This is a genomic window from Peribacillus sp. B65 (assembly GCF_058513295.1).
In genome coordinates this window covers 4,378,798-4,436,468 of sequence record NZ_CP195840.1, presented here as the reverse complement: position 1 = coordinate 4,436,468, position 57,671 = coordinate 4,378,798, and the positions used below count along the sequence as shown (strand labels likewise).

Here is a 57,671-nt window from a genome sequence, read left to right as displayed (position 1 = left end):
TGAAAGAACTCTTCACATTTTTTTAGGATATGAGCAAAATCCTTAATTCCTGATGAGTTAATTAGAAGCTCATCTAATTGGTCCAATAGTTGCAGTCTTTTAAGTTCAGCATTTTCTTCGTGGGTTTTTGAAAGTTGCATGGGTTCGACATCCATCCATTTGTTATAGCTATGGATGAGGTGAGAGAAAATGGATAATAAAAACATTAGAATGGAAATGGTATTGGCATGTTTCAGGTTGGCCATTAAGGTAACGATGGACTTTTCAAAGATCAATCGGAACATGCTGAAATGGTTCACATTTAAAATGGGCAACTGTGATTGAAGCCATGTTTCCAAATACTTATCGTATGTTTCATTTATGTCTTCGATGTTTGGAGCGGATAAAAATAGTAGAAATGATTCCAGTAATGTTTGAATCATCTTACGTTCATTTTCTAATATAAGGGGCTCTAGATTCAAATAAATATTGATATTGTCTTCAATCTGTTTGTTATGACTTTTTATGAATAATATGAATTGCTGAAACGATATCTCTTCATAAGCATTAGCGGGCTGGGTCATACGAGTCTCTTCTCCTTAAACAAAATACCCCTATATAAGGGGGATACTTACCCTATTATTATACGGCATATTATAGGATAGTATTTCAAATTGCGAGGAGTAAAATAAAGGCATAGACAGACAATGAAGCTTTTTTTAGCGGCATTCCATTTAAAGTGGTGGACAATTGTTAAAGTTAGCTTTATTTACTTGTCTAGGGAGAACCTCCATGGATGGAGATTTCTGGTGCTCAAGGAATCTGTTGCGTAGAAAATAAGAAAAGGGGTAATATGATGAGACTTGAAAACAAAGTGGCCATCATTACAGGCGGGGATACAGGAATAGGGAAAGAAACAGCTTTGTTATTTGCTAGGGAGGGAGCAAAAATCGTCATCACTGATATAAACCAGGAATCAGGTGACCAAGCTGTGAAAGACATTCAGGCAATTGGCGGAGAGGCGCTATTCATCCGTCATGATGTCAGCAATGAAGAAGATTGGAAAAGGGTTGCAAAGGAAACGATTAATACTTTTGATAAGGTGGATGTTCTGTTCAACAATGCGGGTATTTATATCATTAAACCGGTTGCGGAGATTGAACTGGAGGAATGGAATCGTCTCATGTCGATTAACGTGACCGGCGTATTCTTGGGAATGAAACATATTATGCCACTGATGGCGAAACAAAATAAAGGTTCAGTCATTAACGCTTCTTCCATTGCAGGCTTGATTGGCGCCCCTGGTCATGTTTTATACGGTGCAAGCAAGGGAGCGGTCCGGACAATGACTAAAGATGCTGCCATCGAGTATGCTTCCAAAGGGGTCCGTGTAAACTCGATTCATCCAGGATATATCGATACCGGGATGGCGGACTATGCATCTGAACAAACTGGCAGTACAAAAGATGAATTGGGTAAAGAATTCCCGTTGGGACATCTGGGCAGCGTCAAAAATGTGGCGAATACAGTGCTTTTCATTGCCTCGGACGAATCTTCCTATACGACGGGTACTGAATTTGTGATAGATGGCGGAGCGACTGCACGCTAAAAAAACTACTTTTCTAACGGATATTAGAAACTAAAAACCAAGGAGTGTTTAGAGATGAGATTAGAAAATAAAGTGGCAATCGTAACAGGGGGAGCAAGCGGGATTGGAGCAAGCACGGCTCAATTATTTGCAGAAGAAGGAGCAAAGGTGGTCATTGCCGATTTTGCTGATCATGGACAGGCTGTGTCAGAAGAGTTAAATGGAAAAGGGTATGATACTCTTTTTGTTAAAACTGACGTGACGAATGAAAATGACGTAAAGAATATGATCGAAGAGACGGTTAATAAATATGGAAAACTGGATATCATGTTCGCAAACGCAGGAATTGCAAGAGACGGAAACATTCATGAGTTAAGCTACGAGCAATGGCAAAAAACGATTGATATTAATTTATCCGGTGTCTTCCTATCCGATAAATATGCGATAGAGCAAATGCAAAAACAATCTACTGGCGGCGCCATTGTCAATACAGGCTCCATCCATAGCCATGCAGGGAAACCGGGGGTAACAGCCTATTCTGCTGCGAAAGGCGGGGTCAAACTGTTAACACAAACGTTAGGTTCGACCTATGCGAAAGATGGCATTCGTGTCAATGCAGTTTGCCCTGGATATATAGATACACCACTTATTGCCGAAGCACAAGGTGAAATAAGACAAGGTTTGATCGATTTACATCCAATCGGCCGTTTAGGCAGGGCGGAAGAAGTGGCGAAAGCCGTTCTCTTCCTCGCAAGTGACGATGCATCATTTGTTACAGGCACAAGTCTTATTGTGGACGGCGGATATACCGCAGTATAAATTTTAAGGATTATTCGCTCGGTCTCTTAATCAGTCAAATTAGGTTTGAGGTGCCAATCAATAGAGCTTCTTCTGTAAGATGAGTGGTGTTCATACACCCAAATCATACTGGAGGGCTTTTTTTTACATATAAATGTATAAGGATTTAAAATGTAGATATAGTGATACATTCCGAAACCCTACCTTTTAGTTACATAATAATCTACCGACTTATATTTATTGTTATTTTTAGAAAATATTGAAAATTATAAATTTAAATGTTTTAATGTAACTATGCCTTTTATACTGGTTCGGACGACGTGATGTTAACACCACTAGTAAAATGGGGTAAATCTATTGTTTCATTATAGAAAGGATGTGTCATTTTACTCCTTATTGACTTGTAAATATATGCCCTATCTATTCAGTATTTCCATCTGTCAGTTTGCCAAGTTAGTACTATGACGAAATGAAGTGGATTTAAAACCAAAAAAAGGGAGGGACTTTATTTTATGATAAAAATCGATCTTTTATTTAAAAATGCAAATGTGCTGACTCTAGATAACAGGAATCGCCGGGCTAGGTCAATTGCTGTAGCAGATGGGAAAATTGTCGGGATTTGGGATGAGTGTGAGCCACCTAAAAGTGCAGTGGAGGTTACAGCAAGCACTGATGTTGTAGATTTAAAGGGATCCACCCTAATTCCAGGCTTTATCGATACTCATAACCATATTTTAATGTATGGATTAACGATGGGACAGGTGAACTGCGGTACACCGCCCAATCAATCCATAAAAGATATTTTAGAGGTGATTGGTGCAAAAGCAAAAGACACTCCCGATGGCGAATGGGTAAAGGGATATGGCTATGATGATACGCTTTTGTATGAAAAGCGCCATGTTACTCGGAGTGATTTAGATAAGGTTTCGCCAAATAACCCTGTAGTCATCACACACACTTCAGGGCACTTATCCGCAGTAAATTCGCTTGCCTTGCAATTCGCAGGTTTAACTGATGATGTTTCTGATCCCCAGGGCGGACATTATGGACGGGATGAGAACGGAAGACTTAATGGGGTAATTTATGAACCAGCGGCAATGGCACCAATAAATAATCACATACCGCAAATGACAATTGGGCAACAGGTTGACATGATAGGAAAGGCTTCAAAAGATTATGTCGCTCAAGGAATTACCACGAATACAGATGCTGCAGTTGGATTTAATAATTTGGAAGATTTAGAGGTTCATCTTAAAGCGGCTGAACAAAAAATTAATCCGATGCGAACGAGACTGATGATCATGCATCAGCAGCTTCGTGAAGGAGAGCCATTCGGGGGTTATTCTCCAGCTCAATTGGACCTGGAACTCAGGGAAAGGTCTGGGGGACGGGTTAAATTAGATAGCGCAAAAATGTTTCAGGACGGCTCCATCCAAGGATTAACAGGAGCTTTACGTCTTCCATATTATCAAAATCAAGATGTATACGGAGATCTCATTCATCAGCAGGAAGCATTTAATGAAGAAGTCTTAGACCTGCACAGACGAGGATTTAGGATCACAACGCATGGAAACGGGGATCGTGCGATCGGCTCGATATTAGCGGCATATGAATATGCTTTATCCAATAGCCCTCGTACAGGGCATCGCCATAGAATCGAACATGTCCAAACTGCGACCACCGAGGACATCATGAAGATGAGGGAACTTGATATAGCCGGATCCTTCTTCATCAATCATGTATATTATTGGGGAGACAGGCATAAACAAATTTTCCTGGGTCCGGAGCGTGGAAGACGTATAAGTCCGTTAGCTGAAGCTGTTGCACACAATTTATTGTTCACCCTGCATTCCGATTGTCCAATTACCCCAATCTCACCCCTATTTTCAGTATGGGCTGCAGTTAATAGAATAACGAGAGAAGGTCATGTTTTAGGCCCAGAACAGCGCATTGATGTAGAAACAGCTTTAAAGTCGATGACTATTTTTGGCGCAAAACTAAATTTTGATGAGTCACGATCAGGCAGCATAGAAATTGGAAAACAAGCAGACTTTACCATTCTCGAGACTGACCCTACAGCTGTTCATCCAGAAGAAATTAAGGACATAGCAATTCTAGCCACCTTCATAGATGGAAACCCAGTATATGGACAAGAAAAGGTAAAGACTACTTAATTTCTTACCGGAAATTTACTGCGTATAATCAAAAAAGGAAATCCTATATGTTTGACTTAAGAGCACCTATTATCTTTGAACCCGCATCCTCGACATTAGATACTCCATGATCCTGTTTCCTTAGAGTTTAAAGAATCGCGATGAAAATTAAAGCTAAACTAGGGGGCTATGCTAGTGAACAAATTAGCATTCGGTCAAAATCCAAAAATGATTTTGTTATTACTTTTTGCAGGTAATTTGTTCTCGGCACTGGATCGCTTTGTCATTAATTACGGGATTGTCCATATATCCGATGACCTCCAATTGAGCGCATCCTCCACAGGTCTGATATTAAGCGTCTTCTTTTTAGGATATGCGATAATGCAGATCCCCGGCGGCTGGATGGCCGATCGTTTCGGCGCTAGAATCGTTCTGATTGTCTCTGTCTTTAGTTTTACCATTTTTACCAGTCTGACAGGATTGGCATGGTCTTTTGTTTCGTTGCTGGTCATTCGTTTTATGTTCGGATTGGGGGAAGGAAGTTTCTTTCCTGCTGGGGCCAAAATGATAGCAGTGTCCATTGCGGAAGAAAAGCGATCCCGGGCAATGTCTTTGTTTCTTTCCGCACTCACTGTTGCAGGTGTCATTTCACCCATTCTAGCAGCCACTCTGCTTGTTAGTATCGGATGGAGGATGATGTTTGGCATTATTGGGATTTTCGGGTTTACGATTGGGTTGCTATATTTGTTCTTATTAAAACCAAGAGTAGGGAGTCAGGGCCCGCGAGAAGTAGATTCCTTAACGGAAGTTCCTGTCAAAGGTTCTTTTATTAAGCTGTTTAAAACCCCCTTGGTCCTTAGTTTGATGGCTGCCTCGTTTGCATATGGTTTCGTCAGCTGGGGAGTGATGTCATGGATGCCGACTTACTTGGTGCAGGAACGTGGCCTGAATTTAATTTCCATGGGTCTTTTACAGATGATCCCTGCAATAGCATCGGTGGCTTTCTATATTATCGCCGGTTATGTACTGGATAAAGTGAAAGTTGGTCGGGAAAAATGGATAGGGGGCTTTAGTGGATTAGGTCTAGCATTATTCGTGTATCTCATGTTTCATGCAGAAACGGTAACGGGAGTTATCATCTATCAATCCATTATACCTATATTTTCCGCAGCCTTATCCACTATCATTTTTAGTCTCCCGCTAAAGTATTTACCAGAAGCAATCGGAGGTTCTGCAGTGGGAGTGGTCAATTTAGGGATGCAAGTGGCTGGCTTCATCGCTCCTTTAACGATCGGTTTTGTCATAGACGCTTTCGATGGATCGTTTAATGGAGCTGTTTGGTTATTGGTTTCATTCGGAGTCGTTTGTTTTATCGCTTTTATGACCTTGAAATCGGGTAAGGAAAATTCCATATCAGAAAATCCACAAACAATTCCTGCTGTAAAATAGATTGATATAAATGAAGACAAAAGTGGGCGTGAGAATTTATAAAAATTTGTTCGAAATGGTATATAGAGAGTGAAATAAGTCTGCCAGCTACTATCTTGAAAAGCCTGATGTTACTGAATTCAGTTAACAGGGCTTTTTTTTATACGATATTATCAATATATTCATACAGTAAGGCCAGGGTATTTTTCATGATTAAAATATACAATTTTTCTATGTGCTGCAATTAATCTATTTGGAGTAGTGTTAAGACCTATATTCGGTGAAAGGAAAATGGATGTACTAGTGGAGTCCGAAGGAGGCACTGAAATCTAAGTTTTTATTAATGTATAACTTTGGTAAAATTAGTTTATAAAAATAATCAATGTTCTTAGGGAGGACACAAATGAAGGTAAAAAAAATACATCATGTAGCAATAATTTGTTCCGATTATGAAAAGTCAAAGACTTCTATGTAAATATTTTAGGGTGTGATATCGAGAAGGAAACATATCGGTCAGAAAGGAAATCGTATAAATTGGATCTTATCGTCGGAGGGGAATATCAGCTGGAATTATTCTCATTTCCTGATAGCCCCCATCGTCCTAGTTATCCTGAAGCTAGAGGGCTTAGACATCTTGCTTTTGAAGTGGAAGATATTAATCAAGCGATTGAAGATTTAGAAAACGAAAACATTCCAGTCGAACCTATCCGTGTTGATGGGTTAACAGGAAAAAGGTTTGCTTTTTTTTGTGATCCGGATGATTTGCCTCTAGAAATATATGAAAAGTAGGATGAGGTTACCTCTATTTTTTAAGTTGATTTCAAAGATGAATACGATGATTTAAAGAGGTTACTTATATCAATTAAACTATGAAGATTCCCTATGATATGTCGATACCATTAAGTTTGATCCACTTGTATTCCATATTTCGATGAGAGCTGAAATAATCACCGGCTATACTATCTGTAGATCGGTCATTTAAATATGTCAGGAGATAAAAAAATGAATGTTTACAAATTTACAGTGTTGATACTTTTAACGACATTTTTGATGGGTTCTTCTTTTGCAGTAGTTAAAATTGGTCTACCTTATTCATCTCCATTATTATTAGCAGCATTACGCTTCACACTTGCCGGACTCATAATGGCGATGATCGTAATCTTTTTAAAAAGACCGCATCCAAACTCTAAAGGGGATTGGATAAAAATGCTCATTATCGGCACCTTTCAAACAGCCGGAGTAATGGGGTGCATTTTCCTGAGTTTACGCACGATTACAGCAAGTGAATCCTCCATTCTTACATTCACGAACCCGTTGCTTGTTGTTGTTTTCGGTACGATCTTTTCACAAACACGCTATAAACTATATCAATGGATTGGTGTTTTATTAGGATTAGTCGGAGTAATTATAACGATGGGAGCGCAACTTGAATTTAAGGTTGGTATTCTTTTCGGCATTCTTTCTTCTGTTTTCTGGGCGATTTCCACATTATTGGCGAAAAAATGGGGAGCGATTTCCGATACATGGGTATTATCTGCCTATCAGATGCTTTTTGGCGGTTTACTGCTTTTACTTAGCAGCTTTATTCTTGAAAAACCATTTTTCATACTGAATGGCAATTCGTTGTTCATTTTATTATGGTTAAGTATCATGTCATCGATCGTGCAATTTGCTGTTTGGTATTACCTTTTACAAAAGAGTGATCCCGGAAAAACAAGTGCCTTTTTATTTTTGGCACCTTTCTTCGGTGTATTATCAGGGTGGGCACTATTAGGTGAACAGATATACACTTCACTCCTAATTGGCGGACTGTTTATCATCATTGGCATCTATCTTGTAAATAGCAATTTCCAAAAGGAAAATAAATTCGTTAAAAGAGCTTTATAGTAATCCCATGGATTTAAGCCGCTAAAGACAGAAAATCCTACATGATGAAAAAGAAAAGAGCCTTTTTCTTTTTCATCATGAAGGATTATAAATTATACCTCTATACAAAAAACTTCTTTAAATCCTTCTTTCCCTTTAGGTGTTACTTTTACTGCGCGAATAGATGGAACACGGACTATCCAGCCTAAATCAAATAAATGTGTAAGGAGCCCATTCCCTAAAGCTCCGCCAAGATGATGGTGACGTTCACTCCAATCTAAACATGAGTGGGAAAATGAACGGCGTTTTCTTCTTAAAACAAGTAAATCGATGCCGAATTCAGAAAAAAAGTGATTTCCTTTGGGTGTAACTGTAAACTCTCTCTCTTCTTTTTTCAAATATCCGGCCTTCAACATCGATTCAGTTAATTGGACTCCCAGTTTTCCTGCCAAGTGATCATAGCAAGTTCTGGCTTCCTGAAGCATTTTAACTTGGCTTGATTGTTTTAACGACCGAACTTCAGGAGGTGGGGAAATGGCAAGAAACGATTCTAAAATGTGCGCAATTTCTCCATTTGCTAGCTGATAGTAACGATGTCGTCCGTGTTTTTCAACTTTAACAAGGTTACCTTCCACTAATTTAGAAAGGTGAAAGCTGGCGGTTTGAGGTGTTATTACAGCCATCAATGCTAATTCACCTGCAGTATGAAAACGCCCATCCAGTAAACTTGCAAGTATTGTTGCACGTGACGTTTCTCCTAGGAGGGAGGCTATCTCCACCATATTTGGATTTATACTCACAATAATTACCAACCTTTCTAACGATATGTAGCTAATTTTTAGTTTAAATAAGCTGAATGCTATGTAATTAGCATTTAAAACATGTAAACTTATTTTTCTATTATACAGTACCCTGCCGTAATGATATTCGGTAATTCACGATTCCTGCTTTAATTAAATTTGAAAAAGGATATTGGACCCTACAATAAAAGTGGATAGTGTTTATTTCGTATTTTTTCGGAACAATATATTTTGAGTCGTCTCTACAAGGATTTTTTTGATAAAATGCACGTGATAAATTGGTTGCTTTTTTGGGGAGAGATTATGAAATCAGGAGAGGTTAAAAAGAAGACTGTAAAGAAGAAAGATTGTATACCTTTGGATAAGCGTTTTTTACTGAAGTATATTCTTTGTAAACTAGGCATACATTTTTACATGTTCACTAATAGTAAACGTTCATAATAGTCTTAGAATAAATACCGGTGAATAGTCCCTTTTGTGAATTTAGTAGTCAAATAGGAGGGAATGAAGCGTATGAAAATGTCAGACGTTGGATTTAAAGGTCAAGTTTTTGGATTTATAAAGTTCACACCTTTTGTGGAAAGTTTTTTGTCTGGAGATTTATATATGAATAATTTCAAAAAGTATATTGATATAGAAAGTGCTTCAGGAGAAAAAGGTGTAGGAGACAAATTTGAAGCAGCACATGTTTTTACGGAATTAACAATGAATTTCTTTACTCAAGATACCAATGAATTAATAATGTCGGGGCGTACTAAAAAATTGAATTTCAGAAAAAATATAAATGTAAAAAGACCATTATATTGTATGTTTGCAATTATTGGCGATATGTTAAAAGTGGTTAACGAGGATGAAAAGTATTACTATACCAAATTTGATTTACCTAATGAACAAATCGATAAAATGATCAGGGAGTTCGGAGATAGCTTAATTTTTGTTACCCCATCGCAATTTATTGACAGAATAACTAGAACACTCAATGAAAAAGGTTATGCTTACAGAGGGGGCTTGGTAAAATATGATGATTATAACATCAATTCCTCAGCTAGGATGAGCTCTTATAAAAATCAAGGGACTGATATTTATTTTTGGAAAGATAAATACTTTGAAAATCAATATGAATATCGCATAGTTCTCACAGATCAAGAAGTTGATGAAGCCTTAATTGTAAACATAGGTGATATTTCAGACATTAGTACCATTTTTAATGCAAACGAATTTTTCAGTGATAAATTTGAAATAAGATTACGAAAGAAAGGAAATCTAAGCATCCATTAAATTGGGTGCTTTTTATTTACAGGATGGATAAAGAAAGTATAGAGCTTTTTAAAGAATTAAATAGAACAGTTAAATTAACCGGGAATTCTAGGGTAATCGGATCATAAATATTCACTAGTATGGGTTTGTCTTTACCGAAGGTTGCTTTTATAACATTGGAAAAATATAAAGATGGAAATATGCAGCAAACTCATGCAGGGTTTCGAATAAAGAAGTATAGTGATTATTCTATTAAAAGAGGGCGACCAAGTCATCCAGGTGACTAGTTCTCCCTCTTTTGAACTTTTTCTATATAAAAAGTTTTTAAACCATTTATGGATCTTTTAAGAGAGCGCCATTCAATAGAGTCCAAAATTCAGCAATAAACGCTCTGAAACTGACGACTTTCTTCTATTGTTATTCATAAAACTATGAATATGGCGGAAAAACATACTGTAGATAATGGCCATTTTGCTGGAAATTCAAAAAGTATCATTCGCTTTTAAATCATAGGGACTAAGGTATCAAAACGCGGAAATATACGTTTAGCAAATATCGGCAACGTAATGGCAATGGTGATAAGTGGTTATAAGCCAGTTAAGTTTTTATGCAATAATACGATCACTTGATATGAATGTTATGATGACTGATACCGCTATTTGATCTGCTCTTATAGGTGAGTGACTTTTGAGGTGCTACCGTGTTTGGCTTAACAGCAACCCTGTGACCAGGCCAAAACGGACATCCATTGCAGCCTATTTTTCAAAGGAAATCCCTTTTTATTTGTAGGGAAAGGAATGATTTAATGCCAACTTTATTACTATTATTTTTAACAGCAAATAAGTGGAAATCTTATGTAAATTCGTGTAATCTACAAAAGTATGTTTTTTTCCTAATCGTAAAGGGGGACCTTAATTGAGTTCAACAAAAAGTAAACAGTCAACAATTGTTGCCCTTTTACTTGCGGGCACATTTATTGCGATCTTGAATCAAACATTAATGATTACCGCGATTCCTCCTGTAATGGAGGAGATGAATGTTACGGCAAATAGTGCACAGTGGCTAACAACCGTTTTTATGCTGGTTAATGGGATCATGATCCCTGTTAGCGCGTTTTTACTGGAGCGCTTTACCACCAGACAGCTTTTCCTTTCCGCGATGGGGATTTTTGCTATTGGTACTTTGGTGGCGGGGCTAGCTCCTAATTTTGGAATGCTGCTGCTAGGACGGATGATTCAGTCGAGCGGAGCCGGAATCATGCTCCCGTTAATGCAGACAGTCTTCCTAATGATTTTCCCTGTTCATAAACGGGGTGCAGCGATGGGACTGGTCGGTCTGGTTATTTCCTTCGCGCCAGCTATTGGTCCCGCTTTATCTGGCTGGGTTACGGAGACCTACTCATGGAGGGTGTTATTCTTTATCATTCTTCCAATTGCTATTATTGATATCATAGTTGCATTCTTCGCTTTAAAAAATGTAACAGAAGTTACACGGCCAAAAGTGGATGTGCTTTCGATTGTTTTATCTTCCGTAGGTTTCGGTGGGTTATTGTATGGATTTACAGCTGCAGGTAATTATGGCTGGACAGACGAGAGTACCATCATATCGCTAGGCATTGGAACAATTTCACTTGTTTGGTTTATCAAAAGGCAATTGCGATTAAAGCATCCAATGCTGGAGTTCCGTGTGTTTACGTATTCATTATTCCCGATTGCCATTATTATTGGAGCCATTACCTTTATGGGTCTGATAGGTGCCGAAACGCTCATCCCGCTATTTATGCAAAACATGCGAGGATTTACTGCGTTTGAAGCTGGATTAGCCATACTCCCTGGAGCGCTTATTACCGGAATAATGTCACCGTTCATTGGACGTATTTTTGACCGGATTGGGGCCAGGTGGCTGGTTATTGGCGGATTACTCCTCATAACCGCCTCCTCCTTTACTTTTATGGATGTTGGTCCCTCGACAAGCTTTACATTTATAATGGTCATGTACAGTATTCGGATGTTCGGATTAGCCATGGTTATGATGCCTGTTTCGACAGCCGCCTTAAACCAGCTGCCTAAACGGTTAATCGCCCATGGTGCAGCAATGGATAATACGATGAAAATGATTGCCGCATCTGTAGGTACTGCCATACTTGTTACTGTAATGACATCAGCTACCGAAAATGCTCAGCAGCGTCCCGAGATCGTCCATCCTGATATGTATGGCGCGCAAATCTCATTTATTGTCATCGCTGTACTTTCGTTAATTAGCTTCCTCATTTCTTTTAAAATAAAGGATCAAAAATCAGCAGGAAAAGAGTTCCGAGAGAAGAATTAAAGATTTGAATCCGAGTTTTTTATGGTTGAAAAGAATCACAATATAGATTTCATCTACTTGTGATTCTTTTTTTTACTGAATATCCTATTGGCGTCAGGCTCCTCACCTTATTGAACTTCCTCAGTTTCTCGCAAATACCCGCTTATTCACAGGTTTTATTTTGAATGTTTGTACGGATAAATGAAGTAAGTTAGGGACATTAAGGCATCGTGAAATAAAGGAACAATAAATGTTATTTAGTAGTCAAAAGCAATGATAATAGTGGAATATTCCATATATGGCATCTAGTCACCAATGAATTCATAGAGAATTGTATTGTACAATTATTTTGAAGTGGTATAAGTGTTTTTCGCACCAATGTTATAAATGACTGATAAAAAAACTCTCTGTTATTCTGTTAGTAAATCATATACGATTTCAGCAATTTCATTTGATCTTTTTTCCACTGAATGTTTATTAAATTTGTTATTTTTTTCGAAATAAGAGGTTAATTTTTTATTTAAAAAGTCTATTTTTTCTTTTCTTTCGCCACTTTTAACGCTAAAAGGAATATTTCCAGTTAGTTTCTTAGTTACAAAGAATTCACTGATTTTATAATGAACTGCCTTATCTTCAGGGACTTTATTTGAACCAGAAGTGTTTGAGTCAAGTAGTAGTAATGTTAAATTACCTATTCTGTTTAAATTGTCTTTAAACTCATTCTCGTTACTAAATCCATAATTATGTAGTTGGTTAAGTGCCATTTTCCTCGAGAAAATGTGTTCAATACTAATTTTTTTATTATTAATTTTTTTATCAAGAACCCTTTCGTGGTTTAGACCATAGTATTCAATGAATTTAAAAATTTGGTCAACTTTATTTATTGGTTTTTCTTTTGATCCTTTTTCAAATTTTCTTGTTGCAATGGCGTTTTTAGCATCCAATGCTTTTTCTTTTATTAATAAGTCAATGCTGTTTACAAATTGAGCATATGCATTAGTTTTATTTTTTTTGCTATTACTTAGGTATTTTTCTATTATAGATGGAATCTCTCTTTCAATGTAATTTGTTTGTGTAAAAGAAAATAACACACTTGAACCTAGACGAATTGCTAAATCCAATACTTCCTCTTTAGTTTCTTGGGATTCATTATAAAATGGTATCAGTAAGAAAAATAATTGTTTTATTCCCAAAATATCTACTAAATATTTTAATTTATTTAAATCATCTGTATAATTGTTATCTGCTATGAATGCGATTTTAGTGTAAGCTTCTGCTCTCTTTTTTATATCTTTTGAGAAGTCTAAAATCTCGGTAATATTTGTGACTTTAAAAAAGTTATCTGCAAATTCTTCATACATCTTTTCATTTTTAATGTTTTTACCCTTTGTTCCAATAATATAATGTTTTAAAAATTGGCTCTCATTAATTGATGCTCTTTTATTATAGTGAAGGTTATCTAAAAAGCTTGCCCAATTATTTTTAAATTCAATTTCTTGGTCATCAGTAGCACCTTGCTCGGATAATTTTTTTAATAACAAGTTCTTAATTAAATCAATAGGTTCTAGGCGAACCCCACGATTATTGAGGATTTCAAACAATTGAAATGCTTTTGCTAAATTAGGGGCTTTCGTCAATATTACGCTAACCTTACTTTCTAGATACATTGCAAATTTTAGATGTTGTTCAATGCTCATCTGCTCAATATATTCACTTAAAGTTTCATACACAATTCTAATATTTTTATCAGAAGGAGTTTCATCGTTTTCCTCTGTATATGTGGCTGGGTCATCTATCAGTAAGTATCGATAAGTTTGCCCGAAATTTAAACTTTCATCATGGAACAATTTATGTGTTGCCTGTCCACTGTAACTCAATTTTGAATATCCACTCAACAGTTTCGAAGTTAAACCATGTAAAACTACTGTATAATTATTATAATTTGGATTCATACTTAATTCTAAATTTTTAAGATACATAATTCTGAATATTAAAGTTAAAGTTGTTAATCTTTGTTGTCCATCAATAACGTATCTAATTTTATTTTTCTCATCCTCAATAGCAACAATATTTCCTAACAGATATCCATCTAATTCTTCGGGATCTTTATTAAAATTATCTGTATCTTCACTAAAGTCATCCATTAAATCTCTTGCTTGAGCTGCTCCCCAAACAAAAGTACGCTGAAAATCTGGTACTTTGTATTTGAAGTCTACACTTAAAAGTAAATTTGATATTTCGACTTTCTTTGAATCAATGCCAGCCATCTAACGTTCCTCCTTTAAAAGTGTAAAATTACTTAATTAAATCTTATTTTATTTTACAATAAAAATTTCTAGAAAAAAACGTTTTCAAATTAGTAATGTTTACCCGATAAATAAAATAATAAGTTAAGCTTTTAGGTAAGGGATAACACCTTTATACGATTATTAATATGTTGTTACTAAGCTAACGAAGGCTTTATTAGAAAAGGTAAAAAATTTAGACCACGACAAGTGGTCTTTTTTAGGTCATAAAAAAAGCAAAGAGCAACCACTTTGCCTATTATGATTTAAATTATGTAAGGTCAGTAAAGTCTCTCTTTTTTTGGTCTCAATCGTGCAAGATAACCAGACCTCAACATTCTGTGAAGCTCATCATTTGCCTTTTCTTTTAAAACAGATTTTGCATAAGCTTGGTCAAGAGCCATTCCTTTGGCATTTGCTCTCTTAACAACTTCTGTAATGCTGTTCGTGTATGCTTACTCCTTGATAATCCATTTTTTCAAGGTATCTGCCTGATATTCCTCTACCAAAGTTATGTACTGATGCAGCCTTCTAATCTCAGCTTGTGCTCTCGGAACAGTAATTAGTTTTATTGCCATAAATTCACCTCCATATTAGGAATTTTCGACAGTTTCATTTTGATCCTTTCGACAACATTATGAACAAATTTGCTCTTTTTTAGTGTTTCTTCTAAATGGGAATATTTGATATAATTATTTAACTAGAATAACGAGGAAAGGTTTAACAATGGACATTTACATTAAACAGTGGAACGACCTTATTTTGAATTGCAACTTTGATAATACATATAAAATGGCATGGTCTAAGGCGTTAGTTGAATTAACCGTTAATACCAATGAACCTATAGAAGATATTGTTATATTTGATTTTAACGATATTGGAAAACTTTGTTTAAAGTATTATTGGAATCAAACAATTTACTTTGATTTAATACAAAGTCCAAACATAAAAAAACCTCCTGAAATCATTTCTTCTACTAAGGATTTAATAACGTTATTCTTTAATAAAAAGCAATCTGTACAACCAATAAGATTTGAAAAGATAGACTTTAGTACGATTAAATTAGCCCGTGAATATGAATTGGCGCTAAAAAACATTGTTAGAACACTAAAGCAAGATGTTTGTTGGCGTTTTAAGAACCTTAACCGTCAAACATACGAAATATATGAATTGGACCGTAATGAGGGTAAGGTATTTTTTTATAAAAACCATGTCTTAACTCTTAAAGAGTACAGTGATTTTTTATTTACCGTTATAAATTACCGTTGGACACAAATGTTAGAGGGCTTTGATTATAGTCCACGGATTTCAAGAAAAGTACGGGCAATAGATGAAAATAACATTAGACGGACTTCTTTAAAAAAGTTTCATCAGTACCTTGATTTAATGTTTGAGGACGGCAAAAGAAAGTGTTTTTATTGCGGTGAAAACATAGCTGAAAACGAGATTTCCGTTGACCATGTTATACCGTGGTCTTATATGTTTTCGGATGATTTATGGAACTTAGTGTACTGCCATAAAGGGGAAAACTCCGAAAAGTCTAACCGTTTGCCTTCAAATGAAGATATAATTCGCTTAGAAGAGCGAAATAAACAGTTATTAGACCGTATGCAAAATAACACTAAGGACTATGATCAATTACAAATTGCCGTTGAAAAGGATTACGTTAAAAAGTTTTGGATTTCATTTAAAGGATAGGGGCGATATTAGTGGGTGAAAAAATTTATAACAAATTAGTACGGGATAAAATTCCGCAAATCGTTAAACAGGGTAATAAAGTACCTTTTACACTTGTTGCTACCGAACAAGAGGTTAAGCCGTTGTTACTGCATAAATTAATAGAAGAATTGGAAGAGTTTAAAGCTACACCTAACGAAGAAGAGTTAGCGGATATATTAGAAGTTATTGACGGTATGGCATACGCCTTTAACTTAGATATGGAAAAGGTATTAAAAGTAAAAGCTGATAAGTTAGAAAAACGAGGGGGATTTAATGAACGCATTATTTTAGAAAAGGTAATAGAGTAATTATAATGAAAATGGTCCCCTCTCAGTTGAGAAGGGCTTTTAATAAGGAATTATTTATTTGTGCTTTTTTCTTGTTCAACTAACGGAGCAGTTTAGTTCAAGAAGGGATTTTCAATTAACTAACGGGTGCTTTACTTGAAAAACATGGGTTGCAAGTCAACTCATGTTTCTAATTAAATTAAAGTTGCAGGTTGGTACAAGAAGGAGTTGTAGCTATTCTTGTCGAAGTGAAGATGCAGATTAGTATTAAAAAGAAAAACAGAAAACTAGATAGTTGTGTTTAACCTAACCGGAAGAAAGTGGTGAATTATACTATGATTAGTGAAAATTCTATTTTTAACAAACCCTACAACCTTATAGATAATGCTCCAAAAGTTATTGAATGGGAAGATTACGAAAGAAATTTACTTGAAGATTATGAGATCCTATTAAAAGAACATGGAGACGAGGAAGATGTTTTTCAAGAATTTTTTGAAAAAAATCCATCACTATTACCAGGAGCTTTTGGAATTTATGGTGAATCTGGTCATGCTCCATATAATAATGCTTTAATTACTCAACCATTACTCCAAGGTTTAACAACTAAAATACCTGATTTTTTGTGGATTGCTTCAGATAGTGGAACAATTTATCCAATTTTTATAGAGATAGAAAAACCTAATAAAAAATGGTTTAGAAATGATGGACGACCAACAGCAGAATTTACTCAAGCTCAAAATCAACTTAGTGATTGGAAAATGTGGTATTCAAATCCTAATCACCAAAGTCTTTTTTATCAGTATTACGATATAGATGGAGAAATAGCGAGGGGGAAAGCAGTTAAACCACAATTTGTTTTAATTTTCGGGTCTAGAAGTGAATTTAGTGGGAAACCTGATTTAAATCAAAAAAGATCGCAATTAGTGCGAGAAAATGAAATATATATGACCTTTGATAGATTAACACCTAATATCAAAGCAAGAAATACCATTACTTGTAAAGTGAAAAATAGGAATTATGTCGCTAAATTTGTTCCACCAACATTTAGATTAGGACCTGTATTTGCTGAGGAATTAAGTAAAATAGATAATAATGAAGAAGCTATTAATAATTCTCAAATAGATGATATAAGAAAAGAATTTCTTATTTCCAGACTTAAATATTGGGTGGATTTCGGCAAAAGACAACCAAGAGGATTGAGAAATTCAGGAGATTGGGAATAAACCTTTTGTTATTCGAAGTAAGGGTGCGATATAAAAATTCGCCTAACCAAAAAAACAGCATTTTCCAAGTATATTGAGGCTGCTGTTTTTTAATTTTATCGGATTATAGGCTTAGCGTTGTAAATCGGCATTTTCCTGACGCTACTCCTAAAAGAAAAAAATCTGTAATGTTGTGCAGCTAAAGATTATGCACTTCCATTCCAGGGGTAGCTTTGTATCAATAGCCTTTATTCTTTTGAAATTGTGAAGTGCTAACGTGGCAGGTTAGTACAATAAAGATTTAGAAATCGAATTTAAACAGCAGTGAGGCTTGGGCGTATTACGGGAGGACAAGGGGGATTATGAAAGTTCAGTGAAATGAATTAAGCAAAAAGGGAAAATATAGTATTATGTATTTAGGCAATTGTGTTTTCAGTGGAGGTGGATAGAATGGATAAGACATCTGAGATTATTACTATAAGTGATCGAGATATAATGTCAGCCATTCAAGAAAATGGTTGGTACCTTGACAAGGTAGAAAAAACGCCTGAAAGATGCTTAGAAGCTGTTAAGCAAAATGGTCGTACATTACAATTGGTTCCTAAAAATTCACATTCTATAGCTTTGTGTCTTGCTGCTGTTAAACAAAATGCTTTAGCTATAAAATATGTGTCAAGAAAAATAATGACGGATGATATTTGCATAGAAGCCGTTAGAAATGACGGAACAATAATAGCCTACTCCACGTATATTCCTGATGAGTTCCGAACAAAAAAGCTTTATCTTGAGGCAATAAAGCAAAATGGCAAAGCCCTTGAATATGTTCCCGATAAGTATAAGTCGGAAAGTTTTTGCAGAATAGCTATTATGCAAAATGGTTTAGCGCTCGAATTTGTTCCGAAGAATATTCTGTCAAAAGAACTATTCGTGTTAGCAGTTGAGCAAAACGGATTGAGCTTGGAATATGTGCCAAGTAAAAACAGAAGCAAAGAATTATGTAATGCTGCTGTTAATAATAATGTATTGGCATTAGAGCATGTACCGAACAGATATAAAACGACGGAGTTGTGCAATGCGGCGGTAAACTCAAGTTGGAAAGCTCTTCTTTTTGTACCTGAGAGTATGTATACTTTAAATAATTGCCTTGAAATATTTGAACGGATATTAAGGGAATGCGACGATCTTTCTGAGATATCGTATAGTGACCGCTCTTGTGTTAGAGAGATAGCAAACCGCTTGCCAGATGATATAAACAACGATATTCAAATTATCAGATTGGAAAGACAATTACAGGTACGGGTATTTAAGAGAAAATACTTTGATAAAGAAATACATAGATTTATTACGATAGAAAAAATATGCTATAGAGAAGAGGATGAAGTAAAAGAATTCGATTTATTTGTTGACTTTTATAAGCATTTAGATGCGGATTTGAAAAATGCCAATTTGCTTCATTATGATTTTAAAGAGGTCAGTCTCGCCGATTTTAATATTGAAGGTGCCTATATTAACAGCGATGTATTAGTCGAACAACACTTATATGACGATTCTTTTTATGCTGAAAACGTCAAAGATTATGATTGCAAAACAGAGCTGATGATTTCTGCAGAAAATGAAGTAGTAAAGGCTATCTCTGTTCTTCATGATATCGATGTGATTTCAAATGCCACATTAAATGACACTTCCCACAAGATTTACTATATTAGTGATATACACCTCAATCATAAGCTTTTAAAAGCATTCCCGACAAATGCGACTGAATTGGAAGTTAAAATGTATATCAGAGAGCTTGTAGAAAAAATGATTGATACTGCTACAGATGGGTCTCACGACGACTACTTATTAATAGCGGGAGATATATCTTTTAATTTTGAAATATCGACTTTGTTTTATACAGAATTAGTCAAATATATGAAATCGAAGTTTTGGAGTCATCGTCAAATAGTAGTAGTGCTTGGGAATCACGAATTATGGGATTACAATCGGCGCGGGTTTGCACATTCTAAATCGCTTACATTGGATGAAATTATTCAGCAATACCGGGATTTGTTCTCAAATCTAGGTATATGTTTTTTACAAAATGATTTGCTGCTTTCAAACGGAACGATCATTTCAGAAAAGCAATTGCAATCCATTGATCAGGACGAGTTGAAGCATATCTGCTTGAAAAGTCCTTTTGTAATACTGGGTGGATTAGGGTTTTCCGGCTTAAATTCACAATTTAACGCCACGCAAGGAATTTATCGGCAAACCATTATGTCTATAGATGAGGACATCAAACAGACAAACCAATTTCAATTCATTTACAATAAAGTGAAAAGTGTTTTAGGCAACGATAAAGTTATAATTTTAACACATACGCCAAAAGAAAACTGGTCGAATGAGGATTACAACCCTAACTGGATATATGTGAATGGACATACTCATCGAAATGATTACTGTTGTGACGAGGAAAAAACTTTTTATTCCGACAATCAAATTGGATATTTTTCTACCAGCATAGGTCTAAAGCATTTTAAATTATCAAGGGCTTATGATATTTTTAAGTATTATCCTGACGGAATTTATTCTATTTCTAGAGAGCAATATTTGGACTTTAACCGAGGCGTTGGGATTAAAGTAACTTTTAATAGAGCAGGAACTATACATATGCTTAAAAACAATAATGTATATTGTTTTATACTTGAAAACCAGAACACAGGGAAAAAATATCTGTTAAATGGTGGGATGATTAATAATTTAGAACATAACGACATTAATTATTACTTTAAGAGAATGGCGTATTATTCAGATGCAATCATAGGGTTATTTAGCGATTACAATCAAGCACTAAAATCCATATCTGATAGTATTAAAAAAATTGGCGGTACTGGCACAATCCACGGATGTATTGTTGATATAGATTACCTTAATCACATTTATGTGAATCCGGTAGACGGAACCGTAACCCCATATTTTGCCTGCTCGATTGTCGATAAGTATACCTATCCAAATGTCAAAGCGCTTTTGTTAGCTCAAAGAAAAGATTTATATGATAATTATATGAAACTTTTAGAAGGAGAGAGTGATGGCGTCAAGCTGTTGGAAGGTGAAATAAAAGCAGAAAGCATTGAAATATCAAGATATGTTCCAGATACTGATATGTATAGACCATCAAGAATAATGAGGTCATTACAGTACCTGACAGAAGTTAATGTTATAAGGATTTGGAATGATCGTATTATCGACTTTCAATTGCAAAGCAAAAATAAAGCAAAAGATTTGTTTGCTAATAATAACGACACTTTGTTGCTATCAGTTAAACGAAACAGAAGCAATTAACGCCGCTTTTCAGCGGCGTTTCTTCGTGATTATGAGTTGTTTAATGATCTTTTAGATTAAGGAAATTCTGGTTGCGCATAAATAGTCGTTTATACTGCTTTGTTGGTGTCAACAGAGATTCCGGAACTATAGCTTAGTGTCCAATATATAGGTAAATTCGTGCTTTATAAGAGTATTAAAATCATATGGATGGCTTTTCTTTCCCATTGGGTTATCGAAATTATTATTCGGATTTGAAAAAATAAGGGATACCCATAAAAATAAGAGAGATAACTTTTTTCATTCAGCAATATTTTCACAATCAACTTTAGTTGTCAATTATAGTTGACAACTAAAGTTGGATTTGTTAATCTAAACATGTAATAAATGGATTTGGAGGTAAAAAATGTGGGTGACCTGAAGTTTAAGACAATACTCAAAGAAGAACGGGAAAAAAGAGGATTATCTCAGGAAAAATTAGCTGGTCTGGTAGGTGTTTCTAAAGAAACCATTAGAAAAGTTGAAAGTGGATTATCCATACCAAATGTTTTTTTGGCTTTAGCCTTAGCTAAAGTTTTATCAGTATCAATCGAATATCTTTTTGAAAAATTAAAAGACAAAGAAAAGTAAAGAACGGAGGAAGTGCATGAATGTTTAATTAAAACATGTTCGGGTGTTACCTATCTTATTTTTTATGCATCTTCAAAAAACTTAAGCTTTTAAAAAAGGAGAGATGGAGAAATGGAGCACAAGAGAACAGAATATGAAATTGGAGGAAAATTATTAATTGGATTTGGAATTGCAGCAGCAACATTTTTGGGAACTATATTTATGAAATCTAAGAATAAATCAGAAGCAATAAAGTCGGGTATGCCAATTAAAGATAATAGTGAAACAGAATTTGAATTTGACCCAAAAACAAAGAAAGTTAAGGTAAAAAGGAAAACTGAATTTGATGTTAAAGAACCGGAGAAAGAAACAAAGACAATCATAAAAGAAGTACCCGTTGTAAAAGGGTTCAAGAAAACAAAAAAAGTTCAAGTGGATGTAGATGAAAACGGGAATGAAATTCCAGGAACTCAAAAAGATTTTGTTGGATGAAAAGATATGCTAGTAGCGGGTGCTTTTACTTCAATTAGGAGTAAGGCTTTTTTCTTTGCCTTCAACTATTAGTATAGCAAAATAAAGAACTCTAAATAAATTTTAGTAAATGCGCTCCTATGCTTCTTAGTCCTATAGAGCTTGCTGCCTCTTGGATAATCCTCCAAGCACTTTTCCGATTGATTGGTTGATTTATTCCTTTACGTACGACTTTGGAAAATATATTGGTTCAATTCTCCTTTAAAATTTTCCTTTATATACTCCTTCAAATGCTTTTAAACACATTTTGTCATAGCAATCTTGTTGTTCTTACCAGTTTTTGTTTCCTTCAATTGAAAGTGACTATACAATTTACATCAGGACCCATTACGTCTGCATACCGGAGCTCCAAAAGGTCTGAAACCCTCATTGCTGTATTAATACCAATGATAAATAACAAGTGTTCCCGTGGACTATTTTTCAGCAAGGTCTTCATCGTTTCAATCAGTTTTCGTTCCCGGATTGGCTCTACAAAAAACTTCATACCGGTACCCATCCCCAATGAGATTTACCCTATTAATATATTTCATTATGTCTCATTCAAAAACTACTACTCTCTGAGTGCTAGTGTATTGAATGATCAAGAACCTTATGGCTCTAGGGTCGAAAAAAATTTAACGAATGGGACACAATGTGATTGTGTCTCATTCATAGGCGTTAGAATTACTTTTATAATCAATAACAATAACCCCTTAAAAGGAGAATGCTTAAAAAAAATTTTTTATATTTTGTATAGGAAAAATTAGGTAATAGTAGTATTCTTTAATAAGAACACCAGAATTCACCTATACAATTGGAGTGTGAGTTTGATAATGACAAAGATGAGCAGCATTAAAGTGAAACTAAATCAAGGCAGCGCGAATGATCGGGAAAACAGAGGTGCTGAATTTGAAAAAAGTGTCCTACCTCTTTCAGTTGGAGGGTTTGAGAAAATTGGTTTAGCTCTTTCAGGTGGAGGGTTTAGAGCTTCATTTTTCCACTTAGGGGTTTTAGCTAGGATGGCTCAATTAGATTTATTACGTCATATAAAGGTAATATCGACTGTTTCTGGTGGATCAATTATTGGTGCTCTATATTACATAAAATTACTTAAAAGGAAACCTCAAACTCAACAAGATTACATAAACCTAATTAAAGAATTAGAGAGCGATTTTGTTGACGGTGTTCGTAAAAATATTCGTAATAAAGTATTTTTTCCTGGTTAAATGAATTTAGAGCAGTATTTTTGAACAGAGAAAAACTTCTCGGAAATTTCTATGATAAATTTTTTTATAAGGACAATTATAAAATGTCTGACCTCCAAAGCGATGGTATGCCGGAGTTGATCATAAATTCTACTCTTTTAAGTAATGGGAGAAATTGGTATTTTAAGACAAATTGCATGGGTCAATATGAAGATGAAGATATAAATTTCCCAGAAACAAAGTTAACTTATACATCAGAAAGTCAAGTTTATTTAAAAGATGCAGTTACTGCTTCTTCTTGTGTACCGGGAATATTTAATTATACAAAGTTATTTTTAGATTCGACTGTTTACAAATTTGTTGATGGAGGTGCATTTGATAATCTTGGAGTTTTTTCTCTAAACAAGGAAAAGGAAAAATGGGATTTGATGATAATAAGTGATGGTTCAAAACAACTTACTTCCCAAGACTTTATTCCAAGAAACCGTTTTAGAGTATTGAGAAGAAGTTATGATTTAAGTTTGGAATTAAATAAGAATCTAATGTTAAAAGATTTAGAAAGTCAAAAAATATGTTACAAACATATCCACTTAAAATTAAAAAAACCCACACAAGTTCATGAAAGTGTCGGTGAAGCATTATCAAATATTAGGACCGATTTGGATAAATTTGATAATGAAGAATGGAAATCACTTGCTCATTTTGGTTACGAGCTCTCTGATAATGAATTAAAATTAATTCCATATGCATCATCACAACCTAATGTTGCATTTTCATTTAATGACATATCATCTAAGGTGAAATCCCCAAATCCATTCTATTTAGCCAAATTGAAGTCCGGCTCAAATTTAGGCAAATTTGGTGGAAGGATGCTTTATCATTGTGATGATTCTGAAAACGAATATTTAAAACAACATTGGGACGCGATAAAAGAAATATGGAGAAAGTATAAAATTTATCTAGTTTCCTTTCTAGTTTGTTTTATGCTTTTTTCTATAGAAAAATTTGCAATTGACCATAAGTTTTTACAAGACCCTGGTTTGAAAAGTTTAATAACTACCTGTATTTTTATATTTTTCTTTATTCAGTTGTTTTTATTTTCAATTCTAGCATCAGATTTTTCAGTGGATTATTCAATACGGAATGCAATTAAATCAGAGGATGGTTTAGAGGATGAATTCCAACAGATGCCAAAAATTTTGAAAATACTGATTGCAGCTTTATTCTATATTCTAATCGTTCCACTTTATTATTTTTTTAATTGGAAACAAGAATCGGAACAGAAATGGAAACGGAAACACATTCCTTCACTTCAAATTATTCAATGACCTATTTAGGAAAAATGTTATTTATTAAAATAATTCATCTAATAATATTATTAAGTATATATGTTATGATTTTAGCAAATGTATTTATACTTATTATTTGGCTTATAACTAAAGTAATAAGCTAAATAGAAATGAAAACGATCGACTCATTATTTGAGCGATCGTTTTTTATATAAGAAGATTACAAATGATATTAAGTAAAAAGAAGCGGCAAGTGTATTTCGCAATTAAATAATGTTGTTAATGGCAGTATGTTTTTTGAATGAAAAATAACCGAAAACAATCGAGTCATAATAAAAACTTACCTATTTTCGGCTTATTATGATTTTGGGACACTGAAGTTATTAAAACTGAATCTATTTTGGATGATGTTATTGAAAAAGTAGCAAAAGAAGCCGGTGTATCACGCGAATATGTTGAAAATTATATGAAACGAAACCTTTTCGCATGGTTTGAAGAAAGGGATGATAATGACTAGAAAATTTAATCCGCCACTAGAACCTTATTTGAGATTAATAGATAACATTATAAACCCGTCAGATGATGTTCCAAAAGATATAATCCTTATCCAAGAGGAATCGGCAGAATATAAAATGCTCTTATTGAAATTGAGAAGTGCAGAAAATTTTCTTGATATTAAATACTAACAATACAAGCTGGACAAGGTGAATTATGACAACTCTATGTAAAAGTAGCTGTTGCAACAGGTATAGTATTGGGAAGACTGTATCTCGATAATTCAATTAAAGAAAACAAAAAAAATCTAAACTACGAGATAACAAGCGTTTCTTAAATAAAAAAGCGCACTGCTGCGCTTTTTTTATATTTTAGGTGTACAAGCACCAACCTAGTGTAGTTTTGGCATTATTTCATGCTAAGTGAAACAGAGTATATTGGCTTCAATATGGCATTTAAGAAATCTTCAACGCATCCCCTTAGCAAGATATCTTCTATTACCACAAATCGAATTAAAAACATTTTCTCAATGAAATAATCTATTTCATCATCAGTTGTAACTGCATCAAGCTTTCTAGTCTTTTTTTGACCCAGAAGTGCTTGCCTAAAACTAGATTTACCTTTGCCATTTAAATGGACATCAAATACTCTGTCTCTCAAATCACCTGTTTTTCCAACGTAAACACACTCATCATCTTTGGTAGTAAAAAGATAAACTCCACCTTTCTTTGGAAAATCATATTTTTCAGTGTCTTTATCTCTAAAGGTTCAAGAGCCATAATATCAAAACTTATCTGTTCCAACTTTGACTTCCATAAAGGTTCAAAATTCATAACAGACTTTCCTTTTTTACTTCTAGGGGTTTACAGAAATTGCAGGATTCCCACGAATTACCACGTTTCTCCTTTACAAATTCCAGTAGTTCTTCAATGTTGTTGGAACATACCTTTTCGTATTTAGTTGTTCTTTTTCCTTCATCACTCTTTCTCCGAAGGTATGGACAATCTGCTATATGTACCTTATTCATTTTTGATTGTTTTTCTGCTCCATCAAAGTAATTCAAGACGTATCCGGACTTATTTTCCTTGTACCACGCTTCAGGAGCAGATTAGATTAGGTTATGTGCATGCAAAAAATATTGCGACACAATTACAGGGAGCTTCATTAACTAGTGTAGTTGATCCAATCCCTGGTCTAGAAACAAGTAGCAAGAGAATTGAGGGTTGAGAATACGCAAAATGTGTATTTGCTTTTCCTCAAAACCCAAGTCCCTTAGCCTTAAGTTGGATAACTCATTAACCCGGATTCCGCTTCCTAAGAAGAGCGATAAAAGTTAAATTTTTTTCTGAATTCACACCCTTTTATCCTATTAATTCAATAATATTGGAAGATAACGGATGTAAAGGGGGCGAGTTTATGACGGCTATTATACGCCTTATTTTTTTATTTATGCAGGTTTTTATACACCTCGATTTAGCAAGCTTTGTTCTATTCTCTACAATAAAAAGTGCATAAAAGCAATAGCTTTTATGCACTTTCTAAGTATCAATTATAAGTTTTTGAGGGTTCGTTTTTTAAGTAGGTTTAGTTCATGAGAACATAATTAATAGCTAGAACCTATCTGGTATATATACTTCTAAACAATCATTTATGCCTTTACAAAAACGGTTTTAATAGAAGTGAAAAACTCAATTGCAGCTTCTCCTTGCTCACGAGAGTGGGAGCTAGATTGTTTCATTCCCCCGAATGGGGCTTGCAGTTCAACTCCCGCAGATTCAGCATTAATACGTACGAGACCAGCATCCATCTTATTAATAAAAGAGAGCATGTGACCAATATTTTTAGTGAAAATAGAAGCACTTAGTCCAAATTTCACGTCGTTTGCAATTTGTAATGCTTCTTCTAAAGTCTCAACTTTGATAAGGGCAAGCACTGGTCCGAAAATTTCCTCTTGGGCAATAGACATTCTATTACTTACATTTTCAAAGACAGTAGGTTCCATAAAGAATCCATTGACTAATTCATCTTCCCCCAAACGTTTACCGCCATAAATCAATGTCGCGCCCTCTTCAATTCCTTTCTTTACGTAAGAAAGTACTGTATTCAACTGGTTCTCACTTGCACATGGCCCCATCCATACATCTTCTTTTAAACCATTCCCAATTTTTATTTCCTTTATCTTTTCAATAAGTTTATTTTTGAACTGCTCGTAAACTTTACTTTGTACGATTACACGACTTGTAGCTGTACATTTCTGTCCCGTAGAACGGAGGCCTCCACTAATAGTTGCTTCTACTGCCTCTTCTAAATCGGCGTCATTGGCTACAATGAAAGGATTCTTCCCACCCATTTCTAACTGATATTTAGCACCACGCTTTAGAGCTCCTAGTCCAATTAATTTACCAACCGCATCAGATCCAGTGAATGTAATTCCATTAATATCCGGGTGATTAGTAATCGCTTGACCAATGACAGACCCAGGGCCTGTCACCATATTAATAGTACCCATTGGAATCCCTGCCTCGTCAAAGCATTCTATTACTTTGGCTGCGGTTACTGCGGTTTCTTGAGCTGGGTTTAAGAATAACAGTATTTCCATAGATGAGTGCCGGCGCTATTTTCCAGATGGGGATTGCCACTGGGAAATTCCAAGGGGTGATAACACCTACAACTCCAAGGGGAGTACGAGTAGTGAACATTAGTGCTTCAGAATCCGATGAAGGAATCACATCACCTATTTTTCTCATTCCTTCTCCTGCATAATAACGAAGGATAGCGACACCTCTAGCTGTTTCCCCTTTTGCTTCCAGAAATGTTTTTCCCATTTCACGAGTCATCGTTTCCGCAATTTCATCAATACGTTGCTCGAGTGCATTCCCGAGCTTCCTTCGCAGCAAGAACAGCGTTATCTAAATCTTCTTTTTCAGACTGTTGTACATAACCGATGATTTCATGATGATTGGCTGGATTGATACTAGTATCAACCTTTTGAATAGAAGCAGTTACCCATTTACCATTGATATAGTTTAAATACGTTTTTACGTCAGTTTTTACGTTCACCTTATATACCCCCATATTCCTTGAACAGGGGAGTCCCGCTGAAGAGTTCCTGGTTTCTAAACTTTATATCGAATATCATATGTCATCGTTTGATATGTCCACAAATAAATTAGGTAAATTAAATATTGTTAAATCAGGTAACCCCCAAAAAATTGATGTTCCTAGGAGTAAGGTCACAGCAAAAGGGAATATGTCAACTAGAATCACCTTCGATGGAGAAGACCTTATCACAAATATAACGGGAACAGTCAATGACATGTATATTGCCGAAAAGACTCTTTTTCCAAACATTTGGCAATGGGCAGGTAATAATTTTACTACTATTATCAGTACAATAATAACCGCATGGTTAACTGCATTTTTAGGGCGAGAATCGTTATATAAAAAAAGGGAATAAAGTGTATTTTATATATAAGTGGTTAAAAAAGTGGAAGTCCAAGCTGAACTATAAATAATAAATAATTGGATTTTATTTTTATTTATTCTACGTATTTATTTGGTTTAAATTGTACAGGCAAATAACTTTAGAGGGCTAATTTTGGTGACCCGGTGGCGACGAAACGGCGACGTTAAAAACTTTTTTTTATTTTCTATAGGATACCGTCCTATGAAATATGGGTATTAGAATTGTTATATAACAATAGCACTACCTTGACAGGGAAGGGGTCGTGGGTTCGAATCCCTCACAGGTCATCAACTAACAAAGGCTTAAATCCTTGATATAACAAGGATTTAGGCCTTTTTTATTTTGTCTTACTGGATGCGTTTAGATCAACGATAGTGATTTGCTCACATTTTGCTAACGTGACTTCTGAAGAGCATTGTGGAAAATATCAGCTACTTCATCATCTTGGTTTGGAATCAAATGGGCGTAATTCTTTAACGTGATGGTAGGATCCGAATGTCCTAAACGAGCCGCTACTTTGACGATATCTACCCCTTCAGAGATCAAGATGGAGGCGTGTGTGTGCCGGATATCGTGAAACCGAATGGATGTCACGTTAGCGGCTTTACTGATACGTTTCATCACACGTAACACGTTCCGTGGATCTTGTAAGGTGCCGATTTCTGTACAAATGACTAAGTCTTGGGCTTGATACTGTTCACCAAGCCTTTTCCTCTGTGTTTCTTGACGTTCTTTATGAGCCTTTAATTCCTTGACAAGGAAATCAGGAATCGGGACTTGCCGTTTTGATTTTTTCGTTTTCGGCGTTGATAAACGATATCCTTTATTCGGGATGTGAGAAAGGGAACGTTGTATCCGGATAGATTTTTTTCCAAAGTCAATATCGCTCCATTTTAGCCCAAGGAGCTCTCCTTTCCTCATTCCCGTATAAATAGCGAGTAAGAACGTTAGATAATGTCGTTCCCCTTTGCAGTGATTAAGGAACGAATCAATCTCATCAAAAGACCATATCTTCATTTCTTCTTTTTTCACCGAGGGTGGATCAGCATTGATCACCGGATTAAAACTAATCTTTTTCCACTTTACAGCTTGACCGAAGGCCTGGTTTAACAACTGGTGTAATTTTCGTATGGTACTTGTACTATACTCCTCATCTAATTTGAGGTTATAAAAAGCATCGATATCTTCGGTCGTAATTTTTGATAGGGGCTTGTTGGCAAAAGGATTTTCTCGTATTAAGTGCTTATCCATCAAATACTTTCTGCTTGATGCCGTTGTTTCTTTAATCCTTTTTTGATAATGGGACGTAAACCAAAATTCCATATAGGATGAAAAGGATTCTTTGCTCGGTTCCAGATATCGATTTGCATCCAGCTCATTTAGAATCTTTCGAAGAGCAGCATCTGCATCTTTTTGACGAGGAAAACCACCCTTTGTTTTTTGTCTACGTTTACCTGTAATCGGGTCTCTTCCTATGTCTACAATATATGACCAAGTATTTCCCCTTTTTTTAACAGTGCCTTTCATATTGCTTGCCCCCATATCCTATTGTAGTTTGTGTTAGAACATTGGAAAGCAAGTGGTCTAGTATCAGTTTGACCACTTACTTTCGGTTCTATAAGCCACTCTTTTCCTCTAGTTTTCAGATAGCAGCTTGAATAGTGCTACTTGTGCATCTTTTTGGCGTGTGAGTCTGCTTTATGTTTTTTGTATACATTCACCTGTTAGCGAATTTTTCTCAAAATCTACTATATGTTCAAGAGTTTTCGCTCTTTTTTGAGCTACCTCTCATTATGCTAACCTCCGTAAATGTTTGATAAAAATTATGTAAGGTAAGTAGGTAGTTCGGTGATATGACTACGCACTTACAGTTTTATAAGCTGCTCACTTGTTGTTGGGTCAGCCAATTAAAAAACTCATCACGGAGCACACGTTTGCTGCGACCTAATTTAATAAGTGGAAATGATTTTTGTTCCATTAACTCATAAGCAGTTGGCTTAGACACCATCAAAATTTCAGATAAGTGCACAGCTGTTAGGATCATTGGATAATCTTCGATGTTTTTAGTCATACTTTATTTCTCCTTTTAGTTTTATTTATTAGTTTAATAGTGATTAATTTGAATTAACTTATTTAATTCGGACACATTATATTTTTTTAATTTCACTGTTTTCAAGGGTTTGTCCAAAAAATAAAAAAAATTTAAAAACCGACTATTAATTGCATTAAAAGCCGGTAATTCTAAAGAGGAATAAATTTAGAAGTATAAATATGTACCTTTCTATAAAGAGAGTGAAAAGGTCTCTTCTAGAAGGCTAAGCTAATTGGCCGGAATTTTTATAGTTGTTAAGCTAACGGGTGCGTTAGCTGAAGATCGGAGCTGTCTTTAAGGCAGCTTTTTCTTTATGGAACTAACGGGGCAGGTTAGTGCTACTCCAAAAAGTTCCATTTGTCCATTGAGCAAAGAAAATAATTACGGTAATGTTAAATTCAAGGGATTAATATGCCAAATAAAAGAGGAGGAAAAATCATTAATAAGAACTTAATTTTGGTAAGTCTAGTGTTTATGTTTTTAACTGCTTGTTCTAATACTCCTAAAGATCCAGAAATATTTTCAACAAATAAGAAAGAAAAGGAAATTGAATCATTGATTTTTAAGGAACTTGGCAAGCAGAAGGTTGACGTTGTTGTAGCTTATGGAATATCCACAGAAACCAACTCAGTTAATTTGGGGATTAGAACTTCAAAAGAAGATTTCGATAGTACAAAACAAAATCTGGAAAAAATAGTGAATAAAACTCTTACTAAAAATGGTATAGAAGGTTTAGCAGTAAATATAAAAAAGAAGTAAATTAAATTTGTTGAAAACTGGCCGATAAAAAACGATTTAATGAATTTGTGAAGAAATCTACTTAAACTAACAGGTGCTTTGCTTCAATAAGGGAGTTGCTTTGGCTGCTCTTTTTCTTATGGAGCTATCGGGGCAGTTTAGTTTAATAAGACTTTAGAATCAAACTATCAGTTGAAACCTTTTTAGGGGAAATCTCGTATACAGATTTAGGAAAATGTTTTTTAGAAAAGGAGAAACAGGTTATGTTTATAGGGGATATTATATTTCAAGTAATTGTTTTCGGAGGTATAGCATTAATTTTAGGTGTTTTAGGTTATTTATTATTTAAGAGGACAAAGAAAAGCTAATTAAATTTCTAATTTAAGTAACGATTGCTTTACTTATCAGGAGTTGATCAGCAGCTCCTTTTTTATGCAACCATCGGGGCAGTTTAGTTCAGGAAGGAAAATTACAGAAAGATATAGAAACTTGTATATTTTCTAACAATTATCATAAAGGAATGAAATAAATGAAATTAATTAAACGATTTATTTTAAACCGTCCTGCTGAAAAGCGACTTGCATATTTTTATGGTATGGTTGCAACGGATGAACAGGTGTGGTTACTACGCGACGAAAATGGCGACTTATTACTATTAGAAGATGATGATGGAGACTATCCATTTTTACTACCTGTTTGGCCAAGTCGAAGTTTTGCTGAAATGGAGTCTGCCAATATAGATGAGTCATACGAAGCGTTCAACATACCACTTTTGAATTTTTTCGATTTACTAGTTGATATTGAAAATGACGGTGGTGCCACAGCGATTTTCCCAAATAAAAACGATACAACCATTCAAAAACGTGATGAAATAAAGGAAATGATTCGCAATTTATAGCAAGTAAGATGCTCCCTTACATTAAATTGGAAAATTTAAAGTAAGACAAGATCGTACATCTAGTTTTATGTCATATATTTAATTGTAATATTTATAAAATAAATAAAACCGCAATTAGACTAGTAAAAGAGAAACCTTTTTTTATTAGTAGGTCCAATTCTTTAGTAGAAATTGATTTTCTTATGGAACTAACGGGTGCTTTACTTCATTATCAGGAGCTGATTAGCAGCTCCTTTTCTTATGGAACTAACGGGGCAGGTTAGTTTAACTTCATATAATTGTGTATTATAGTGATAATATAAAGTTTTTCTAAAGGAAGATTAAATTGAAGAATAGATTTTCAATTGGAGAAATGGCTAAACTCCATAATACGACCATAAAAACCCTTCGATATTATGATGAAATTGATTTATTAAAACCTATACATACGGATCTAAACAACGGTTATAGATATTATTCAACGGAACAATTTGAACATTTGAACACTATTCATTATTTAAAGGAATTAGGTTTTTCATTAAAGGAGATCAAGGGACATCTAGACGACAGGAATATCGATGGTTTTTTGTATCTCTTAGAGGAACAGAAACGATTAACCGAAAAAAAAATGAAAGAACTGGAACGAATTAACCGAAGGTTCCAAAATCGAATCAAGGACATTAAATTAGCACGAGAAATAAAAGAATTGGAAGTGCCATTCATACAGGAGAGGAAAGAGAGAAGGATAGTAAGATTAATGGAAATAATCAGTTCAGAACCTGAGATGGAAGTTTCCTTACGACGATTAGAGAGTCTGTCTAATATGAGTTCTTCTATATTTATTGGGGGAGTAGGTCTTACGATAAGTATTAATAATACATTAAACAACAAGTTCAATGAATATAACTCGATATTTATTTTAGTCGAAGAAGATGATATTCAAAATCCTTTAGTGACAACTCTTCCCGAAGGAATGTATGCCTGCATTTATTATAATGGAAATCACAGCGATTCACCCGAACATTATAGAAGCTTACTCAATTGTATTCAAGATAACGGTTTCCAAGTTATCGGGGATTCCATTGAAAGAACAATAATTGACCATTATATCTCAGGTAGTAAAGAAGACTATCTGACAGAAATACAAATACCAATAAAGTGTTGACCCTCCCGTTACAGGAGGGTCTATATTTTTTGATAGAACAATAATTAAAAGGAGAAATGATTATGTTTGGAACAATCTTTAATACAATGATGATAGTAATCGGAAGCATTATCGGAAGCATCTTTAAAAAGGGGATAAAAGATGAATATCACAACATTCTAATGCAGGCTATGGGGTTAGTTGCGTTGGGGTTAGGAATAAATGCACTAGTGCAACATTTACCTTCCAGCAAATATCCGGTACTTTTTATTGTAAGCTTAGCCGTAGGGGGATTGCTCGGTCAAAGGCTGAATTTAGAATCAAAATTTAATGCTTTAGTTAATAAATATTCCAGAGGTAATTTAGCTGAGGGGTTAGCGACTGCTATCCTATTATTTTGTATTGGAACGTTATCTATTTTAGGTCCTGTAGAGGCAGCGTTAAAGGGAGATTATACGTATCTGCTTGCAAATGGGGTGTTGGATGGGATTACCTCGATTGTATTAGCATCCACATTTGGTATTGGGATAGCTGTTGCAGGAATTGTTTTATTTATTTGGCAAGGTGCCATTTATTTAATTGCTATTTTAATGGAGAACTCCATAAATAATGATCTTCTGAACGAAGTGACGATTGTAGGAGGTATATTGATAATCGCATCTGGTTTAAATATTTTGGGGATTAAGAAATTTAATACTTTAAATCTTCTACCATCAATAATAATTCCTCCTATTGTATTTTTAGTTATTCATTTTTCTCATTTATAATATTTGTGAAATATTACACTTAAACTAACGGGTGCGTTTAATAAGAAAATGATAAAATGATGTAAGTAAAGAAAAGTGAGGCGACCAATTTGAGAATAGAATTAGCAACAAATGAAGAGGTTGAAAAACTATATACAAAGTTTAAAAAATTCAACACTCATCTTCTCGAGGAGCCAAGAATAGTGTTTCCCTATATTGGTATTATGGATGTGTATAATCGAGTTCTTACAGAGCAAGAGGCACGAGATTTACTAGGTTATGAGCAGCACCATTTAAAGTATGGTTCCAGATTTTTATGTGCCTTAACCCAGATTTATCGTACTGATAATGAATTATTTGTTCATTTCAATAAAAAAGGATTAAGCAAAGAACAATTCAAATTCATTCTAGGCTCCTTAAATCGGATGGAGGCTAGTATTTTTAGAAAGATGTTTGCTATCAACAAGGGCATATACAAAATTGGTGATGAAGAGGCACTTAAGTTTCTGGTTAACCTTTCAGTTGAAGAATTGTATTTTTCGAATTTTTTCTTTCCTTCTCTTGATACAGTTTTTATAGGAAATTATGATCTATGTTTCCCTGTGTATAGCAAGTCAAAAGAAGGATTTGAGAAATGCCGAGAGATTATTGAAAGAAATGAGTTATTTATTCGAGAGTAATCATAAAATGTGCAAATTTGACAAGCTGAGTACTGATACAGCTATTATAAGGGCAGGATAGTTGCATAAGGAATGGAGAATATAAGCTATAAAAATTATTAATGCGGGTGATGTTTATTGAAATTTCCTAAAGGAGTAACTGGTTTTTATAATGTAAAACATAATAAGCCACCAACAATTGATAGGAAACAATTTAAACAGCTATGTTTTAGTATCATTAAAAGGAATAACGGAAAAGTGTTGGAATTCATAGAACCACAGTTTCCTACTAATTTTTTAAATGTCGAAGTTAAAGTTTTCAATAAACATTTGCATATATTGCTTAATGAACATTATCCTTTTTTAGCTTTTGCTTCTTTTGTTGATTTTGAAAATATTATATTTATTGATGAACCCGAATTATTGAAACAGTTTAGTCCATTTTATAAGGTTTTGAGTATGGAGGAACTTAAAAAACCATTATACATTGAAGAGAGAACTGGAAAGATTATTTTAGAAAATGATAATGAATTAAACAGTGCTGAATTGGAACAAATAGCGTATTGGAAGCCAAAAAATTCTGGAGAGGTAATCTTTAACTTTTGGGATTAAATCTAATAATGCTATTGAACAAACAGGTACGTTAGCTAAAGAAGATATATCTTAAAGGTAGCTTTTTCTAATGGAACTATATGGGCAGAATAGTTAAAGAAGACAAAATAAAAACAGTGCATTTGTAAAAGCTAATTTCTATTACTTTAATTTTGGGTGGTTCTAATGACAAAAAGATTTAAAACTATTTTAATGACGCTAATCGTAATATTCCTTTTATTAATGGCTGGTAAATATCTATTGGATTTTTTATTTGCGGATATGTGTGGAAATGATATTAAACAAAAAACCCCTTCTCCCAGTGGTGAGAATGTGGCTTACATTTTCGAAAGAAGTTGTGGTGCGACAACGGGATTTTCACCCCAATTATCGATTTTAAATAAAGATGATGATTTTCAAAATGAATCAGGAAATACATTTAGGTCAGATAAAGATTTTTCGATTGAATGGTTTAATGAAAACGCCCTAAAAGTTATCTATGATAAATCTTCTGAAACTTACGAAATTGACAAAAAGGTGAATGGGATTAAGATTGAATATGTAGGTGAATAAAAGCCTAATATTCTTTTAGTTATTAAGCTTACAGTTGGGTTTGCTTAAGATCGGAGCTGTCTTTAAGGCAGCTTTTTCTTATGGAATGAACGGGGCAGTTTAATAGAAGAAGACCCGTTTGCTTTATGGTATAGTTTATTAATTTCAGTTTGTATATGGGGGAAATTTAGTGTCAAATAAGTTGAAATATGTAATGGGATTGTTTTTTGAAAAAAGAGAAAGTACTAAACCATTCATACTGATTCGATATTTAATGATAATAGCAATGGGCTTAATTTTAATATTATGTATAATTAATGATTTTAATTTCATAAAATATATATATCTTTTATTAGGAATTGGTTCAATAATAGATGGATTTGAAAGTTTTTTAAAAAAGGAAAATAAGAGGCAGATGCTATTAAATTTTGGTATTGCGTTTATGTGGTTCGTAGTATTTTTAATATAGCATTTATATGGGGGTTCGGAACATTTTTTATGGAACTAAAGGGGCAGGTTAGTTGAACAAGGATTAACCACAATTAGTGTAGAATTCTCAAAAATTAGAAGGGGACTGGAGTAAAGTATGCTTAGTTTTTTAATTGAATTAATTGCAGGATTATTCGGATATAGTGACACTTTAAATACGAAAAAAATTGACCAAAATATTGAACAGTTAAATCAACACCATTGTTTTAAAAAAATTTACGAGGATGAAAAATACCACCGTTTTTTGTAAATAAACACATCAGACGTTATTTACAAAGCACAATTCGTGTTAGAAAAATTATTCAAAGAAGCACAAAGAAAGCTATTGTTCCTTCTTGATAAACAAATAAAATCGTAATTGTCTATCTTAAACTAACGGGTGCTTTACTTCAATATCAGGAGCTGATCAGCAGCTCCTTTTCATATGCAACTATAGGGCAGGATAGTTCCATAAGCTGGAAATATTTTCATATATGAAATAGGATTTTTTTCGCTTATGCTAAAATAAAAAAGAAGGTTAAGGCGTATGAATGTCACTCATTTACTTGTTTTGTCTGTGGTTATTGGCTTAATTAATAGTTTTAAGGATAAGAAATTTAAAACGAAAAGTTTTTTCAAAACGTCTTTAACATTTTTCACATCAGTTCTAATCTTCATCATAACTGGAAATCTATTTTTGAATGATTTATTACATAAATATCTTCCCAGTGAAGAATATGGGATATGGCTATTTGGAGGTTTGTTATTGTTATATCCGATTTATATAACAATTAAAGGTTTTAAAAAAAAGACAACTAACCTCTCTTCGTAAATATCTTTAGGATGCGATTCTTTAATAAGGGATCGCCTTTTTGAACAAAAAGGGCAGGATAATTGAAGAACATATTTGTTAATCTAAAGAAAAAAGAAGATAAATTGAGGTAATAAAAATGTATGAATTTAAAGAAGAGTTCGATAGAAAAGAAAAAAAATATAAGATTTACCTATTTTTATTTATTATCTCTGTTTTAATAAATACATTCATTGACATTTTTGAAAAAGTTTCTGGAGTTCGCATAGTTATTAGCCTATTAATATACAGTGTAATCTTTTATTTTGGATTGCGTAGAAAGTTTTGGGCTGAGCTTATGATTAAATTTTTTGTCTGGCTAAATATTATTTTATTGTTCCTAATTATTACTGTTAAGATTTTAGGGTTGTAGTTCAAATTAAATTTTAATGATCTTCAACTAACAGGTGAGTTAGCTGAAGATTGGAGCTATCTTTAAGGCAGCTTTTTCTTTAGGGAACTAACGGGGCATTTTAGTGGGAAAAGATTTGGAAACAATATCCTAAAAAGGATACGTTAATGTGATTCCTTTTAATAGATAAGATAAGGGGTTTTTTTAGATGGATATTCTCGATATAAAAAAAATAGTTAAGGACCTACCAGAAGAGGAAGTAAAGTTATATCTGCAATTTATTCTTTTTAAGATTGGATTGTTGGAGGATAAGGAAAATTCTTTAGTTGAGTTTACAAATGATCTTAAAGAAATTTATAACCAAATTCTTAATCCAAAAGACAAAAACCAAAGTACATTTGATAAATGTAATTACCAAAAGGTTCATATACAATTTGGATATCCATATTTAAGACAAACATTAAAAGAATTAAACATCCTTGATGAAGAGTTTATTATAGCTTTCCACGAAAATTTCTCTATTGCTCCTATAAACAGTTTAGATACCGAAAAGGGACAAACAGATAGATTTGATTGGTTAAAAAACAACTTATCTAATGAAAATGAAGTTGAATTTTATAAAGAAAGTTTGCCGAAAGTCATTTCTCAAGTATTATCAATTCCTGATGATCTTCCAATTTACATATGGGTATCAGAAAATGCAAATGAACAAACAGCACTTCTTTTTACACTGTATTTGTTGCGGGAACGAAAGAATAATATTTGTATCATTGATACCGCAGCATTGTACAGGAAATTGTTTGAAAAAAAAGCTAAGAAGTATGAATCTTATTTTTCGGGTGAAATCCCTTTAAAAGAATTACAAACCATATATAAATATAGCCAAGACGAAAACCAGATTTTATCTCACAAAGAGCGTAAGTATTATGAAAAAAAGTGGCTACACCTCTCCACGAATCCTGGTACATTAAGAATATGGGAAAATGAAGAAATAAAAGTTGTACCTGAAGACTATTTCGATGATTTTATAATCGAAAAAGCGAAGAAGCTGATTGGGAAGAAAAAAGGGTTTATTATGAGTGCAAGATTAATTGGTGAAGTTTATGGACATATTCTTCAGTATATCGGTGACAGCTTTTTGGAATATAGGGTTAGGAAATTAATCGAAAAGGGAATTTTTGAATATGAAGGTAGCTTAGAGGCAATGCGTTATTACGGTATTAAGTTTAAATAAATATTTTTTGTAAAGCAGAATGAAAAGATACATTGAGGGAAGCTCAGAAAATGAGCCTCTCTTTTCAGATGATTCTTCTATAACTTTCGTAAAATTGTTTGTGAAGAAATGTACTTAAGCTAACGGGTGCGTTAGCTGAAGATCGGAGCTGTCTTTAGGACAGCTTTTTTTTCTTATGGAACTATCGGGGCAGGTTGTTTATTACAGTTTATAATACGAGTAGACTTTGATTTAGATTGAGGAGATAAAATTATGCGTGCTTTTTTGAGAAAAGAATTTTGGGATGACAGAAATAAACCTATTCTGTCTATACAGTGGGTATTGACAATCTTTGCAATAATATTATATTTCCAAACTTATGACAGTATAGATTTTTTTTACTCTGGAATTTTAAGACTAATTGCAGGAATAATCACCCTTCTAATAGGAATTGAAAACTACATTGTTAAAAAAAGCGAATATATATTTTGGTTCATCCTAACGATAATGTTTTGTGGAATGGGGATAGACATCTTAATGAAGTAACGGGTGCGTTAGCTGAAGATCAGAGCTGTTTTTAAGGCAGCTTTTTCTTTATGCAACTATCAGGGCAGGTTAGTTGAACAAGGAATTAGTTACCAAAACCTAAATTCTGATATTTTGAGATAATCTAAAGGTAACTAGACTTTGAAGGTAAGGGGTAAAAGATGAAGAAATATATTTCGTTAAACTTAATTTTGTTTATTGTATTTTTGGCAGGAACCATACTTACGATATTTATAATATATAAGGATATTGATACTTCGCTATCTCTTAAATTTATTATAGGATATGTAATTTATCTTCTTCTATATGGTTTGTTCTCCATCTTTTTAATTATTGCGAATACAAGGAAGTTAAATTGGATTCAAATAAGAAAAAGGTTTTTTACGTTTATTATTTGGTTTATTTCTTTAAGTGCTTTGCACTATCTTCTTTTTTATTTTTTTAGAAGTTCGGAAATGTACCCTTGGGATTTAGGAATTCCTTTGGGTGTGTCATTTGGATTGGCATTTTCTGATTTAATGTCTTGGAAAAAGAAAGCATAAATGGCTTTTTGCTCTTTCACTAACGGGTGCGTTAGCTAAAGATCTGAGCTGTCTTTAAGGCAGCTTTTTCTTTATGCAACTAAAGGGGCAGTTTAGTAGAAGAAGACCCTTTTGCGATATGGTATAGTTTGTTAAGTTCAGTTTGAAGTTTTATGGGGGAAATTTAATGTCAAATAAGTTGAAATATGTAATGGGATTGTTTTTTGAAAATAAGATACCTAATAAAAAGAATAATTTATTCTTAATTCTCAATTTTGTAGATTTTATTATACTCACGGTTGATTATTTCACAGATATAGAATTAACTTGGTTATTTATAGTTGTGACATTAGCAATACTTGTACTTTCTTTTTCTATACATATTGATGAACGAAAGTTATAGATACAGAAAAGGTAATAAATAATTTCTGTACTTGTACTACAATAAGGTGCTTTACCCTTAATGTGCGAGGTTGCTGCGGCAACCTTTTTCTTACGGAACTATCGGGGCAGGTTAATTGAATATTAAAACGTTTGTCCTATTCCTATTTCTTTTTACATATATTGAATCAAAAAAGAAGAGGTGCTGAGGAAATATGGGCTTACTTGAGTTTTTTAAACAATTATGGCTTGAAGGTACAATAAATAATACTTCAAATGATATTACAATGATACCAAATATTTTACAGCTAGCTGGAGCAATATTAACTCTTCTTTCTGCATTAAAAGTCTTTAATAAAGTATTAGAAAAACCTAGAAAACCGAAGATAAATAAGGGTTCAATTCTAATTCTTGAAGAGGAAAGATTTAGTGAGAAAATCTACAAGCTTGATAATAAAAAGAGAATAAGGGAAAAAGAAAAATATTTTAAAGAATTTGCTTACGTACTTTTCGGAATACTCTTAATTATATGTGGTTATATCTCTGCTTCTAATGATTTAGATTATACAAGCAATCTCAGTATTTATTTCATATGCCTTATACTCCTTCTTCCGATTATTTTTTATTACTTAATTAGATACCGGAAATCTTATCTGGATAGAATAAATTCACTACTTTTAGCTTCTTTGTGTGCATTAATTACTTTGTTATTTCTAGTTTTAATGTATTTTTTTAAACGGTTTGCAATAACATTAAGTTTCTTAGGTTCTACTTTTTTGTTAATATTTTTCATAATTATTATCATAAGATATGTAAATAGAATGATTGAAAAAAAGTTTAAACAGGATAGTACTCGTTGAAAGCCTTGGAATATTATTTATTATTCAAGTAACGGGTGCGTTAGCTGAAGATCGGAGCTGTCTTTAAGGCAGCTTTTTTTTATGCAACTAAAGCGGGCAGGTTAGTTGAACAACCGCCCCTTTTAAGCATCGTAATAATAAAATGTATGGAACAATACGGCAGCTAGTGCTGCAATTTCTTCCGTTGTTGATTCAATATTAATGGTATCAACCATTGAAATCTTAGTGGAGAGAGGCATAGAAACACTTGCAATTCGTTTATTGTTACATTTTAAGTGACCTGTACCTGTATAATCTTTTTCAAAATAATAGTCTTGATTGGCAATTTTAAACGAATACGCTTTTTCAATCAATTGAACTTTATGTCGTGCAATAGGTATTGTCTGCGAGGATAAATGGTCAGTTATTTTATATCGAATGCCAGGAAACGCACAATCTATGCTATAAAGGGGTTTCCCGTAAGCATTGGTTATTTTATAAGAATAAGGTAAACCAAAACGAATTGTCGCATTGACGATACTGGCAAGGAATTTATGTCGTTGTTTTTGCATCAAAAAAATGGTTTTACCCTGTTCGTCTATTATTACTAATTTGGTTGAAAGAAGCACCGATTCAGGTACTTGATATGTAAGAGGTTGCACCTTATTCCTCCTTTACCATTGATTGTTTAAGGGTTTGCGTTAATTCTAATACTAATCCTTATCCACATACAAATACAATTCCTTATAGAACTAAAGGGGCAGATTAGTTGATTAATAAATGAAAGTAAAAGAGACTTATAATAAAAGGAGCAATTTCAATGATAAAAGGTTTATACGAAGCACATTTACCAGTAAGTAATTTAAATCGTTCAATTGAATTCTATGAAGGACTTGGTTTGCAATTTGATCACAAGGTTGAAGACAGATTGGCTTTTCTAAGGATTGAAAAAGATAAAAGTTGGTTAGGGTTATGGGAAACAGATAAAGTAGTTAATTTGTAAACTAGAAAACCCGAAAAAAATCAAGCAACGTATGTATTCAAGTGAATGGGAACATATAAATGAAATATAATTTGTATCTTAAATAATATTCGCAAAATACTCCAACTAACGAGTGCGTTAGCTGAAGATCTGAGCTGTCTTTAAGGCAGCTCTTTTCTTATGGCACTAAAGGGGCAGGATAATTCAGTAACGTCGCATAAGACATATAGTGAACAAATAAAAAAAGACAGTGAACCACGCTGCCTCTTTTTGTATGGGTTAAAGAAAACGAAGAATTATTTCATCTTATCTAGTGAAATTATTCTATGTTTTAATTCTGAATTCATATCTAAAACACCTATCACAATTTGATTATCTTCCGTCAATGTTATGTATCTGAAATAATCATCATCAGAAATCAACAAATCGGTGTCATTCGTCGTTTTTTCCATTTTGGCAAATACATCTACTGTGTACTCAAGGTGAAAAAAATCATCAAATCCCTTGCTTGAGCTACCTACCCAGGTATACAGAAAATCTTTCAGTGTGATTTGTTCAATTCCCGATAATTGTTTCTTGAATTTTAACTTATCAACTGTTACGTTTATCATCTTTCATCACTCCTTAACGAGTCTTAATTATATATATTGAAGTCTCCTCTAACAATGCTATTTGCGTAACAATCCGTTTACAGTTTAGTAACTTGGTTCGTTAGATCAAGAACGGAGCTATCTTTAAGGCAGCTCTTTCTTTATGCAACTAAAGGGGCAGTTTAGTTGAACAAGAATTATCCTTTAATTAAGGCGGTGTATGGTAAATTTAGTTGAGGGGGAGATTGAAATGAATAAAAAGCTAAGTTTAAGCATTTTTTTAGGTATCATTATTTTAATTGGGGTATTTTCGTTGAGTTTTATAGATAATTTAAATGTTGCCAGAATTGTTTCAAGAACCCTTGTGGTATTAGGTATTGTTAACTTAATTTTTACTTTAAATTTATTAAACAAAAATAAAAATTAACAATTTTCCTTCAACAAGATGCCGTTTTCTTATTGAACTAACGGGTGCGTTAGTTCCATAAGATGCAATAAAAGAGACCACTTATAGGTGGTATCTTTTATTTGTTCTCATCGATAGAAAACGTTCCTATCTTTAAATATTTTCTCGTGTTCTCCCGAACCTTGATACTCCTTTTCTTTTCTCTTCCTTTCCCGAGTTTATTAGAGAAAATAAAATTTTGATTCCTTAACATTATAGGTGCAATATATACATTATTTAAAAAGACTGTATTCGTAAAGATTGTTGTTTTTCCTTAAATTTCACTTACAACAAAAAAGCAAAGTGATTTGAATTAATGAACCCTCTGTTTTTCCCGTATTAAAGTAAAATGTAAATGAAAACTAAAACTAATTGATCAATATTGAGAGGGATTGAGTGGGTCATATGAAAAGAAATAAATATTTGAAAGTTATTATACCGTTAGCTCTCATTGTAATCTGCGTTTATTGGTATTATTCAAGTATCGTAATATCAAGAACTTCAGAAAATGGATTGTGGAAGGTAACCTACTCCAAAAATACAGACCCCAGTGAACCATATGGTTGGGAAGGTCGTTTAAAACAAAGAAATGACGATAATGTAATGGTAAAGGCCATTGTAGTTAAAAAAAATGATGAAATTTTATACAGTATCGATAGTTTTGTAGAAGGAAGGGCAGAAGATGGCGAAATTACTGTTCTGCATCCTTTTTCAAAGGATTTTTACTTAGGCCCTAAGCCAACTAAAGGCACGGCTGTATCCGTAGTTTGGGAACGCAACGATGAAACTTATACCGACATTGTTCAAATAAGGTAGAAATTAATAGGCAGCAGAGATGCTGTTTATTTTATTGGATAGTTAATAGCTCAAAAATAGTTGCACTGAAGAAGACCACTAATAGGTGGTCTCTTTTATTTGATCAAAGATTAACATTAACCTAATCTTTAATACAGCCTAAAAACAAAAGCGATTCAGGTATTATTCCTTATTGTTAAAAAATTACTTTTTATGTAGAATGTGTTTAATAGTTGCGAAGGAGTGATTTTATGGAACGTAGCAAATACACTCGTTTGTCATTTTTCTGTTTTGCTCTTTGTATCGTTGCATTCCTCGTTATCTTAGGCATCGGTATATTTGTCAGTGCCACCGAGTCTAGCCGCGGATTTGGAAATATCGGTGTTTTAGGTCCATTGTTAGCTTGGATTTCGATGTTATCTCCCATTTTCGGAATAATCCTAGCGATCTTAGGAGAAAAAGGTAATATGAAGTTGGTAGCTCTTACTGGGAATATAGCCGTTTTATGTACGATATCTTTGTTCGTTAGTGCTATGAAATTTTATGATACTTTAGATAGGATACTTGCTTAAGACAAATTTAAAACGCCCCCAATTTGGGGGCGTTTTTTAAGGGGGAAGTAGGTTGAAAAAAATGATCTTAGCGGGAATAGCGGTAACGATTATTACAGGGTCTTCGGATGAAATGAATAGTAGCGGCAAGCCGTATGTGGAATTATATGAAGAAAAAACAACTTACGATCTTTCTATTGTAGATACAGCAAGAATGATGGATATTGAAATTAATAAGCTGAAGGTCAATGAAGATCAGGTAATAGTACACTTTAAGTTGGACAATGAATATTCGTCAATTCCTGTTAGTTGGGATTCCACAAAATCAAATATAGTCATCGATAATACAAAACTGATTGCAATCGATAGTTCTTTAAATGAAAAAACTGATTCGGATGTTGTACAAGAAGGAAAAATAACATTTGATGCGGAAGGTAAGGACAAAATTTTCAATGAAGGGAAAGAAGTCACATTTAATTTAGGCGTGTTTGAAATTGAGGGGGATTTCCCTGAAAGTAGAGATATAACTACTTCCGTCATACTGGATTAATATAAAACCGGTAAGAGGATATAGGAATATTACACACACTAGTATAGCTTTTTTTGGTCGAAATGATGGAATATGAGGGTTATCACCTGAATAAAAATTATTTAAGTATAATAAGGATTAGATAACAACACTTAGTAAGCAAATTTAATCTAATAAAGACCCTTCCTATGAGTTAGGAGGGGTCTTTATTAGATTTATAGTTATTATTCCCACTCATAATCAGGATTGAATTCCTGCGGTTCTATTTCTGACATTTTATATGTAACGGGTTTTTCATTTGGCAACGTGATCGTTAGTTCGGTTATTTCTTTATTTAATTCTAAGGTTAGAAAAGAAGTCCTGTTCGATTCTTTGCTAACTATTATACCGGTTCGTTTTAATCCTGTTGATTCTGCTAACTGGAAATGAAATAGGATTTTATCTTTTCCCTTTTTCGGTATTTTTTCTAATATAAACTTGGTTCTACCCTCGCCACCGTCACCATCACTTTTGATTAGGATATATGATTCATCGTCCATCCAACCACCATATATAGGATACCTAGTTGTTTCAGAAGTGGCTATATCCTCTTGTTTTGTAGAATCATCTGCCTGTTTTTTTTGCTCTGGCTCTACATCTACCTTTTCATTTGTCTCGACTACTTTATCATCAATAGTATCGTAAAAGGCAACGCCTGCGATGAATAAAGATATTGAGAAAAATACAACCAAGTTTCCTATTATTCCGGTCATTTTTAGAGAGCCTATTTCACCGATTAATGCTAGTATGAATCCACATATTGGAGCAATCATCATAATTCCAAAGATGGTGTAACCAAAAATACCGTTATTTCCAAAATCACTATTAGGAATGGAAGTAGCTTTATTATGTCCTATAATCAAAGTCAAAACGAATAATAGAATGGTAACCATAAAGCAAGATATGGAAAATATGCTTAACTTCTTTTTCATCACTGAATTTCCCCCTGTGTAAAATAAGAAAACAAATATTCTTTGATTACATTTGCCGTAATCATTACAGTTTTAAATCACTTTGTTTCTCCAATTTTCTTCGATGCAGGACCTGATAGTTCGGGGCCTGGCATATCAATACTTTTATTAGCTATTACACTATTAAATCATCTTAGGGAAAAATAATAATTGTACTAATAGGTTCTTGAAATAAAACTCTAAACTGATATTAAGTATTTTACCATAAAATGCAAGTTATTAGTTTTTTATCCTGAGAGCAACAATCTTTCAGAAAACTGCCTAACAAAAAAAGACTTTCTACATTGTTTAAATGTAGGAAGTCTTATCTATTAAAGTGATTTCAAATGTTCAATACGTTTTTCTAATGGTGGGTGTGTAGAAAAAAGTCTGGAAAATTTCCCCTTACCACTAATTTTAAAGGCAGCAATAGACTTTTGGCTGTCATCAACCAAGTTTTTGGTATGTCTTAATGATTCTAAAGCGTGAATCATATTTGCCTTTCCGCCTAAATCGGCAGCTAATTTGTCCGCTTTAAATTCACGTTTTCTTGAATGCCAAAAGATAATGGGACTGCTTAAAATACCAAATAGAATCTCGAAAACTATAGAAGATACGAAGTAAACAATACCGGCAACTTCTTCTCTTACAAAACTTGAAACGATTTTTGAAGCAATACGGGAGAAGAAAATAACGAACGTGTTTATCATTCCTTGCAAGAGTGTGGTTGTAACCATATCACCATTCTTAATGTGTGCTATTTCGTGTGCAATAACTCCACTAATCGCCTTTCGATCCATTCTTTCTAACATACCGCTTGAAACAGCTACTAAAGAACGTTTTTTGCTTGGTCCAGTAGCAAATGCGTTGACCTCTTGTGAATGATAAATACCAACTTGCGGCATAACTTTCAAACCAGCCGTATGTGCTAATCGGTAGGTTTCTTCCAATACAAAGCGTTCGTGATCGCCACGCGGGGAATGTTCATCAATTAATTGAACACCCATAACCCATTTCGCCATTTTACGAGACATTAACAAAGAAATGAAGGAACCAGCAAAACCGGCGATGACGCTAAAGGCAAGTAGGGAACCGTAACCACCGCCACCAATATAACTTTCTACACCTAGTAACGTGGTGATCGTGGTAATGGTGATCAATACGAGAATATTAACGAAAATAAATAAGGAAATCCTTTTAAACAATTAAGCCCCTCCTAAAATATAATGAACCTTATCTTAATAAGGCGTTCATCAATAATGAAACAAACATTATAAAGCTATATACGAAAAAATTTAAAAAAAGTTTCAATAAAACTTCTCACCACTAAGAACAGAAAAAATTTTAGGCTATGTAACTTCATAACAGCCTTCAGTTATGAAATGATATGTATTCTTACCCTAAATTTCTTCACGAGTTAAGAATAGTAGGCTGATTCATTCAATCTTAATTTCAAACTCGTCTTCGAAAGAATATAATGAATATATAAAGTCCGTTTTGTATCGGGCTTTATTTTTTTGTATTTTAATTGTATTTGATTAAGGTCATATCAATAAATCTGTCTTTTCCACATAAACACAATGAAACTATACTAAACTTTAATGTGTTATTTTATGAACTCCCTTCGGATAAAATTCTATAATCAAGGAAATTGGGGGCAATATCGAAATACATTTGTAATGCAGTCTCAGAATTTGCATCGTAAAGGCGACGAAGAGCAAGCTTTTCAATCACATTTATATTTGGCTTATTTAGATGCGAACGCACCTGTTAATGGCAGAGGAAAAGCATTTGACCCGAGTTCTAAATGTCAAGCTCCGCATACAATGAATATGGTAAGGTTTAATCAAGAAAACTATTTTATATCTGATCAAAATTTAAAAAAGGAATTCATTAAGGTGGCAGATAACGATTCTTTGATGGAGACAATGCCTTTAAAGTCGGAAGAAAGGAAAAAAATAAATCTGAATAATTTAATGAATTGTACAGATTTTTCAGGAGGAAGTATATTGTTGAAAATAGTTAGAATTATCTTAGCGATAATTGTTCTTACTTTATCAGTCTATCAGCTAATTACTGATAATTTTGAGGTGATGCCATATTCTATGTTGTTCTTGGGGGCACTAATGTTGGTAATAGGCTTAGCCGAGCTTCAAAAAGACAGAAAAGGATTTGGGGGATATATGTGTATTGTTGTCTCTTTATTTCTTTTCTTTGTTTCCATACAGGATTTCTTAATATACTAACGGGGCTTTAGTGATAAAGATCTACAAAAGAGAGCAGGAACGAATCCTACTCTTTTTTTACGTTATTTTCTTTTATACACAGGTCTTTTGTGAAGCGGTATGTATTCTTCGCCCCTGGCCTTTGCGTTTGAACGTTCTGATAGTATCTCTAAGTGAGATTCAATTACTAATGCGTCGTAGTAGTCAAAACCATCCGGATTACCTTCGCTACTTCTTTTCAATTGCTCGTATAACCTATCAAAGTCTTTTTGTTCACTTTCCGTTAAGTATTGGTATAAGATTTTTCTTTGTTCCATTAAAAACACCTCCTTACTATAAGTAGTGAAAGAAGTTCCGTAAAACTAAAGCAAATCTAAAAATAATTAGAAAAAAGCCGCTCCAATTTATTGTGTAGGGAGCCGCTTTGTTTGGTAAGGTGGTTACCAAACCTCGTGAAACTCAACAAAATGATGTTTCTATCATCCAAATAAAGGACGGTTTTCTCTTACGGAATTTCTAAATATTGTTAGTAGTTTTTTGCTTTCAAGATTGTAAAAAGTTGTACTTAAAGTAACGGGTGCTCAATAAGGCAGATTGCTGATCCAACCTTTTTTGTATGCAACTTGGGGCTGGTTAGCGAAAGAAGGTTCGGGTAAACTTAACGAAAACATTGAAGGGTTATTTTTATAGGAATGTAACAAATTATGATTAGATACTAGCTCAAGTATTTTTTATTCCAGGGGCAGAATATATTGCGTGGTTTACTAGATTTATTGTTTAATAATTATCTGATTTTTTATAGAACTAACGGGTGCGTTAGCTGAAGATCAGAGCTGTCTATAAGGCAGCTTTTTCTTATGGAACAAACGGGGCAGGTTAGTCAATAGAGGTTATATTAATTATTATGTTGAATTTAAATACTTTAGCCGCCATTTTGTTTGGCGGTTTTCTATTGCCAATAAAAAAATTAATAAAAAATATAATATTCTTTGTAACGAAATTACCTTGAATCGGATATATAGAGAAAGGAGGAAAAGGCTTGGGAGAACTAGATGAAATTTATAGCAATTATGCTGAAGAAGTATTCAAATATCTAATGTGTCTTTGTCACAACGCAGATTTATCAGAAGAACTAACACAAGAAACCTTCTATCAAGCTGTAAAATCCATTGATAGATATAATGGTGAATGTAAGATGTCAGTTTGGCTTTGTCAAATAGCGAAGCACTCCTATTATAAACATCTAGAACGTAATAAGAAACAACAAAGACATATGTTTCAAGATGAAACATTACATACTTCTCCTGAAGCTGAATTTATTCATTCGAAAGACAAAATTGCCCTATACCGAATAATACACCTACTTAAAGAACCATATAAAGAGGTTTTACTTTTGAGAATCTTAGGTGGTCTTAGTTTCAAAGAAATAGGAGAAATTCAGCTGAAAAATGAAAACTGGGCGAGAGTTACTTTTTATAGGGCTAAGATGAAATTAAGGGAAAGGGGTAAGGATGACAATGGACAATAAATGCAATATAGTGAGAGATTTACTCCCATCTTATATCGATCAATTGTGCAGTAAAGATAGTATTCATTTTATTGAGGAACATATGAAATCGTGTAAAAAATGTAGAGAAGTATTAGAAAGTATGAAAAATGATGTTGATTTTACCGATGAGATAGATGAAGTTTATAAAGTGGAAGTAAAGAGACCATTCCAAAAAGTATCCAGCTTCTTCAACGGTCAAAAGAAACTGACGGATTATTTACTTCTAGCAACACTTTTCTCCTTGCTGTTTGGACTCATTTTTCTAATCCATTCGATTATAAAGTTTAGTGAACATAGAGAAGAAGTAACTAAGTTAGAAGTAGTAGAACAAGAAAAAGAAACCATTATGGATGATGTATTTCATATTCTTGGAGCCTCAACAGAAGTGACTGAAAAAGAAGAAAAACAACTTCTTACCATATTTAATAAGTATAATAAAAAACTTAATTTATTAGCTGTTTTTCCAGCAGCAGATATAGAAGATTGGTTACAGGAAAATGCTTCTGTAAAACAGAAACCTACAACGATCTATCCTATTGAGTACAATGAAGCCGCCATCATCATTGGAAATAAGGGGATACTTAGGAAGAATGAGTCTATTACCCCTAGTGGTTACGATTTAGGAACTGTTGTGATGGCGAAAAATCGGTGGGTCATTCAATATGAATATAAAAGTTCGTATGAACAGACTATTGAGAGACATCACCAATTAACCTATTACGGACCAAGCACGTGGAGTATTTTTCAGGCACCGATATTATTATTTACTTTATTTAGTGTTCTTTTGATATTTTGGATATTCTTAATGAGACAAAATAAACGTCTTAAAGATGTAATGGGATAAAATATATACAGCTCTTATTTTAATAAGAGCTAGTTCTTCAACTAACGGGTGCTTTACTTTCAATAAGAGAGTTGCTTTGGCAGCTCTTTTTCTAATCGAACTAACGGGGCAGGATAGTTGTATAAGAAAATGTTAAATTAGAGAGTAGAAGGTGATGAGGATAGTAAGTAATTACAGTTGATAATAGGGGATGTTTATATGAATTGGAACTGGAATGAAACCATTATAGATTTTCCACTCTCGTCCGAAAACTTAAAGAACTTATTAAATACCGTATGTAGAAAAGAAAACAGATTTTCACAATTTGAGTTTATTAAGTGGTGTGATAACCTCACAATGGCTTTTGAGGAAGCTGAAGCATCTAATGAATTTGATGAAATAGCCTTTGGGATAGCACGAGATATTGAATGTCAATGGGATTTGTTTTTGGTAAATACTTACTCATTAACAGAATTGCAGAATTTAGACCTCTCAAAAGTAAAGTTACCTCAAGATTGGTTTATAGAGTGGTTAAAGCAATTAAACGAGGAATAAAGATCAGAGCTGTCTTTAAGGCAGCTTTTCTTTATGCAACTAAAGGGGCAGGTTAGTTGCATAAGATTTTTATGTTATTCAACTAACGTGTCAGGCTAAATTATCAAACTCAGTATTGTCCTTTTGGGTTAATATTGAGATAAGGCAAGGCTACTGTTTTATATATGGGGGATGTAAAATGAGCAATTATAAAGTTGGTTATCATTGTAAATGTTGTGGGAATTATCACGATGAACTTCCCTTGAGTTATGGAAGTCCTGTTCCTGATTACTATGAAGAAGTACCATTCGAAGAACAAGAAAGACGAATAGAGATGAATGAGGATGTGTGTATTATTGATTATGAATATTTCTTTATTCGTGGATGTATTGAACTTCCAGTAATAGATGGGGAAGGTCCTTTTATTTGGGATGGTTGGGTTTCATTAAGTGAAATGAATTTTGATAAAATGATGGAGTATTGGGAAGTCGAAGGAAGAGAAAAGGATTTGAAACCAATGTTTGGTTGGCTGCAAACTTCTATTCCTTGTTATCCTGAAACACTAAACTTAAAAACAATGGTTCACACTCGTCCAATAGGTTTACGTCCTTCTATAGAATTAGAACCAACAGAACACCCATTATCCATAGAGCAAAGAGAAGGAATTGGATTTAAAAGAATAAAGCAGATAGCAGAAGATTTGTGTAATGTAGAAGAAAAATAATATCTCTGCTTAATGAACTACCGGTTTGTTAGCTTAGGATCGGAGTTGTCTTAAAAGGCAGCTTTTTCTTAAACAACTAATGGGGCAGGTTAGTTGAAGAAGTTTTCTCGATATGTACTGTTTCCCAAAGTTATTTATTACAGCTACAATAATGGTGAAACACAATGAGAAATTGAGAAGGAGCTTATGCAGTTTGAATCTTATTAAATATTTTGGAATCCAATTTATTCTATTTACTGTAATAATCCTAACAGGGTTTTACTCAGATAGTTACATAAGCAAGCCATTTACTTACACTGATTTAATAGCAATAATTATTCATTTTGCTATACTAATCGTCGTGTTAAATGGATACTTTAAGCTAAAAGAACGTCTAATGCGTATTCATTTATTTAATAGAGTTTTACTTTCTTTGTTAGCTTTTGTTTTTACCTTTATTTTTATAGAGATTTTAACAGGAGAATGAGATTTTATCCCTAATGAACGGTGCGTTAGCTGAAGATCAGAGCTGTCTTTAAGGCAGCCTTTTCTTTATGGAACTATCGGGGCAGATAGGGAAGGAAACAATTAGCATCAGGGAGAAAAATATTTTTTGAGGTGACTTTAGATTGAAAAAATATGGTGTAGCAATTCTTTATCTATTTGGAGGAGGACTATTTTTAGCAATTGGTTATTCAAGTTTTGCTCAAAATCTGCTAGAAGAGCTTACTACTCAAATGAATAATCCTGAATTGTTAATTGGATTTGGTTATATTTTTCTGATTGTTGGTATTATTCATTTCTTAATAAACAGTCTTAAAAGGAAATAACTAGTTAACTTTCTGATATTACTAACAAGCTCATAATTAAACAAAAGGGTGCATTACTTCATATGGGGCTGGAAACAGCTCCTTTTTTTTAGAACTAAAGGGGCAGGTTAGTTCTATAAGAGTTGGAACTTATTTGTAATTATTGTGGTAAAATTAGGGTGACTATTAGATATAATAAGGGAGTTTAATATGGATAAATACAAAGTAATTTTATTTGATTTAGACGGAACACTTTCAGACCCTAAGGTAGGTATAACTAAATCGGTTCAATATGCATTGCAAAAAATGAACATTGTTGAGCCTGACATTGATAAACTTGAATGTTTTATTGGTCCACCACTACAAGTTTCATTTGCTGAATATTACGATTTTGACGAGAAAGACACACAAAAAGCAATTGAATTATATAGGGAGAGGTTTAAAGAAAAGGGAATGTTTGAGAATGAGTTATATTCAAATATTGCAGTACTATTGAAATCGTTAAAAGAACAACAATTTACTTTAGTTGTAGCAACTTCAAAGCCTACTGTATTTGCTGAACAAATTCTAAAGTACTTTAATATTGACCAATATTTTGAACTTATTGTCGGAAGTAACCTTGATGGAACAAGAGCGTCAAAAACTGAAATAATTCAATACATACTAGATAAGTACCAGGAACATACGCTTAGTGACTTTATTATGATTGGCGACAGGAAGCACGATATTATTGGTGCTAATAACACCGGGATTAACTCTATTGGAGTAACTTATGGATATGGTTCATTTGAAGAACTAAGTCATTCTAACCCTACTCATATTGTCAAGAGTGTAAGCCAGTTAAAGGATATTTTGATGGGTTGTCAGGTCAAAAAAGATCTTGAACTAAAGGGTATTTAGGCTGAAGGTCGGAACTGTCAATGCTACAGCTTTATTTTGTTCCACTAATGGGGGAAAGTCATATGCAAATTATTAGCGTTAGAGAACATCCAGAGTATAAAGAAAAAGCAATTAAATATTTTCAGAGTAAATGGGCGAACGATAACAGTATGAAGGTATATGAGGACTGTATTTCACACAGCATAACAACGGACAGTCCGTTACCGATTTGGTATTTAATGGAGGATGCTGGTGAGGTTATGGGCTGTGCAGGTCTTATTAGCAACGATTTTATTAGTCGTATGGATTTATGGCCTTGGATATGTGCTCTTTATATTGAAAATAGCTATCGTGGTAAATCTTTAGGTAAAGAGCTACTTTTACGTGCTAAAGCTGATGCCGAAAAAGCAGGATTCAATAAAGTTTTCCTTTGTACTGACCACATTGGATACTATGAAAAATATGGATTCACTTATATAGGTGATGGATACCATCCTTGGGGTAGTAGTTCAAGAATTTATGAGAGCAATAACCAAAATAATCATTTTTCAGCTTAGCGATGTTTTATTCAAGAATGGCTTTTCTTAATGAAATATCAGGTGATTTACTTCAATAAGTGAGGTTGCTGCGGCAACCTTTTTTCTTCGGATCTAAAGGAGCAGTTTAGTTAAACTAGGAAAATTAAAGAGAATAGTAGAAATAAGTTTTTACTACTTAATTGGGGGATACTTGTATGATAAATAAGATTTATGTTGTGAGACATTGTGAAGCACAGGGCCAACCTTCGGAAGCACAACTAACAAAAAAAGGATTGAAACAAGCGAAATATTTATCTGAGTTTTTCTCCAATACTAAAATTGACCGAATCATATCAAGTCCATTTTTACGTGCTATTCAATCCGTAGAACCAATAAGTGAGAAAATAAAATTAAAAATAGAGATTGATGAACGTTTGTCAGAACGCACACTAAGTACAACGGACTTACCTGACTGGTTTGAAAAACTTAAAGCAACGTTCAATGATATGGAGTTGAAATTTGAAGGAGGAGAGTCGAGTCAAGAAGCAATGAACCGAATAGTAAACGTTGTAGATGATGTTTTTAAAAGTGAAACTGAAAACACAATTATCGTTACTCACGGAAATTTAATGTCTTTACTGCTAAAGAATTATAATAATAACTTTGATTTTGAATGTTGGAAGAATCTTAGTAATCCTGACGTCTTTCAATTAACTTTTCAAAAAAATGATGTAAATATGGAACGTATATGGCAAGAAGAAACAATAATAAATATTTAATTAGGTGTATTATTTTGTTCAACTAACAAGTGCTTTACTCAATAAGGGAGTTGCATTGGCAGCTCTTTTTCTTATACTTGTGAAGAATTGTACTTAAACAACAGGTGCGTTAGTTGAAGAAGCCATAGAGAACGTTTACTTCGGTCCTTTCCTATGATAATCAACAACGAACCGGCTGCCATTTGGCAACAGTATTTGTTATAACTAAAGGAGTAGTTTAGTTTAAGAACTAGGATTACGGATTGCGATGAAGAATGGTTGGAAATTGAAAAAATTTATAAGTTAGTATATTTTGTTGAAATTGGCTTTATAGAGCATTCTTATTGTTTTATATATAATTTTTTAGGAAGATATACGCTTAATTTTTTTAGGGGCTTTAGTAGGGTGTGGAATTAATGAATTAGTATATGGAAATATCCTATGGGTTAAATGTTACCCTTGAAAGGGTTACTTCGAAAGGAGATTGATTATGTCCGATTTTGAGGAATATTTAAAAAAGAAATTAGAAGAGGATAAAGATATAATTGAGCAGCTATCTTACTCAACCGATCAGCTGAGGGAAATTTATCGAAAAGAGTACGAATACAAAAAGAATTCACCTGCATTAGAGTTGAGACTAGAAGGACAGGAAATAAAAAGTGAACTTGTAGAATATTACTTACCCGAAAAGTGGGAAATGCCGAGGCAAGGTACATTACTTTATGACGATGAAAAACTACTTAATGTTTTGAAATTAATTATCTTCAACATAGGTGTAAAAAAAACTCTAGAGGTAATTCCACAGGATTTAATTAAGCAGTACCTTAACGGTCTTAATAAAATGAAGGTATTTGTTATATACACAACAGACAATGGATTCTTTGAGGTATTAGGCATTATAAGAAGAAGATCGTTAGAAAATGCAAGAGCAGCAGCAAGAATAACACACTCAACCAATTTCCACGGTAACCGCCAAAAATATGATATCCTTGGACCATTTGATGACGAAATTCAAGCTGACAAATATATTGAAGCAAGAAGGTGGGGGGGTAATGATAGTTGATAGAAAAACAGGCATTACAAGCTAACTGGTACAAGAATTAAAGAATAGAGCTGGCATCGAGTCAGCTATTCTTGTTTCACAAATGGGGCAGGATAGTTCCATATCCTTTAACAGAGTTGCATAATTCTCATTTCGCAACTTCTGGTTTAAGCTCTGCGGTAATATTTTTCATATCAATAGTTGTAATCTACTTTCTAAAATCATTGCAAAACTTCGCATTAAAGGGCAAATGTGAACATCCCTCATTGAAAGTTGAAGCTGATTTTAGTGCGGACCCTATATGGTGCAATGTTTGTGGTTTTAACTTAGACATTGATGACTTCCCTCTATCTGAAGAACTAAAAGAGGAACTATATAACTGGGTTCAAAATTATAAAGAAATATCTATTGATGAGCATAATAAAATAGGTATCGACTTAACTGCAAAAGTTAAGGGTGAAATAGGGAGAGATTACACCATCATATTTATTGAACAGTAGTAAATAACTAGTATTATTTTTCTTCTTAAGCTCTAACTGGTCCTTTACTTTATTACCAGAAGCAGATCAGCAGCTCCTTTTCTTATGCAACTATAGGGGCAGGATAGTTCCATAAGGAAAATATTAAAAATTTCCCTCAAATTACATAAAAAGGTACAATTATTCAAAATAGTGAAAGATAAAAGAGGGATTTGTTATGAAAATTAGTCAAACCAGGAATTATAAATCGGTCGCTAAATTAAATAAATATGTACACGATTTACATTCAAATTTATACCCTAAATACTTTAAGGAATATAACTTTGAGAATGTGAAGGAAGTTTTCAAAAGTCTGATTAATAACGAAAGTTTTATTTTCCTTTTGTTAGAAGATAACGAAGAAGCACTTGGCTATGCTTGGATAGAGATAAGAGAATATCCGGAAAATGCATTTAAAAAAGGATATAAGTCCGTTTATGTACACCAGATTAGCATAGTGGATACAAAGAGGAATAAGGGGTATGGTTCAAGTCTTATGGAATGTATATATGAAATTGCGAACGATCGAGGAATAGATTTAATAGAATTAGATTATTGGTTTGAAAACAGTGTTGCAAAGGACTTTTATAAAAAGCAAAATTTTATAAAGTACAGAGAGTTTGTTTATAAACAGTTGTAGTTTCTTGTTTTAACTACGAGGCAGTTCAATTGAACAAAAAATATAATATTAAATAGTATTTATCATAAAAATTTAAATCAAGGGTGTGCATCACAGATGGAAATTACCATCAAAAGAACAAGTTTGACTGAAGTAGATATGTTGTTGACCATTCAGAAAAAGGCTTTTGCAGAAGACTATAAGTTATACCAAGACCACGATACAACTCCTGTAAATGAGACACCTGAGAAATTAATAGAAAATATAGAACACTATATCCATTACACAATATGGTCAAATAACAACATTATCGGTGGAATAGATCTCCGTAAAAAAGAAAATATACTGTTATTAGACAAACTATTCATAGCAAACGAATATCAAAATAGAGGTCTCGGAACAAAGATAATGAAATTAATTGAGGTAGAATTTCCATTAATAAAAATTTGGCGTTTATATACTCCATATTTAAACAAAAGAAATCAATATTTTTATGAGAAATTTGGCTATGAAAAAATAGGAGAAGTTCAGCTAACTGAAAAGCTTTTGTTATTTAAGTATGAAAAATGTATTTAATTTAAGGCGAATTTAAAGTACATAAAAGGAACACAAGATGAGTTTTTTGTTGAACTAACGGGTGCGTTAGCTGAAGATCAGAGCTGTCTTTAAGGCAGCTTTTTCTTTATGGAACTAACGGGGCA

At 33.6% G+C, this 57,671-nt stretch carries 58 protein-coding genes and 4 pseudogenes (1 of these 62 running past the window's edge); 48 read left to right on the top strand and 14 right to left on the bottom strand.

Features of this window, described 5'->3' with window-relative positions:
- Positions 1-563 carry the 5' end (the start) of a LuxR C-terminal-related transcriptional regulator gene (locus ACSR9O_RS21610; protein WP_260357194.1) on the bottom strand. It extends 577 nt beyond the left edge of the window, so only the first 563 of its 1,140 coding nucleotides appear in the window; the start codon lies at positions 561-563; its stop codon lies off the left edge, out of view.
- A 272-nt stretch (positions 564-835) separates the two neighbouring features.
- Here ACSR9O_RS21610 and ACSR9O_RS21605 point away from each other — a divergent pair, with 272 nt between their 5' ends.
- The 6 genes and pseudogenes from ACSR9O_RS21605 to ACSR9O_RS21580 all read left to right on the top strand — a co-directional run bounded on the left by ACSR9O_RS21605 (position 836) and on the right by ACSR9O_RS21580 (position 7,833).
- Positions 836-1,588: an SDR family NAD(P)-dependent oxidoreductase gene (locus tag ACSR9O_RS21605; protein WP_491725497.1), complete on the top strand. Its 753-nt coding sequence runs from the start codon at positions 836-838 to the stop codon at positions 1,586-1,588.
- Between the two features lie 54 nt (positions 1,589-1,642).
- Entirely contained in the window at positions 1,643-2,386 is a 744-nt protein-coding gene (locus ACSR9O_RS21600; RefSeq protein ID WP_076368734.1) for an SDR family NAD(P)-dependent oxidoreductase, read from the top strand.
- A gap of 491 nt (positions 2,387-2,877) precedes the next feature.
- Entirely contained in the window at positions 2,878-4,539 is a 1,662-nt protein-coding gene (locus ACSR9O_RS21595) for an amidohydrolase (protein WP_491725071.1), read from the top strand.
- 174 nt (positions 4,540-4,713) lie between these two features.
- Entirely contained in the window at positions 4,714-5,967 is a 1,254-nt protein-coding gene (locus tag ACSR9O_RS21590; RefSeq protein ID WP_230178352.1) for an MFS transporter, read from the top strand.
- Between the two features lie 382 nt (positions 5,968-6,349).
- Positions 6,350-6,735 (top strand): annotated as a pseudogene (gene gloA2, locus ACSR9O_RS21585) (SMU1112c/YaeR family gloxylase I-like metalloprotein).
- Between the two features lie 213 nt (positions 6,736-6,948).
- Entirely contained in the window at positions 6,949-7,833 is an 885-nt protein-coding gene (locus tag ACSR9O_RS21580; RefSeq protein ID WP_491725070.1) for a DMT family transporter, read from the top strand.
- A 92-nt stretch (positions 7,834-7,925) separates the two neighbouring features.
- On the opposite strand, the gene ACSR9O_RS21575 is transcribed toward ACSR9O_RS21580, so the two are convergent.
- Entirely contained in the window at positions 7,926-8,612 is a 687-nt protein-coding gene (locus tag ACSR9O_RS21575; RefSeq protein ID WP_491725069.1) for an ArsR/SmtB family transcription factor, read from the bottom strand.
- 513 nt (positions 8,613-9,125) lie between these two features.
- On the opposite strand from ACSR9O_RS21575, the gene ACSR9O_RS21570 reads away from it, so the two are divergent.
- Both ACSR9O_RS21570 and ACSR9O_RS21565 read left to right on the top strand, forming a co-directional pair.
- On the top strand, positions 9,126-9,890 hold the full coding sequence (locus ACSR9O_RS21570; protein WP_491725068.1) for a hypothetical protein: 765 nt from the start codon (positions 9,126-9,128) through the stop codon (positions 9,888-9,890).
- Between the two features lie 894 nt (positions 9,891-10,784).
- Complete coding sequence (locus ACSR9O_RS21565; protein ID WP_491725067.1) at positions 10,785-12,197, top strand: DHA2 family efflux MFS transporter permease subunit; 1,413 nt, start codon at positions 10,785-10,787, stop codon at positions 12,195-12,197.
- Positions 12,198-12,586: 389 nt separating this feature from the next.
- On the opposite strand, the gene ACSR9O_RS21560 is transcribed toward ACSR9O_RS21565, so the two are convergent.
- Together ACSR9O_RS21560 and ACSR9O_RS21555 are read right to left on the bottom strand one after the other, a co-directional pair.
- Positions 12,587-14,443, bottom strand: a complete 1,857-nt coding sequence (locus ACSR9O_RS21560; protein ID WP_491725066.1) for a DUF262 domain-containing protein — start codon at positions 14,441-14,443, stop codon at positions 12,587-12,589.
- A gap of 473 nt (positions 14,444-14,916) precedes the next feature.
- Complete coding sequence (locus tag ACSR9O_RS21555) at positions 14,917-15,039, bottom strand: hypothetical protein (RefSeq protein ID WP_491725065.1); 123 nt, start codon at positions 15,037-15,039, stop codon at positions 14,917-14,919.
- 148 nt (positions 15,040-15,187) lie between these two features.
- Between ACSR9O_RS21555 and ACSR9O_RS21550 the strand changes: the two genes are divergently transcribed.
- The 6 genes from ACSR9O_RS21550 (at position 15,188) to ACSR9O_RS21525 (ending at position 22,070) form a co-directional block, all read left to right on the top strand.
- Complete coding sequence (locus ACSR9O_RS21550) at positions 15,188-16,159, top strand: HNH endonuclease domain-containing protein (protein WP_491725064.1); 972 nt, start codon at positions 15,188-15,190, stop codon at positions 16,157-16,159.
- Between the two features lie 11 nt (positions 16,160-16,170).
- Positions 16,171-16,488: a phosphoribosyl-ATP pyrophosphohydrolase gene (locus ACSR9O_RS21545; protein ID WP_491725063.1), complete on the top strand. Its 318-nt coding sequence runs from the start codon at positions 16,171-16,173 to the stop codon at positions 16,486-16,488.
- A gap of 314 nt (positions 16,489-16,802) precedes the next feature.
- Positions 16,803-17,690, top strand: a complete 888-nt coding sequence (locus ACSR9O_RS21540; RefSeq protein ID WP_491725062.1) for a Shedu anti-phage system protein SduA domain-containing protein — start codon at positions 16,803-16,805, stop codon at positions 17,688-17,690.
- A 429-nt stretch (positions 17,691-18,119) separates the two neighbouring features.
- Positions 18,120-20,990, top strand: a complete 2,871-nt coding sequence (locus ACSR9O_RS21535; protein ID WP_491725061.1) for a DUF4116 domain-containing protein — start codon at positions 18,120-18,122, stop codon at positions 20,988-20,990.
- Positions 20,991-21,356: 366 nt separating this feature from the next.
- On the top strand, positions 21,357-21,599 hold the full coding sequence (locus tag ACSR9O_RS21530; RefSeq protein WP_491725060.1) for a helix-turn-helix transcriptional regulator: 243 nt from the start codon (positions 21,357-21,359) through the stop codon (positions 21,597-21,599).
- A 111-nt stretch (positions 21,600-21,710) separates the two neighbouring features.
- The gene (locus tag ACSR9O_RS21525; protein ID WP_491725059.1) at positions 21,711-22,070 is read left to right on the top strand and encodes a hypothetical protein; all 360 of its coding nucleotides are present in this window, start codon (positions 21,711-21,713) and stop codon (positions 22,068-22,070) included.
- A 328-nt stretch (positions 22,071-22,398) separates the two neighbouring features.
- Here ACSR9O_RS21525 and ACSR9O_RS21520 read toward each other — a convergent pair whose 3' ends face one another.
- On the bottom strand, positions 22,399-22,593 hold the full coding sequence (locus ACSR9O_RS21520) for a hypothetical protein (RefSeq protein WP_491725058.1): 195 nt from the start codon (positions 22,591-22,593) through the stop codon (positions 22,399-22,401).
- A 328-nt stretch (positions 22,594-22,921) separates the two neighbouring features.
- Between ACSR9O_RS21520 and ACSR9O_RS21515 the strand changes: the two genes are divergently transcribed.
- Positions 22,922-23,314 (top strand): patatin-like phospholipase family protein, encoded by a 393-nt coding sequence (locus tag ACSR9O_RS21515; RefSeq protein ID WP_491725496.1) that lies wholly within the window; start codon positions 22,922-22,924, stop codon positions 23,312-23,314.
- A 20-nt stretch (positions 23,315-23,334) separates the two neighbouring features.
- The gene (locus ACSR9O_RS21510; RefSeq protein ID WP_491725057.1) at positions 23,335-24,621 is read left to right on the top strand and encodes a patatin-like phospholipase family protein; all 1,287 of its coding nucleotides are present in this window, start codon (positions 23,335-23,337) and stop codon (positions 24,619-24,621) included.
- Positions 24,622-25,485: 864 nt separating this feature from the next.
- On the opposite strand, the pseudogene ACSR9O_RS21505 reads toward ACSR9O_RS21510, so the two are convergent.
- Positions 25,486-25,791 (bottom strand): annotated as a pseudogene (locus ACSR9O_RS21505) (GIY-YIG nuclease family protein); the annotation flags it as partial.
- 934 nt (positions 25,792-26,725) lie between these two features.
- Positions 26,726-28,152: pseudogene (gene gucD, locus ACSR9O_RS21500) on the bottom strand (alpha-ketoglutaric semialdehyde dehydrogenase GucD).
- A 64-nt stretch (positions 28,153-28,216) separates the two neighbouring features.
- Between gucD and ACSR9O_RS21495 the strand changes: the two are divergent.
- Entirely contained in the window at positions 28,217-28,534 is a 318-nt protein-coding gene (locus ACSR9O_RS21495) for a hypothetical protein (protein WP_491725056.1), read from the top strand.
- A 402-nt stretch (positions 28,535-28,936) separates the two neighbouring features.
- On the opposite strand, the gene ACSR9O_RS21490 is transcribed toward ACSR9O_RS21495, so the two are convergent.
- Both ACSR9O_RS21490 and ACSR9O_RS21485 read right to left on the bottom strand, forming a co-directional pair.
- Positions 28,937-30,070: a site-specific integrase gene (locus ACSR9O_RS21490; RefSeq protein WP_491725055.1), complete on the bottom strand. Its 1,134-nt coding sequence runs from the start codon at positions 30,068-30,070 to the stop codon at positions 28,937-28,939.
- A 346-nt stretch (positions 30,071-30,416) separates the two neighbouring features.
- Positions 30,417-30,614 carry a helix-turn-helix domain-containing protein gene (locus ACSR9O_RS21485; protein ID WP_283867318.1) on the bottom strand — a complete coding sequence of 66 codons (198 nt, stop codon included), beginning with the start codon at positions 30,612-30,614 and terminating at the stop codon, positions 30,417-30,419.
- A 432-nt stretch (positions 30,615-31,046) separates the two neighbouring features.
- Here ACSR9O_RS21485 and ACSR9O_RS21480 point away from each other — a divergent pair, with 432 nt between their 5' ends.
- The 13 genes from ACSR9O_RS21480 (at position 31,047) to ACSR9O_RS21420 (ending at position 41,133) form a co-directional block, all read left to right on the top strand.
- Positions 31,047-31,394: a hypothetical protein gene (locus tag ACSR9O_RS21480; RefSeq protein ID WP_283867319.1), complete on the top strand. Its 348-nt coding sequence runs from the start codon at positions 31,047-31,049 to the stop codon at positions 31,392-31,394.
- Between the two features lie 508 nt (positions 31,395-31,902).
- Positions 31,903-32,271, top strand: a complete 369-nt coding sequence (locus ACSR9O_RS21475; RefSeq protein ID WP_283867320.1) for a DUF2750 domain-containing protein — start codon at positions 31,903-31,905, stop codon at positions 32,269-32,271.
- 325 nt (positions 32,272-32,596) lie between these two features.
- Positions 32,597-33,415, top strand: coding sequence for a MerR family transcriptional regulator (locus ACSR9O_RS21470; protein WP_053535405.1), 819 nt, complete (start codon positions 32,597-32,599; stop codon positions 33,413-33,415).
- Between the two features lie 62 nt (positions 33,416-33,477).
- Complete coding sequence (locus ACSR9O_RS21465; RefSeq protein WP_034314427.1) at positions 33,478-34,161, top strand: DUF554 domain-containing protein; 684 nt, start codon at positions 33,478-33,480, stop codon at positions 34,159-34,161.
- A gap of 89 nt (positions 34,162-34,250) precedes the next feature.
- On the top strand, positions 34,251-34,820 hold the full coding sequence (locus tag ACSR9O_RS21460) for a hypothetical protein (RefSeq protein ID WP_491725054.1): 570 nt from the start codon (positions 34,251-34,253) through the stop codon (positions 34,818-34,820).
- A gap of 117 nt (positions 34,821-34,937) precedes the next feature.
- The gene (locus ACSR9O_RS21455) at positions 34,938-35,411 is read left to right on the top strand and encodes a hypothetical protein (protein ID WP_318292316.1); all 474 of its coding nucleotides are present in this window, start codon (positions 34,938-34,940) and stop codon (positions 35,409-35,411) included.
- A gap of 165 nt (positions 35,412-35,576) precedes the next feature.
- Positions 35,577-35,963 carry a DUF5412 family protein gene (locus tag ACSR9O_RS21450; protein ID WP_491725053.1) on the top strand — a complete coding sequence of 129 codons (387 nt, stop codon included), beginning with the start codon at positions 35,577-35,579 and terminating at the stop codon, positions 35,961-35,963.
- A 169-nt stretch (positions 35,964-36,132) separates the two neighbouring features.
- The gene (locus ACSR9O_RS21445) at positions 36,133-36,411 is read left to right on the top strand and encodes a hypothetical protein (protein WP_491725052.1); all 279 of its coding nucleotides are present in this window, start codon (positions 36,133-36,135) and stop codon (positions 36,409-36,411) included.
- Positions 36,412-37,820: 1,409 nt separating this feature from the next.
- Positions 37,821-38,846 (top strand): DUF1835 domain-containing protein, encoded by a 1,026-nt coding sequence (locus ACSR9O_RS21440; protein ID WP_491725051.1) that lies wholly within the window; start codon positions 37,821-37,823, stop codon positions 38,844-38,846.
- A 252-nt stretch (positions 38,847-39,098) separates the two neighbouring features.
- On the top strand, positions 39,099-39,371 hold the full coding sequence (locus tag ACSR9O_RS21435; RefSeq protein WP_491725050.1) for a hypothetical protein: 273 nt from the start codon (positions 39,099-39,101) through the stop codon (positions 39,369-39,371).
- A 161-nt stretch (positions 39,372-39,532) separates the two neighbouring features.
- A complete protein-coding gene (locus ACSR9O_RS21430; protein ID WP_430190219.1) occupies positions 39,533-39,913 on the top strand; it encodes a hypothetical protein in 381 nt (126 codons plus the stop codon).
- Between the two features lie 166 nt (positions 39,914-40,079).
- Positions 40,080-40,295: a hypothetical protein gene (locus ACSR9O_RS21425; RefSeq protein ID WP_430190222.1), complete on the top strand. Its 216-nt coding sequence runs from the start codon at positions 40,080-40,082 to the stop codon at positions 40,293-40,295.
- 193 nt (positions 40,296-40,488) lie between these two features.
- Positions 40,489-41,133 carry a hypothetical protein gene (locus ACSR9O_RS21420; RefSeq protein WP_491725049.1) on the top strand — a complete coding sequence of 215 codons (645 nt, stop codon included), beginning with the start codon at positions 40,489-40,491 and terminating at the stop codon, positions 41,131-41,133.
- 122 nt (positions 41,134-41,255) lie between these two features.
- Here the strand turns inward: ACSR9O_RS21420 and ACSR9O_RS21415 are convergent, their stop codons facing one another.
- Positions 41,256-41,774, bottom strand: a complete 519-nt coding sequence (locus tag ACSR9O_RS21415; RefSeq protein WP_430190228.1) for a tubby C-terminal domain-like protein — start codon at positions 41,772-41,774, stop codon at positions 41,256-41,258.
- Positions 41,775-41,932: 158 nt separating this feature from the next.
- Between ACSR9O_RS21415 and ACSR9O_RS21410 the strand changes: the two are divergent.
- Positions 41,933-42,103 (top strand): annotated as a pseudogene (locus ACSR9O_RS21410) (VOC family protein); the annotation flags it as partial.
- Positions 42,104-42,390: 287 nt separating this feature from the next.
- On the opposite strand, the gene ACSR9O_RS21405 reads toward ACSR9O_RS21410, so the two are convergent.
- Positions 42,391-42,705: a hypothetical protein gene (locus ACSR9O_RS21405; RefSeq protein ID WP_063589946.1), complete on the bottom strand. Its 315-nt coding sequence runs from the start codon at positions 42,703-42,705 to the stop codon at positions 42,391-42,393.
- A 229-nt stretch (positions 42,706-42,934) separates the two neighbouring features.
- On the opposite strand from ACSR9O_RS21405, the gene ACSR9O_RS21400 reads away from it, so the two are divergent.
- The 4 genes from ACSR9O_RS21400 (at position 42,935) to ACSR9O_RS21385 (ending at position 45,025) form a co-directional block, all read left to right on the top strand.
- A complete protein-coding gene (locus tag ACSR9O_RS21400; protein WP_491725048.1) occupies positions 42,935-43,111 on the top strand; it encodes a hypothetical protein in 177 nt (58 codons plus the stop codon).
- A 423-nt stretch (positions 43,112-43,534) separates the two neighbouring features.
- Positions 43,535-43,945, top strand: coding sequence for a hypothetical protein (locus tag ACSR9O_RS21395; protein WP_491725047.1), 411 nt, complete (start codon positions 43,535-43,537; stop codon positions 43,943-43,945).
- A 230-nt stretch (positions 43,946-44,175) separates the two neighbouring features.
- A complete protein-coding gene (locus ACSR9O_RS21390; protein ID WP_491725046.1) occupies positions 44,176-44,496 on the top strand; it encodes a hypothetical protein in 321 nt (106 codons plus the stop codon).
- Between the two features lie 52 nt (positions 44,497-44,548).
- Positions 44,549-45,025, top strand: coding sequence for a hypothetical protein (locus ACSR9O_RS21385; protein ID WP_491725045.1), 477 nt, complete (start codon positions 44,549-44,551; stop codon positions 45,023-45,025).
- A 203-nt stretch (positions 45,026-45,228) separates the two neighbouring features.
- Here ACSR9O_RS21385 and ACSR9O_RS21380 read toward each other — a convergent pair whose 3' ends face one another.
- Together ACSR9O_RS21380 and htpX are read right to left on the bottom strand one after the other, a co-directional pair.
- Entirely contained in the window at positions 45,229-45,975 is a 747-nt protein-coding gene (locus ACSR9O_RS21380) for a hypothetical protein (protein ID WP_491725044.1), read from the bottom strand.
- Positions 45,976-46,325: 350 nt separating this feature from the next.
- Positions 46,326-47,198 (bottom strand): protease HtpX, encoded by an 873-nt coding sequence (htpX, locus tag ACSR9O_RS21375; protein WP_241637163.1) that lies wholly within the window; start codon positions 47,196-47,198, stop codon positions 46,326-46,328.
- Positions 47,199-47,672: 474 nt separating this feature from the next.
- Here htpX and ACSR9O_RS21370 point away from each other — a divergent pair, with 474 nt between their 5' ends.
- Positions 47,673-48,239, top strand: coding sequence for a YczI family protein (locus ACSR9O_RS21370; RefSeq protein ID WP_491725043.1), 567 nt, complete (start codon positions 47,673-47,675; stop codon positions 48,237-48,239).
- Positions 48,240-48,301: 62 nt separating this feature from the next.
- Here ACSR9O_RS21370 and ACSR9O_RS21365 read toward each other — a convergent pair whose 3' ends face one another.
- Complete coding sequence (locus tag ACSR9O_RS21365) at positions 48,302-48,535, bottom strand: hypothetical protein (protein WP_491725042.1); 234 nt, start codon at positions 48,533-48,535, stop codon at positions 48,302-48,304.
- 722 nt (positions 48,536-49,257) lie between these two features.
- Between ACSR9O_RS21365 and ACSR9O_RS21360 the strand changes: the two genes are divergently transcribed.
- The 12 genes from ACSR9O_RS21360 to ACSR9O_RS21305 all read left to right on the top strand — a co-directional run bounded on the left by ACSR9O_RS21360 (position 49,258) and on the right by ACSR9O_RS21305 (position 57,546).
- On the top strand, positions 49,258-49,746 hold the full coding sequence (locus ACSR9O_RS21360; protein ID WP_491725041.1) for an RNA polymerase sigma factor: 489 nt from the start codon (positions 49,258-49,260) through the stop codon (positions 49,744-49,746).
- The gene (locus tag ACSR9O_RS21355; RefSeq protein ID WP_491725040.1) at positions 49,736-50,611 is read left to right on the top strand and encodes a zf-HC2 domain-containing protein; all 876 of its coding nucleotides are present in this window, start codon (positions 49,736-49,738) and stop codon (positions 50,609-50,611) included. The genes ACSR9O_RS21360 and ACSR9O_RS21355 overlap by 11 nt, the downstream gene beginning before the upstream one ends.
- Before the next feature lie 198 nt (positions 50,612-50,809).
- Positions 50,810-51,145, top strand: coding sequence for a hypothetical protein (locus ACSR9O_RS21350; RefSeq protein WP_491725039.1), 336 nt, complete (start codon positions 50,810-50,812; stop codon positions 51,143-51,145).
- 178 nt (positions 51,146-51,323) lie between these two features.
- Entirely contained in the window at positions 51,324-51,848 is a 525-nt protein-coding gene (locus ACSR9O_RS21345) for a DUF2199 domain-containing protein (protein WP_491725038.1), read from the top strand.
- A gap of 608 nt (positions 51,849-52,456) precedes the next feature.
- Entirely contained in the window at positions 52,457-52,657 is a 201-nt protein-coding gene (locus tag ACSR9O_RS21340; RefSeq protein ID WP_491725037.1) for a hypothetical protein, read from the top strand.
- 189 nt (positions 52,658-52,846) lie between these two features.
- Positions 52,847-53,536, top strand: a complete 690-nt coding sequence (locus ACSR9O_RS21335) for an HAD family hydrolase (protein WP_491725036.1) — start codon at positions 52,847-52,849, stop codon at positions 53,534-53,536.
- Positions 53,537-53,598: 62 nt separating this feature from the next.
- Positions 53,599-54,072, top strand: coding sequence for a GNAT family N-acetyltransferase (locus tag ACSR9O_RS21330; protein WP_491725035.1), 474 nt, complete (start codon positions 53,599-53,601; stop codon positions 54,070-54,072).
- Positions 54,073-54,248: 176 nt separating this feature from the next.
- Positions 54,249-54,812, top strand: coding sequence for a histidine phosphatase family protein (locus tag ACSR9O_RS21325; RefSeq protein ID WP_491725034.1), 564 nt, complete (start codon positions 54,249-54,251; stop codon positions 54,810-54,812).
- A 469-nt stretch (positions 54,813-55,281) separates the two neighbouring features.
- Entirely contained in the window at positions 55,282-55,854 is a 573-nt protein-coding gene (locus ACSR9O_RS21320; protein ID WP_491725033.1) for a hypothetical protein, read from the top strand.
- A 71-nt stretch (positions 55,855-55,925) separates the two neighbouring features.
- Positions 55,926-56,333 (top strand): immunity protein CdiI family protein, encoded by a 408-nt coding sequence (locus ACSR9O_RS21315; RefSeq protein WP_491725032.1) that lies wholly within the window; start codon positions 55,926-55,928, stop codon positions 56,331-56,333.
- Between the two features lie 196 nt (positions 56,334-56,529).
- Positions 56,530-56,991 carry a GNAT family N-acetyltransferase gene (locus tag ACSR9O_RS21310; RefSeq protein WP_491725031.1) on the top strand — a complete coding sequence of 154 codons (462 nt, stop codon included), beginning with the start codon at positions 56,530-56,532 and terminating at the stop codon, positions 56,989-56,991.
- A 96-nt stretch (positions 56,992-57,087) separates the two neighbouring features.
- Positions 57,088-57,546, top strand: a complete 459-nt coding sequence (locus ACSR9O_RS21305) for a GNAT family N-acetyltransferase (protein WP_491725030.1) — start codon at positions 57,088-57,090, stop codon at positions 57,544-57,546.
- Positions 57,547-57,671: the final 125 nt, after the last annotated feature.

What these genes read in the sequence shown, in the direction of transcription:
- ACSR9O_RS21605 (WP_491725497.1), top strand. Translation starts at nt 836, where the DNA reads ATGAGACTTGAAAACAAAGTGGCCATCATTACAGGCGGGGATACAGGA.
- ACSR9O_RS21600 (WP_076368734.1), top strand. Translation starts at nt 1,643, where the DNA reads ATGAGATTAGAAAATAAAGTGGCAATCGTAACAGGGGGAGCAAGCGGG.
- ACSR9O_RS21595 (WP_491725071.1), top strand. Translation starts at nt 2,878, where the DNA reads ATGATAAAAATCGATCTTTTATTTAAAAATGCAAATGTGCTGACTCTA.
- ACSR9O_RS21580 (WP_491725070.1), top strand. Translation starts at nt 6,949, where the DNA reads ATGAATGTTTACAAATTTACAGTGTTGATACTTTTAACGACATTTTTG.
- ACSR9O_RS21570 (WP_491725068.1), top strand. Translation starts at nt 9,126, where the DNA reads ATGAAAATGTCAGACGTTGGATTTAAAGGTCAAGTTTTTGGATTTATA.
- ACSR9O_RS21560 (WP_491725066.1), bottom strand. Translation starts at nt 14,443, where the DNA reads ATGGCTGGCATTGATTCAAAGAAAGTCGAAATATCAAATTTACTTTTA.
- ACSR9O_RS21555 (WP_491725065.1), bottom strand. Translation starts at nt 15,039, where the DNA reads ATGGCAATAAAACTAATTACTGTTCCGAGAGCACAAGCTGAGATTAGA.
- ACSR9O_RS21550 (WP_491725064.1), top strand. Translation starts at nt 15,188, where the DNA reads ATGGACATTTACATTAAACAGTGGAACGACCTTATTTTGAATTGCAAC.
- ACSR9O_RS21540 (WP_491725062.1), top strand. Translation starts at nt 16,803, where the DNA reads ATGATTAGTGAAAATTCTATTTTTAACAAACCCTACAACCTTATAGAT.
- ACSR9O_RS21535 (WP_491725061.1), top strand. Translation starts at nt 18,120, where the DNA reads ATGGATAAGACATCTGAGATTATTACTATAAGTGATCGAGATATAATG.
- ACSR9O_RS21530 (WP_491725060.1), top strand. Translation starts at nt 21,357, where the DNA reads ATGGATTTGGAGGTAAAAAATGTGGGTGACCTGAAGTTTAAGACAATA.
- ACSR9O_RS21525 (WP_491725059.1), top strand. Translation starts at nt 21,711, where the DNA reads ATGGAGCACAAGAGAACAGAATATGAAATTGGAGGAAAATTATTAATT.
- ACSR9O_RS21520 (WP_491725058.1), bottom strand. Translation starts at nt 22,593, where the DNA reads ATGAAGTTTTTTGTAGAGCCAATCCGGGAACGAAAACTGATTGAAACG.
- ACSR9O_RS21515 (WP_491725496.1), top strand. Translation starts at nt 22,922, where the DNA reads ATGACAAAGATGAGCAGCATTAAAGTGAAACTAAATCAAGGCAGCGCG.
- ACSR9O_RS21495 (WP_491725056.1), top strand. Translation starts at nt 28,217, where the DNA reads ATGTCATCGTTTGATATGTCCACAAATAAATTAGGTAAATTAAATATT.
- ACSR9O_RS21490 (WP_491725055.1), bottom strand. Translation starts at nt 30,070, where the DNA reads ATGAAAGGCACTGTTAAAAAAAGGGGAAATACTTGGTCATATATTGTA.
- ACSR9O_RS21485 (WP_283867318.1), bottom strand. Translation starts at nt 30,614, where the DNA reads ATGACTAAAAACATCGAAGATTATCCAATGATCCTAACAGCTGTGCAC.
- ACSR9O_RS21480 (WP_283867319.1), top strand. Translation starts at nt 31,047, where the DNA reads ATGCCAAATAAAAGAGGAGGAAAAATCATTAATAAGAACTTAATTTTG.
- ACSR9O_RS21475 (WP_283867320.1), top strand. Translation starts at nt 31,903, where the DNA reads ATGAAATTAATTAAACGATTTATTTTAAACCGTCCTGCTGAAAAGCGA.
- ACSR9O_RS21465 (WP_034314427.1), top strand. Translation starts at nt 33,478, where the DNA reads ATGTTTGGAACAATCTTTAATACAATGATGATAGTAATCGGAAGCATT.
- ACSR9O_RS21450 (WP_491725053.1), top strand. Translation starts at nt 35,577, where the DNA reads ATGACAAAAAGATTTAAAACTATTTTAATGACGCTAATCGTAATATTC.
- ACSR9O_RS21440 (WP_491725051.1), top strand. Translation starts at nt 37,821, where the DNA reads ATGGATATTCTCGATATAAAAAAAATAGTTAAGGACCTACCAGAAGAG.
- ACSR9O_RS21435 (WP_491725050.1), top strand. Translation starts at nt 39,099, where the DNA reads ATGCGTGCTTTTTTGAGAAAAGAATTTTGGGATGACAGAAATAAACCT.
- ACSR9O_RS21430 (WP_430190219.1), top strand. Translation starts at nt 39,533, where the DNA reads ATGAAGAAATATATTTCGTTAAACTTAATTTTGTTTATTGTATTTTTG.
- ACSR9O_RS21425 (WP_430190222.1), top strand. Translation starts at nt 40,080, where the DNA reads ATGTCAAATAAGTTGAAATATGTAATGGGATTGTTTTTTGAAAATAAG.
- ACSR9O_RS21420 (WP_491725049.1), top strand. Translation starts at nt 40,489, where the DNA reads ATGGGCTTACTTGAGTTTTTTAAACAATTATGGCTTGAAGGTACAATA.
- ACSR9O_RS21405 (WP_063589946.1), bottom strand. Translation starts at nt 42,705, where the DNA reads ATGATAAACGTAACAGTTGATAAGTTAAAATTCAAGAAACAATTATCG.
- ACSR9O_RS21400 (WP_491725048.1), top strand. Translation starts at nt 42,935, where the DNA reads ATGAATAAAAAGCTAAGTTTAAGCATTTTTTTAGGTATCATTATTTTA.
- ACSR9O_RS21395 (WP_491725047.1), top strand. Translation starts at nt 43,535, where the DNA reads ATGAAAAGAAATAAATATTTGAAAGTTATTATACCGTTAGCTCTCATT.
- ACSR9O_RS21390 (WP_491725046.1), top strand. Translation starts at nt 44,176, where the DNA reads ATGGAACGTAGCAAATACACTCGTTTGTCATTTTTCTGTTTTGCTCTT.
- ACSR9O_RS21380 (WP_491725044.1), bottom strand. Translation starts at nt 45,975, where the DNA reads ATGAAAAAGAAGTTAAGCATATTTTCCATATCTTGCTTTATGGTTACC.
- ACSR9O_RS21370 (WP_491725043.1), top strand. Translation starts at nt 47,673, where the DNA reads ATGCAGTCTCAGAATTTGCATCGTAAAGGCGACGAAGAGCAAGCTTTT.
- ACSR9O_RS21365 (WP_491725042.1), bottom strand. Translation starts at nt 48,535, where the DNA reads ATGGAACAAAGAAAAATCTTATACCAATACTTAACGGAAAGTGAACAA.
- ACSR9O_RS21355 (WP_491725040.1), top strand. Translation starts at nt 49,736, where the DNA reads ATGGACAATAAATGCAATATAGTGAGAGATTTACTCCCATCTTATATC.
- ACSR9O_RS21350 (WP_491725039.1), top strand. Translation starts at nt 50,810, where the DNA reads ATGAATTGGAACTGGAATGAAACCATTATAGATTTTCCACTCTCGTCC.
- ACSR9O_RS21345 (WP_491725038.1), top strand. Translation starts at nt 51,324, where the DNA reads ATGAGCAATTATAAAGTTGGTTATCATTGTAAATGTTGTGGGAATTAT.
- ACSR9O_RS21335 (WP_491725036.1), top strand. Translation starts at nt 52,847, where the DNA reads ATGGATAAATACAAAGTAATTTTATTTGATTTAGACGGAACACTTTCA.
- ACSR9O_RS21330 (WP_491725035.1), top strand. Translation starts at nt 53,599, where the DNA reads ATGCAAATTATTAGCGTTAGAGAACATCCAGAGTATAAAGAAAAAGCA.
- ACSR9O_RS21325 (WP_491725034.1), top strand. Translation starts at nt 54,249, where the DNA reads ATGATAAATAAGATTTATGTTGTGAGACATTGTGAAGCACAGGGCCAA.
- ACSR9O_RS21320 (WP_491725033.1), top strand. Translation starts at nt 55,282, where the DNA reads ATGTCCGATTTTGAGGAATATTTAAAAAAGAAATTAGAAGAGGATAAA.
- ACSR9O_RS21310 (WP_491725031.1), top strand. Translation starts at nt 56,530, where the DNA reads ATGAAAATTAGTCAAACCAGGAATTATAAATCGGTCGCTAAATTAAAT.
- ACSR9O_RS21305 (WP_491725030.1), top strand. Translation starts at nt 57,088, where the DNA reads ATGGAAATTACCATCAAAAGAACAAGTTTGACTGAAGTAGATATGTTG.